Origin of the sequence: Pontivivens nitratireducens, assembly GCF_014235845.1 — a bacterium.
Lineage (GTDB): Bacteria > Pseudomonadota > Alphaproteobacteria > Rhodobacterales > Rhodobacteraceae > Pontivivens > Pontivivens nitratireducens.
This window is the reverse complement of record NZ_JACJUQ010000018.1, coordinates 1-46,460: the sequence shown is the minus strand read 5'-3', so window position 1 is coordinate 46,460 and position 46,460 is coordinate 1. Positions and strand designations below refer to the sequence as shown.

Sequence of the window (46,460 nt, the reverse complement as noted above, 5' to 3'; positions counted from 1 at the left end):
GAGGTCGCGCCTGGCCTTGATCATTGGTCACACAAGGGACTCAATAACCGCGCAGAAAACAGCCACTTGCCCTTCCGAAAACGAGAGCGGGTGATGCAAGGCTTCCGATCGCCGGGTGGATTACAACGCTTCGTATCTATGAAGTCTGCAACCCGCAATAGTTTCTCTGTCCCAGCCCGCCGCCGCTCTGCGCTCACCATCCGCTACCATCGGCTCGAAGCATTCGAGGCGTGGAAATCCGCGGCACAGGCCGCTTGATCAACGAACAGCTTGCCAACTTGCAAATTCGGCGAGTTAACGTGACAACACCCATCTACATCATCGCGCGCAAAAAGTGCGCGCGCGAATGTCCGATGCTCTTCGCTTGAACGCGTCTCAAACCGGCGGGCTGGCCCGGTCACCTTCAAATCCATGCCGATGTCTGGTCTACGGCCCGGGCAGGATCCCGGCCGCGAACCCCATAAGAAGCGTGACAAGCACGGTGACTACGACTGTTCCTTGGGCCAGAACAGCGCCCACCTCTGATGGGTGCTCTGTCGAAGAAGTTCGATACATCGGCACCACCAGCCGCAGATAAACCCCGAGCGCCAGCACCGAGTTCAGGATGCCGATGATCGCAAGCCACAGATACCCGGCCTCGACCGCTGCCGAGAGCAGGTAGAACTTGCCCACGAAACCGAAAAGCGGCGGGATGCCGGTCAGTGACAGCAGGAACACCACCATCGCCGCGCCGAGCCACGGATGGGTGCGACCAAAGCCTTCAAGATCGCCCAGATTGCGCCCGGCCAGCAGGACAACCGCAAAGGCGCCGAGGTTCATCGCCACGTAGGCGGCGGCAAAGACCAGAATGCCCGGAACGGCAAAGCCGCTGGCCCCAAGGGCCACGACGCCCATCAGGAAATATCCCGACTGTGCCACCGAGGAATAAGCGATGAGGCGCACAAGGTAGGTCTGCACCAGTGCGGCGAGATAGCCATAGGTCATTGTCGCCGCCGCGATCACCGCCAGTGCCAGAGGCCAGCCACCGTCACGGGGCAGGTCGCGCAGGACCTGTGCGAAGGCGAAAAAGGCGGCCGCCTTGGTGATGACGGACAGGTAGGCCGCGATCGAGACGGGCGCCCCCTGATAGGCGTCCGGTGCCCAGAAATGGAACGGCACCAGAGCTCCCTTGTAACCCAGACCGACGATGATGGCGATCAGCCCGGTGATGATCACAAGTGTCTGGCCCTGCAACTGGCCAAGTTTCGAAAACAGCGTCGAACCGGAGCCCCCAAACCAGAAGGTCAGCCCGTAGATCATCACCGATCCGGTGACCGCCCCGAAGACGAGGTATTTCATCGCCGCTTCGGTGGCCGCATCGTCGCGCGGCCAGGCCACAAGCGCGAAAGAGCCCAGACCGGTGAGCACGACACCGATCACCACCACCATCATGTCGCCCGCCCCCGACAGCATCAGCGCGCCGAGGGTCACCAGCACGACAAGGGATTGAACGCTGCCCTCGCGCCGGCGGCCAGCAATCTCGGCCCGGACCAGCAGCAGGGACAGTGCGGTGCCGGGCAGCAGGATCAGCTTGGCCCAGCCCGAAATCAGGTCGATCCGGTAGGTGCCGCCGAAGACGGTGGCGTCGACGCTCAGCATCGGCAGCGTCAGGATCGTCGCCGCCGCAAGCCCGGCCAGCCCGATGGCCAGCACCAGCCGCGCCGCGCGAAACATCTCCGCAACGATCATCAGCATCGCCGCGGCGGCCAGCGTCAGCTCCGGCGCCAGAAGGGCAAGATCGCGGCCCATCTCCATCAGTTGCCGAGGCCCATCATAGTGGTGTGGATCATGTCAATCAGCCAGCCGGGCGCGACACCGATCAGAACGGTCAGGACGAGAAGCGGCAGGATCACTAGCTTTTCACGCCTATCCAGATCCGGCATGTCGGCCCATTTGTCGTTCATCTCGCCCAGGAAGACGCCGGCGATGGCGCGCAGGTAGAGTGCTGCGGTGATCACGATGGCCAGGATCGCGATCAACCCCCAGGGCATGCCGTTCAGCGTGGCAAGGAAGATCTGGAATTCGGCCGGGAAGTGTGCGAGCCCCGGCAGCCCGAGAGAGGCGAAAGCCGACAGGATGAAGGCCCAGCCAAGCCACGGCACACGGCCCAGCAGCCCGCCGAAATCGCCGATTCCGCGGGTATGGGCCCGGTCCTGCAACATCCCCACAAGGAAAAAGAGCGCGCCCGTGACCAGACCGTGGCTGACCATTTGCAGGGTTGCGCCATCCAATGCGATGGTCCGGATGCGCGGCTCTGTCGCCAGTGCAGCAATGGCGACGCCCATCACCACGTACCCCATATGGTTAACGGACGTGTAGGCGATCATCTTTTTCAGGTCGCTCTGCGCCAGTGCCGCGAAGGCCCCGTATAGCGCGCTGACCACCCCGAAGGCGAGGATCACCTGTCCGGCCTGTGCGAAGGCCTCGGGCGTCATCTGGTAGGCAAAGCGCACAAGCCCGTAGGTACCGAATTTCAGCATCACGCCGGCCAGGATCACGCTGCCCGCCGTGGGCGCCTGCACATGCGCCGCCGGAAGCCAGGTGTGGACCGGGAAGGCCGGGATCTTGACCGCGAAGGTCACGAGCATCGCGATCAGCGCCAGCATGGCAGGAAGCCCGCCCAGTGCGGTGCCCTCGACCCAGACACGCATGTCGAAGGTGCCCGATCCGAGGTAAAGCCCGATGATCGCCAGCAGGAGCGGCAGCGAGCCCAGAAGCGTGTAGAGAAAGAACATGAGTGCGGCCCGCTGACGCTCTTCATAGCCCCAGCCTGCGATCATGAAGTACATGCCGACCAGCGAGACCTCGAAGAAGACGTAGAAGAGCAGGCCGTCAAGCGCCATGAACGTGCCGAGCGAGGCGGTTTCCAGCATCAGCATGAGCACCACATAGGAGGCCGCCCGCTCCCCGATCCGCGCCGAATACAACGCCGACAGGAAAAACAGAAGCGAGGTCAGCAGCACCAGAGGCAGGCTCAATCCGTCCACGCCCAGCCGGTAGGCCGCGCCGATGGCGGGGATCCAGGCGATTTCCTCGACCTGGGCGAAGTCTCCGGCCACGATGCCGCGCGCCCAGATTGCCAGTGTGATCAGGAACACGGCCCCCGTGGCGGCGATGGACACCGCATGTGCCGTTCGCGTGGACCGGTCGGGCAGCGCCATGAGCGCGAGACCGGCAAGGATGGGCAGGAAGGTGGCAATGGTCAGAAGCGGCATGGGCGCGATCCTCAGAAGTAGAACGGGGCGGCGAGGAGTACGCCGGTGACGAGAGCGATTCCGGCGACGGTCAGCGCCATTTCGCGGTGGATAAGGCCGCTTTGCAGACGGCGGGCGCGGGTGCCGAGGGCGATTGTGCGATCGACAAGGCCAAAGATCGCACGATCGATGGTGTCGCGGTCAAAACGCAGGCTGGCCAGCCCGAGGGACAGGTTGAGCCTGCCCACCGCGTTGAGCAGCGCCAGAAGACTGTCTTCGGCGCGTTCGATCCGGCGTGACAATGCTTGTGTACCTGCGACGATGCCGCCCAGCACGACACGGCGGATGATCCAGGCATCCAGGCGGTCGCAGAGCCGTGCCAGGGCCAGCGTCGGGCGGACCACGAGGGCGTCCATGCCACCTGCGAGCGGGAAGCCGTTTCGTGCTGGCGCAAGCAGCGGACCCAGAAGGCGGGCGGGGGCCAGCAGCCAGCCAAGCGCCAGCCCGGCCAGACCCACCGCCAGCCCCATGGCCGGGACGATCCAGCCGGGCTCGGCCAGATGCGCGCCCAGCATCGCCTCCAGCGGTTTGAAAGCGAAGCCCAGAGTCGCGGCGAGTATCACGAGAACGCCCATGCCGACGGCCATGAGCGGCACCTTATCGCGGGGCTTCTCCGGCGTGCCGGACCACAGCACCTTCAATGCCCGGCCCATATAAGCCCCGGTCAGCACCGACCCAGCAAGGGCCAGCGGCAGAAACCACGCGGCAGAGGGGCTATCGAGAGCCGCGGCGAGGATTGCGTCCTTGGAATAGAAGGCGGCGAGCGGTGGCAGCCCGGCCAGCGCCAGCGCGGCCAGTGCAAAGCCCGCAAAAATGCCGGGCCGGGCGCGGCCCGCGCCGGCAAGCGTGTCCAGATCGGTGCTCTCGCGGTCGTGCTGAAAGACGCCTGCGCCGAGAAAGAGCGCCGATTTGATCGCGGCATGCGCGATCAGATGCAAAAGCGCGGCAACGGGCGCGCCGGCCCCCACCGCGATCAGCATCAGCCCGTACTGGCTGGCGGTCGAGGCCGCGAGCAGACGCTTGAGGTCTGTTGCGGCCAGTGCCATCAGCCCGGCAATCACCGCCGTCGCCCCGCCGACAATCCCGATGGCCAGAAGCGCGCCGCCGGGCAGCATCGGCGCGGTCCGGATCAGCAGGATCGCCCCCGCCGCCACCAGCGTGGCCGAGTGGAGCAGGGCAGACACCGGCGTTGGCCCCGCCATCGCCCGCATCAGCCAGTCCTGCATCGGCACCTGCGCCGACTTCCCCATCGCCGCAAACAAGAGCAGCAGCCCTGCGATCAGCGCCGGGGTGCCGGTGGTGGAAAGCGTGGCCGAAATCTCGGAGGTTCCGGCGATACCGATCAGCAGGAAGGCCGCGAGGTAGAGGCCCAGATCGGCCGTCCGGGTATAGAGGAATGCCCGCATGGCCGCTCCGGGCACGCCCTTTCGCCTATGCCAGAAGCCGATCAGAAGGTAGGAGGCAAAACCAATCATCTCCCACGCGGCCAGCAGGGTGATCCAGTCCCCCGACAGCACCAGAAGCTGCATCGCGGCCACGAACATCAGCATGGTGCCGAAAAAGCGGGGGCGCTCGGGGTCATGGGACATGTAACCCGCCGCATAGGTCAGGACCATCGCCGCGACGGTCGCGACGACCAGCGCCAGCGTTGCCGTCAGCGGGTTGGCCACCAGCCGGATCGGCAGGTCCGGCAGGAAGGGCAGGGTGGCCGTGACATCCGCACCGCCCGCCACCCCGGCCAACAGAGCAATCGCCCCGGCAAGGCCCAAGGCCGCACCGGTCAGCGCAATCGCCTCGGGCATGCGCCGGAGCGCAAGTGTCGTCAGGCCCGCGCCCAAAGGCGCGAGGATCGTCAGCGAAAGCCAGATCACCCCCTGAGCTCCCGCGCTTCTTCCATCTCGACCGACCCGCGCGAGCGGAACCGGGCGATGGCGATGCCGAAACCCACGGCCATCTCGACCGCCATCACCGCCATGACGATCAGCACGAACATCTTCGCCGCTGTCACATCGGGGTGCAGATAGCGCCAGAACGCCACGAGATTGAGCAGTGCCGCGGCAAGGATCAACTCGACCCCCATGATGATCATCACAAGGTTGGTCTGGCTGAGCGCACCATAGAGGCCAACGCCGAAAAGCGCCGCACCGACGCTGAGCGCGATCATGAGTTCCGGGATCATTGGCTATCCTTTTCTTGCGGGGCGATCGCGACCATGGTCGCCGCGATCATCGCGGTCAGGATCATCAGCGCCGCGCTTTCAAAAATGAACATGGAGCGGCCCAGCAGTTCGCGGCCCAGCAAGCGCGCCTGTTCATCGGCCCCGGGCACGTCGGGCACGGGGCCTTGCCAGCCGGCGGTCCAGATCACCACCAGTGCGGCGACCAAGCCAATCCCGCCCGCCCAGAGCGACAGGCGTTTCTGGTGCGTCATGTCCATCTTGCCCATGCCGCCGGGGTCCATCATGAACATGACCATGAAAATCGCCATGACGCTCATCTCCGTGGCCATCATCATGATCTGGAGCACGCCCAGAAATTCGGCCTGCATGACAAGGAACATCGCCCCGATGGCGGTCTGACTGAACAGGAGCGCAATGGCCGAACGCACCATCGAATGTGTGCGAAAGACGACCACCCCGAACCAGATCGCGGCGGTGCCGAAAAAGGCGAGAAACAGAGCGGTGGCAAGGCTCATATCGGCACCACGAGGGCGATGACGCCCACAAGGAAGATATTGGCCAGCGCCAGGGTGATGCCGAGCTTCCAGCTCAGTTCCAGATACTTCGCCTCGCGCAGGCGCGGCAGGCGCGGCCCGAGCATCAGCATCGCGGCCGCTACACCAAGTGTCTTGAGCGCAGTCCAGGCCCAGCCCGGCAGCCACGGTCCAAGCCAGCCGCCGAGGTAGAAGGTAACGGTCGCGCTGGCCAGTGCGACGATGATCACAAGCCGCGCCAGTCGCAGGACGGCCAGCCGCGCGCCGGTGTATTCGGCCTCGACTCCACCCGCCAGATCGCCGCCGCCGGTGGGCAGGTCGATGGGCGGCAGCCAGGCGACACCCATCGCCGCGATGACGAACAGGACGAAGCCGATGGGCTGATAGGCGACGTTCCACAAGGCCGCCTGCGACAGGACGATCTGCGTGGTGGAGAGCGACTCGGCCCGCATCGCAACTGCCGTTATGGGCATCACGATCAGCATGGCATAGGCGACGAACTGGCCCAGAAAGCGCCAGCCGCCGATCATCCCGTAGGCCCCGTTCGGCCCCCAGCCGGCCATGATAAGCGCAACCAGCACGTAAGCCAGCGCGGCGTTCAGAAACAACGCGCCGATGGCCAGATCGGTGATGATCAGCCCCGGTGCCAGTGGGATAACGGCGACTGACAACAGGCCCGCGACCAGCAAGAGGACCGGGCCAGCCTCGAAAAACAGCCTGTCAGATGTGCGCGGCAGGATCTGTTCGCGGCCCAGCAGCGCTAGCGCCGAGGTCGCCGGCCGTGTGAGGCTGAGGCGTCCATGGACGGCCCAGCCTTCCAGAACGGCCACGGCGTAGCAGCCGATCGCGAGAGCGAGGATAATCACCGCGATGCTCATTGGGTCGCGCTCCAGGGATCGAGATCGAGCGAGGCGATTGCGGTCAGTGCGTCGGCAAGTTCCATCTGCTTTATCAGGTCGGGCACATGCGCGGCGAGGTCGGAGAACGGCGTCTTCAGATGGGCCGAGGCGACTGTACCGCCCTTTAATGTCAGGTGCAGCGTTGCGGGTCCGCGCGGTGTTTCCAACGTTGCCGTGCCGTGGCCGTCGCCTGTTGCACGCGGCATCTCTGGCATCGCGGTCGCGCCCGCCGCCGATATCAGGTCAAGGCTTTGCCCGATTTCTGCGCAGCGCTGGCGGAGCCGCGCCATGGCGTCGCCTTCATCCTGCGTGATCGGTTCGAAACCTAATTCGTCGTAGACCCCGTCGCCGTGTCTGGCATCGGACGCATGGTCCGCCGCACGTGCCACAGGACCTTCCGATGCTCCCTGAAGCGTCCCGATCCCGGTCAGTTTTGGTCCCATAAGTGATCGGTTGAGTGCACCGTACAGAAGGCTCGTTATAGAAGTTGCTTGCTCTGCCACCTCATCCGCTTTAGCCGTCCGGACGCGGTGTTCCATGGCCGCCGCCCGGCGCCCCAGCGGTGCAAGGCCCGCTTGTCGAGCCAACCCGGCCAGCCAGTTGAGATGGCTTGCAATCCGTTCGCGTTCCACTGCTGCGGCGCGGGCGGCCAGAGTGTCCTTGGGTGCAGTTTGTCCGGTAGCCTTCTCGGCAGCACGGCAAGCCAGTTCGCGCATTGCCACCGGCGACAAGGGCACCGCGTCCGCAAGATGATCAGCGAAGTCTTCGAGAGCAACGCCTGATGGCAGCGCCGCCATCTTCATCCCTCTGACCGCGGTGCCCGCGACGCTGTCTCCATCGAGGGTCAGGTCCAGGTGCAGACCGCCCGGAAGACCCGGGAAGAAGGGGCCAAAGGGCGCGTCTATCCATTCCATGACCAATCCGTCGGGGCTGACCGGTTTGCCTTCGGTGAGTTCGACCATTGACATGAAATGCGGTTCGATCCCCGGGATGTCTGGCGCCGCGCCGTGGCCTGTGTGGCCATGATGCGCGCCATGCGCATCCTGCTGTTCGTGGGCGCCATGCGCGGCGTGCTCTCCTTGGCCCTCTTGCGCTGGCATGTCCTTGTGGTGCTTGTGACCGCCATGTCCACCATGCGCATGCTTTCCGGCCTCGGCCTGCTGGACGAGGTCCATGCCACACTTGGGGCAGGAACCCGGTGTGTCGGAGGCGACATCCGGGTGCATGGGGCAGGTGTAGGGGCCTGTCGGCTCCGTGGCCGGTTCGGCGTGATGGCCGTGGCCGTGGTCCGCATGTTTCCCGGCCTCGGCCTGCGGGACGAGGTCCATGCCGCACTTAGGGCAGGACCCGGGTGTGTCGGAAGTCACCTCCGGGTGCATCGGGCAGATGTAGGGGCCTTTCGGCTCTGCGGCCGGTTCGGCGTGATGGCCATGTTCGTGATGCGCGTGTTCCCCGGCCTCGGCCTGCGGGACGAGGTCCATGCCGCATTTCGGGCAGGAGCCGGGCGTGTCAGAGGTGACCTCCGGGTGCATGGGGCAGGTATAGGGGCCTGTCGGCTCCGTGGCCGGTTCGGCGTGATGGCCGTGGTGCACGTGCTCTCCGGCCTCGGCCTGCGGGACGAGGTCCATGCCGCATTTTGGACAGGAACCGGGCGTGTCCGAGGTCACTTCCGGGTGCATCGGGCAAACATAGGAGGCGGACGTCTCGGCGCCTGTCACAGCATCCGACTGATGATGGGCCTTTTCTGCTTGCGTGGAAACCGCGGACGATTTTTCATGGCCCTCATGGCCCTCATGGCCGTGCGACGCCGCGCCGGAAACGCGGCGTTCCACAAGGAACATCCCGCATTTCGGGCATTTGCCGGGTTCGTCCGAAATGACTTCCGGATGCATGGGGCAGGTGTATTCGATCCGCTCCGACAGGGCAGGCGCATCAAATTCCGCGATGTCTGGTGCAAAAGCCCCATTGCAGAGCAGTTTGCGCAGATCCTCCAGTCCGGAGATCAGGCCCGCCTGCGACATCTCCGCCGTCACGTCGGCAGTGGGCAGAGGGCCAAGATCGGCCTCACCAAGCGCGAGAATGCACCGGGGTCGCGGCATCTGGGCCCAGACGACGCTGGCCGCATCGGCCAGCGCAGTGGGCAAGGGCCCCGCGATCAGCAAGACGTTCGCGTGGCGCGGCGTCACCGCGCGGATCAGCCCTGCGGCGTCCAGATCGAGACCAAGCGCATTCGCGACGTCCTCTCCAGGCACCACGAACGCGCGCAAATCCCGCGCCATGGCCCCGGCGACCAACCCGCGGAAACCGCGCAACAGACCCTGACGTGCCCCGGACAAATCCATCATTGCCGCCTCAGCGCGCCCTGGCTCCATCCATAGAGCAGGCCGAGAAACAGGATCGCGAGAAAAACGCCCATGTCGAGCAGGGCGACCAGCCCCTCTTCGCGGTAAACGACCGCCCAGGGGTACATGAAGGCCATCTCCATATCGAAGGCCAGAAACAGGAGCGCATAGCCGTAATACTTGGCGTGGTATCGGACCCAGACCGGATCGCGCGCCAAAGTGCCGGCGGTTGCGGGCACATCCTTGGCCGGTTCCGCCCGCGCCCGCCCGATCGCACGGGCGAGGGCATAGAGGCTCAGGACCAGCCCGACCGTGCCAAGCGTCAGGCCGAGCAGAATGGCGTATTGCGTCAGTTCACTCATGTCCGCCCTGGCTCCTGTCGTGCTTGGCCGGTTTTTCCCGTTCGGGTGCTGCGCCCCAATCAGGTGCGCGCCGTCCGTTTTTGACCACGTTTAGTCGAAGACGCCCAAAAAGAAAAACGATTACAAGAAATTTCTTCTCGAAGCTGAAGATGTTACGCGAGACGTCGAGACTGTGAAAAACATGCCTGTCATCTTGCTCTCCCTATTTGTTTGCCGAGTGCCCTGATGTGGCAGTGGTGATCTGCCTCAGCGTCCGCGATGTAATTCCGCGTCAACGGAACGGTGTCGCGGCGTTTGGCCAACTGGAGCTGGAACACCATCAACCGGCCATGCCGGAATGCCATTTCGCAGACAGCCAGATAGAATTCCCAAATGCGGCAGAACCGTTCGTCGTAAAGCCTCCGCGCGGTCCCGCGCTCGGCTGCGAAGCGTTCGGACCAGTGCCGCAGGGTCTCTGCATAATGCAGGCGCAGGACCTCGACATCGGTGACCCAAAGCCCAGAACGTTCCGCCGCCGAGATCGTTTCGGACAGTGACGGAAGATAGCCACCGGGGAAAATGTATTTCCTGATCCACGCATCGCTGCCACCTTTGGGTGCCATCGTACCGATCGCATGTACAAGCGCGACTCCATCCGGCTTGAGAACCCTTCGGATCGTGCTGAAATAGTCATCAAATCCACTGCGGCCCACATGCTCGAACATGCCCACCGAAACGACACGGTCATACTGGCCTTTCTCTTGCCGGTAGTCGCGGAGTTTAAAGGCGACCTGTTCGGACAGGCCGGACTGCGTTGCGCTGGCGCGGGCGGCCACGATCTGTTCGGTAGACAGGCTCAGACCGGTCACGCGGGCCTGATGCTGTTGGGCAAGCTCCAGCGCCAAGCCCCCCCAGCCCGAGCCGATATCGAGAACGTCAAGGCCGGGCCGCAGCAGCAGCTTTGCAGCGATGTGTCGTTTCTTGAGGGCTTGCGCCTCGTCCAAAGTTTCATTGCCTGTGGCGAAGTAGGCGCATGAATACTGTCGGTCCGCGTCAAGAAAGAGGTCGTAGAGTTCGGTCGAGAGATCATAGTGGTGCGCCACGTTGCAGCGGGCCCGGTTGATCGGGTTGTGATGCAACCTGCGGCTCAAAAAAGCGTCCAGCCCTTGCCTGATCCGTTTCCCGGGCAAAGCGTCGACGGCGTCGAGGTCAGCCATGCAAATCGAAAGAAGGTCGCGCAGGCTGCCGGTCTCGATGCGGAGCGTTCCATCCATATAGGCCTCGCCAAGCGCCAGACTGGGGTTTGCAAGAAGTTGCGCAGGCAGCGCCTTGTCGGTCAATCGGACTGAAACGGCAGGGCCGTCACCGCCACCGAAACGCCAAGTCCCACAACAGGGGTCGATAACAGTCAGGTGACCGTTCCGAACCAGACGGCTGAGCAATTTGGCAAGTAACCACATCACGGCCCTTCCGGGTCCAAGGCGTGGAAGCTGCCTCGCGCCGTCATGCAATTCAAACTGCTCATCAGGTGGGATTTCGCTGTTGGACATGATCGGTGCCTCCGCGTTTGTCTGAGTTTGGAAGGGGCATCGAACGACCCCGGCTCTCAAAAAGACGACCGGCGCTAGTGTTTGTTACAGCGCGCAGCCATATTGCGTCGGCACCTGAAAGCAGGAAAGCGCCGATTGGGCGTATCGGTCCAAGCGCTTTCGGTACACATTTGCCCGATTGCAGCCTATTGTTCGCCGAAGGACATGAGCCCACGACTTATCAAACGCGATCGTGATCATCTTTCGATTGCGGCTTCGGTCTCAGGCACGCGTGTAAGGCAGCAGCATTAAAGCTCCGAGGATCGCTCCGCGGTTCTGCGTGTTCTTCAGATTTCGCTTTCGTCCGCAAGGCCTTCGAGGCGGGCGCGGACCTTCTCTGCCGCGTCGCAATCGCAATCAAGAAAGCCGTGAACCGGGCAGGTCAGGCACATCTGCTGCAACCTTGTCTTCAATGCCTGCCTGCCCCGGTGAACGCGGACGTTGAGGTTGTTCAACGTGATCCCAAGGTCTTTGGCGACGTCCTCTCGCGGTTGTTCCTGAAGATCGACCCGCCAGATGACTTCGGCATATTCCGGTTTGAGCGTTGGCAACAACTTGTAGAGACAATTGCAGATAACCTCGTCCAGTTCTTCGTCAAAATCGTGATGGACGCCTTCCAGGTCGGTCGGGGCCATGACCACCTCCCTCTGTCGCTGTCGCGAAACCTTGCGGCCATGGTCCGCTATGGACGACGCAAGGATCTGACTGAGCCAGCCGCGAACGGCGCGCACATCACGAAGTTGCTCTGAGCGGTCGATGGCCCGCAGCATAAATGTTTGCAGGACATCCTCTGCCGCCTCTGGATCACCCAGTCGCCGACGCAGGAATTTCAGAATTTGATGTCTGCCTTCCACCAACGCGTGGCGAACGGCCGCGTCGGTGGATTTTGCAGCGACGTCGGACTGGTCAACTAAGGAAAATTTGTCGCCTTGGTCATTTTTCATCACACACCTCTGCAAAATACGACGCTCGTAAGTCGGATGCGTTACACCGTCTGCCACAAACGTCTGCGTTTCTTTCATTATACGTGCATCCTGGAACTCATAAAGCACAGGTCATCAGACGTTTGTCTTAATAACCAGTAAGGTTTCAGTCGCTGAAACGTCTGTTTGGTTCGTCCAATCACTGTCGCCAAGCCGCCGCACCGCAATTGTTGACACTTGCGACTGCGATCATCAACTACGAGAAAAACTTATCATTCTACACTGACTTGGCACGCCGGAAGATCTCCGCAATTCCAGCCGGTTCTGACCTGAAAAAAGGAAATCCCGATGTCGCCGACGACAATAACCAAGATCGTTCTGGCCATGCTCTTGTGGGCGGCGTGCTTTCCGCTGATCACGGCAGGGCTGCAATATTCGCCGCATTTGACCTTTGCGACACTGCGGGCAATTCTGGCTGCGGCCACCCTGGTGTTTGTTGCGGTGTGGCTGCAGCGGCCGTTTCCGCGTGGTTGGCGCACGTGGGTGACACTGGGTGTCGTCGGCCTTGGCGCGACCAGTCTGGGATTTCTCGGCATGTTTCATGCGGCAGAATTTGTATCTCCCGGGCTCGCCACGGTTATCGCCAACGCTCAGCCGCTGCTTGCGACAATGTTGGGCGTTGCATGGCTTGGAGAGCGACTGGCGAGGGTCGGTTGGGGTGGCCTATTGATCGGTTTCGCGGGAATACTTGTGATCGCCTTGCCACAATTGGGCGATGGAGCGCGAGACGGGACGGCCATCGGTTTTGCCTACATCGTTCTGGCTGCGGTTGGAGTGACTGTCAGCAACGTGGCGATCAAATCCATCGCAGGTCAGGTCGATGGACTTTTTGCAATGGGCTTTCAGATGCTGATCGGCAGCGTGCCTCTTGCCGTGGCGGCGCTTCTCCTTGAAGATCAGACGGCCATCCAATGGACATCTGTTTTCGTAATGTCGCTGTTGGGCTTGGCCTTGTTTGGCTCTGCACTGGTTTACTGGCTGTGGTTTTCGGTACTGGAGGAAGTGGAACTGAACCGGGCGATTGTGTTCAGCTTCCTGGTGCCGATATTCGGTCTCACCATCGGGGCACTGTTCTTTGGCGAGCGTCTTTCCGCCGTGCAGTTTTCCGGGATCGTATTGGTCATTGCGGGTATAGTTCTCGTCAATCTCAGCGGTAGAACGCAAAGCCAGAAAAGCGGAGCATAATAGGATATAATTCGCTAAATCAATAGATTGATGTGGCCTGGTGACTGTGGACAAGGTTGGTGAGAGGCTTCCTAGCAGAGGGGAAGAGTGGGTCTTGGCCTTCGATACGGCGGGACGGAGCATGGCGAATTTGATCTGTGTGAACGCCTGCAAGCATTGAACACGCTCGACGCGATGATCATGTCGACAACAGTGCAAATATCGGAAAATTAGGACAGGAATGTCATGGCATCGCTCGACACCGAAAAACCGAAGGTACCTGACACCTCGACGGAACGTGCGTTGCTCGATGGACGTGGCGCATTTCTGGGGTTCCTGATCAAACGGCTTGGCAACCGGGCGGATGCAGAGGATGTCCTGCAGGATTTCAGCATCCGCGTGCTGCAGCGCAAGGACCAACTCAGAGACGTCGAACGGATGGATGCCTGGCTCTATGCGATCCTGCGCTCCACGTTGAATGACCATTTCCGCAAAGGCACGCGCCGTGACCAACTGGCCGCGGCGGTGGCGCGCGAGCCGGAAGACTGGACCGCTGATGCGCCGACTCAGATGGCACGGCTCTGCACCTGTCATGGCGGTCTGATTTCCGAACTGCGCCCGGCGGATTCGGAACTGATCCGGCGCATCGACTTCGGCGAAGAAGACCGTGAGCATGTGGCGCGCGACCTTGGACTAACCCGCAACGCGCTTGGCGTTAGGCTACACCGGGCGCGCACGGCTCTGCGCGAGGCGCTGACAAATCATTGTGGCGCTTGCTGCCGGGATGACCGTGACGATTGCTATTGTCAGCCTGAGGGTTGCAAGAACGCCGAGCACGAAACCGATTGCGAAGCAGGGCAGCAGAATTCCTGATCGAAACGCGGTCGGTTCTGTAACGTTTTTCGCCAATCGACGTCTTCTTTTGTGACTACGCCTTGGGCCAGCACAGCAGGAGGACTGGGATCATGCCACGGGAGACGACGAATTTTCGTTCGGGAGCAACGGAACCGTCGCGGAATGCCGCCGTTCCGGAGTTCATGTCGCGGATGATATGCAATTGTGCAGAGGCCTCCGCGCATCCAGACGCCCCGATGGCATTGGCGTTGTTCCAGCGCATGGAAATCTTGAAGCAACCCCCGGAATTAGCGGCGCGCGCACTGGGCCTCAAGCCCGGTGATGCGGCCTACCTGTTGACCGGTCTGCGCGAGGATGTCGCAAAGAACCTCGCACTTGCGCTTCTTGCAGGGCGGCCATCCAGAGAAATCTATGAACAGAAGGAAGCCAACAATGAATAAGAGCTTGCGCCTTGCGACTGTGACGCCGGAGCAACTTACGGCACCTGAGACTAAACGGCCCTCCGCTGGTGCCAATGTGCCCTACGCTCAGGACGCCTTTGAACGCTGGGTGCTGTTCCTCGACACGTTACGCGAACACGCCGACAACATGATCGCACATGAACGTCAGGGCATGCCGCCGCTTCTGGATTTCGACTATGAGCTTCTGCTGGATGCCCGCACTTTTGAACGGCCCGCCAATTATGCACTGCTCCGGATCACGCGGGCAGGCGAAGATTGCTGGGACGATTGCGTGGACGAGGCAAAGCCGCCGGTCATCGTCATTGATCCGCGCGCGGGACATGGGCCGGGTATCGGCGGCTTCAAGCATGACAGCGAAGTCGGCATGGCGATGCACGAGGGCCATCCGGTCTATTTCGTGATCTTCTTTCCAGAACCCATGCCCGGCCAGACGCTGGCTGACGTACACTATGCACTGCGTGACTTCGTCACCGAAGTCGCCCGCCGTCACCCGAACGCGGCACCCGTGCTCTACGGCAATTGTCAGGCCGGTTGGGCCGCCGCCCTGCTGGCCGCCGATTGCGACGGTCTGACCGGGCCCATCGTGTTGAACGGCTCTCCGCTCAGTTATTGGTCGGGCGACGCGGCCACCAGCCCGATGCGGATGCTCGGCGCGCTCTCGGGCGGATCCTGGGCGGCGCACATGATCGCCGATCTGGGCGACGGGCGGTTCGACGGCGCGTGGCTGGCGCAGAACTTCGAGACCCTGCAACCTGAAAAGGCGATCTGGGAGAAATACGCCAACCTCTTTTCCCATGCCGATACCGAACGTGAACGGTTCCTCGACTTCGAACGCTGGTGGAATGGCTACTATACGCTGAGCCGCGAGGAAATTCTCGGCATCACTCAGAACCTTTTCATCGGCAATCGACTGGAGCAGGGCGAGATGCAACTGGACGCGCATTGTACCATCGATCTGAAACGGATCCGCAACCCGATCATCGTCTTTGCCTCGGAGGGCGACAACATCACCCCGCCGCAGCAGGCGTTGGGCGGGATTGCCAAGCTATATCCTGACACCGATGCGCTCAAGGCTGCCGGACAGCGCATCGTCTACATGACGCACGAGACTGTCGGGCATCTGGGCATCTTCGTCTCCGGGTCCGTCGCGCGGCTTCAGCATCGGGCGATCCTGGAAAGCCTGGAGGCGGTCGAGGCGCTGGCGCCCGGGCTTTATGAGATGGTCATCGATAATCCTTCCGGGGGCGCAAAGCGCAAGACCGACGACTACGACGTGCGTTTCGAGCCGCGCGACGTCGACGATCTCGGTTTTGGGTCAGACCATGGAGCGCTGGCCCAGGTCGCGCAGATGTCACGGATCAACGAGGCGGCTTATTCGACATTTGTTAGCCCTTGGATCAAGGCCGCGACGTCCCCTGCCAGTGCCGAGATGCTGCGCGCCCTGCATCCGATGCGATGGACCAGAACGATGTTTTCCGAGCGTGTGAACCCTTGGATGGCGCTGGTGAAATCCACAAGCCGACTCCGTGCGTGAGACGCGGGATCCTCTGCCGAAAGACCATCCCGCCATCCTTGCCGAACGCGCGTTGTTCGCGCGTACCGGCGAAAACCTCGGTGCCTTGCGCAAAGCGCGCGATGCATGGCTCACACATGTCTTTGGCGCGATGTACGGCAGTTTCCCCATCGCCACCACCACACAAGCGGGCCAACCGACCGCCATACCAAACAAGGAGTGAAGGATCATGGAATGGATTATCGAAAACTGGGTTCTGGTCCTCGTGATCGGCGGGATGGCTGCATTGCATCTCTTCGGGCATGGACACGGCGGGCATAAGCACGGCAAGACCGCGAAGCGTCAAACTGCACAGAAGAAGGTGCCGGACGCCTCCGCCGATACCCGGGTTCAATCGGAAGATGCCTGACTTCCCCGAATGCTGCGATCCCGTGGAGCTTTTGGACCTGTCCGGTCGCAAGGGCTTGGTCATCGGCATCGCGAATGAACGCAGTCTGGCGTGGCCCGCCGCTCTGCACTTCCGGCAGGCGGGTGCCGAGCTGGCCATCACTTATGTTAATGAGCGCACCAAGACCCACGTGACACCGTTGGCCGCGCGGCTTGAAGCGCCCATCGTCCTGCCTTGCGATGTGAAGGCGCCACAGGAACTCGATGCCGTTTTCGATGCCATCGCAGAACGCTGGGGAAAGCTGGATTTCATTCTTCATGCCATTGGCAGTGTGCCCCCTGCCGACCTGCACGGTCGTCTGACAGACTGCTCTGCCGCGGGGTTCTCGGAAGCGATGGCCGTTTCGGTTCATTCATTGATCCGTATGGCGCATCTTTCCGAACCGCTGATGACCGATGGTGGCAGCGTGATCACGCTGAGTTATCTCGGCGGCGAACGCGTGGTGGAAAACTACAACGTCATGGGGCCGGTCAAGGCGGCGCTCGAAGCCACGGTGCGCTATCTCGCGCATGAACTCGGGCCGTCAAACATCCGTGTCAACGCTATTTCGGCGGGTCCGGTGCTGACCCGTGCGGCATCGGGGCTGACCGGCTTTTCGGGCCTTCTAGAGGCGACCAAGCGCGCAGCACCCTTGCTGCGCAACATAGAAGCCGACGAGGTGGGCCGCACGGCGCTGCTTTTCGCCAGCGATTATACCAGCGGCATCACCGGCGAAGTATTGCATGTAGACGCGGGTGTTCACATCGAAAGCCCTGTTGTCGCATCCGAGATGAACGCCAATCGGGAGGATTCACAATGACCCATGCCGAAGACGACCCTGTTCCTGCAACCGCAAAGGAACGCCGCGATTTTCTCTATTATGCAACGGCATCCACAGGCGCAGTTGCCGTCGGGGCTGCGGTCTGGCCGTTGATTGACTCGATGAACCCCTCAGCCGACGTGACCGCCTCCGGTACGGTCAGGGTCGATCTGTCCGGCGTCGAACCGGGCCAGCGCATTACCGTCAAGTGGCGGGGGCGCCCGGTCTTCGTCTGGCGCCGGTCTGTTGCGGCTATCGAGGCGGCGCGCGCGGTCGAACTCGACGATCTTGTCGACACTGTCGACAGTGCGCGCGAGAACCCGAACCTGAGTGGCGACGTTCCCGCGCGAGACGAGAACCGAACGGCGGACGAAGCTGGTGAGTGGCTGATCGTTATCGGTGTCTGCACCCATCTCGGCTGTATACCGCTGGGTCAGGACGGATCCGCAGTCGGAGAATTCGGCGGCTGGTTCTGCCCATGTCACGGATCGCATTACGACACGTCGGGGCGGATACGGAAAGGACCAGCACCACGCAACCTTGACATCCCACCCTATGATTTGGGCGATGACCTGCAACTGGTGATCGGCACCTGATCGGTGCATCGACCCATTACTTGCGAAGGAGGCAACGACATGCAAACCAAGGATATTATGACGACGTCCGTGATCTCCGTCCCGCAGGACGGAAAAATCGAGGACGCCGTGCGACTGATGCTCGACCATCACGTCAGCGCGCTACCCGTCGTAGACGCGGACGGCGCCCTCAAGGGAGTGGTCAGCGAAGGAGACCTGATGCGGCGCGTCCGCGACACCGACGGCCCACGCCGATCCTGGTGGCTCGAACTGCTGGGCGGGTCGGGCGATTCCGCCCACGACTTTGTCAAGCTCAACAGCCACCATGTTACTGACGTGATGACCCGCGATGTCGTTTCGGTCGAGGAGGACACGGCGGTCGCCGAGATCGCGCGTCTTCTGGAAAAGCACCGGATCAAACGGGTGCCGGTGCTGCGTGCGGGGCGCGTGGTCGGAATCGTCAGTCGGGCAAACTTGCTACATGCCTTGTCGGCAATTCCGGACGGGGCACTTTCCAAGCCCTCAAACGATGATCGTGTGCTGCGCGCCAAGATTGACGAGGCGCTCAAAGAGGTGCCCGGTGCAGCGGTCAATCTGGTTAACTACACAGTTGATAACGGCAATGTGGCGGTCTGGGGCGTTGCCGACAGCGATTTCGAAGAGAACGCCATTCGCGTCGCGGTGGAAAACGTGTCTGGTGTCCGCAGCGTCGACATCCATATGGGCCGACTTCCGGCTTGGGCCTACGGCATATGATCAATACTGTCGGCCAAGGCTCCGCACCATTTGCATGGCCTGCAGGCCGGAAAAGTTTCCTGCATGTTCGAAAGGCCCTGATGTGGTGCAGAAGATCATGGAGAAATGGCCTGCGGGGGGATCAGACCCCGCAGGCGTTTACACAAGGTTCGGCAGAGGAAGGATGCCTGGCATCGTCGCATAAACTGGTTGACAGGCTTGTCCTCTGCCGCATGGTACCGGTCGGTGGATCCTGCGGTTGCACTCTGGACTCCAGAATGCACGAGGGTACCGGGCGCCGGAAAGCGGCGGGATGATGGCACCTGTGCCCGACCATTCCGCCGCCAGCGATGACCAGATTGAAATTGTTGGAGCCGGGCCCGCGGGCCTCGTCTGCGCGATAGTTCTGGCCAAGGCCAACCGCCGGGTCACGGTGCGTGAATGGCACAAGGATGTCGGTCACCGTTTCCATGACGATTTTCAGGGTCTGGAGAACTGGACCGACGCGCAGGACGTTCTGGACGAACTCGCCGAGGCCGGAATAGAGGCCGATTTCGATCATAGCGGCCTTACCGAAGGCGTCGTCTTCGACAGCCGCGCACGGACCCACCGGGTGCACGGAGCAAAGCCTCTCTTCTATCTCTTGCGGCGAGGCAGCGCGCCGGGGTCGCTGGACCGCGCCCTGCTGGCTCAGGCCCAGGCGGCCGGTGTCGAGGTGCGGTTCAACGATCGGGTCACGGCCACGTCGGGGAACATGATACTGGCAGGCGGACCGCGCCGTGCTGATATCATCGCGGTCGGCTACGTCTTTGACACGGCCATGCCCGATGGTGCCTGGCTTGCGTTTGGGCCGGAACTTGCCCCGAAGGGCTACGCCTATCTGCTCGTGAACGAAGGACGCGGAACGGTGGCAAGTTGCATCTTCACGGGCTTTCGCGATCAGGCGCACTATCTTGCAGCGACGGTGTCGTATTTCGAACGTCACGCCGGGCTGCAAATGCAGAATGCGCGCGGCTTCGGCGGTTTCGGGAATGTCAGATTGCCACGCACAGCGATGCAGGGCGGAAACCCGGTGATCGGCGAGCACGCGGGTTTTCAGGACGCGCTGGCAGGATTCGGGTTGCGCTATGCGATGCGAACGGGCCAACTGGCGGCAGAGAGCCTGGTACGCGGCACCGACTACTCCAGGGCCTGGCGGCAGAGTTTGCAGCCGGGCCTGAGTGCCGGCGTGGTCAACCGGTTCATGTTCAACCGGACCGGCGCGCGCGGATTGGATTATCTGATCGGAAAACTCGGTGCCAACGACACCCGCTCGGTATTGGCGACGGCCTATCGGCTGTCGTTTACCAAGCGCCTCGTGCTGCCGCTCGCCCGGTTTCGCTATCGCGAACCTCTCAAAGACCGCAGTTGCGACCATGTCGTTTGCGATTGCGTCTGGTGCCAGCACGGTCTCCATGATCCGTCCGGTGTCTGACCGCCCTGGCCATCGCGCCACCATCGAGATCAAAGCAGGTTCTCGCGCCATCATATCAGGAAGCGGCGCACCAGTCGACGACCCTGACGTTGCTGCCAGATTCACGATGCGCTAAGCGGGAACCATGCGCGTCTTTGACAGAAATTTTATTCGGGCGGACGGTATCAGCCGCAAAGCAACGGGCGTCTCGCGGTCGAGCAAACATGCGCGCGCTGCGATGTGTGTGCTGGACCTCGGCGAGGGCGAGGGCACGTTCCGGCTTTTCGTCGAAGGCGATGTGCTTTTCGACGAGATGATCGCCGCGATTGAGCGCGCGACGCGCGATATCCGCATGGAGTCCTATATCTTTGCGGCCGACGAGGTCGGCGCGCGTTTCGTGGCCGCGCTCGCGGAAAAAGCGCGCGCCGGCCTTGACGTGCGGCTGCACCTCGACGCCTTCGGTGCCGGCCAGAGAAACTTTCGCAGGCTGCGACACGAATTGAAACAGGCCGGGGTCCGGTTCCGCTGGTTTCGCCCCTTCAGCCTGCTGCACCCGCTGAGATATCTGCAACGCAACCACCGCAAGCTTCTGGTCGTCGATGGCCGGGAAGCATTCCTGGGCGGTTTCAACATACGCCGACTGAACTCGCGCCGACTTCACGGCGAGACCCGTCAGCGAGACACCCATGTGCGCGTCGCGGGCCCGCTGGTGGAGCTCGCTGTCAGGCATTTCGAGCGACTCTGGCTTGACGCTGGCCAGCTTCCGGCCAGCGCGATTCCCGATGATACCAAGGGGATCGAGGGGTTGCTGGTGCCGAGCTACTCGCGCCTGTGCCGCAAGCGGCTTGCCTGTCTGCATGCGGGGCTGATCGAAATGGCGCAAACCCACGTTTATCTGACCTCACCATATTTCAGTCCTGGAACCGTGGTCGACCGCGCGCTTCAGGCCGCCGCCCGGCGCGGCGTGGACGCACGTTTGCTGGTCCCCCGCCGGAGCGATCCGCCGGTCGCCGGCTGGGCGACTCGGGCTGCATATGCGCACCTTCTGTCGGCGGGCGTGAGGGTCTATGAATACCTGCCGCGCCAACTGCATGCCAAGACTTCGGTCATCGACGCGGCTTGGTCGATCGTGGGCTCGGCAAACCTCGACTACCGAAGCCTGTTCATCAACCAGGAGCTCGTGTTGATCGCTCGGGATCGGACCCTGGCCGAGCAACTGCAGGCGCAGTATCTGGGCGACCTCGCAGAGGCCGCTGAAATCACCCAGCCGGCGTGGCACCGCCGCGGCTTGCGCGCGCGTGGCCTGGAGGCGATTGGCTGGGCCGCGCGACGACTGCTGTAGCTGTCAGAACCGCTCGACCCATGCCAGCCCGGATCGGGCGTCCCGGTCGGAGCTGCCAAACGACTGCCTCCGGCCTGCGAGACCGCCCGCATCCTCACACTGCAAACGCGCCAATGTCCGAATTCCTGTAATGCTGTCCGTCGAGCCGCGTCTATAGAACGAAGGCAACAAGAGGAGGTCCAGATGGACAGTCTTTCCAATACCCCGAAGCAAGCCAGCGCCGCCGAGAAATCGACCGGATGTTGCGGCGGCAAATCCGACGCGCAGGGCCAAGCCAAGCCCGAGCCGCGCGTCACGGAATCCGCCAAGGAGACGCCGGCCAAATCCGGCTGCTGCTGCGGCCACTGACACGACACCCCCGCGCGGGATCTGCGTCCCGCGCGAGCCACGGCACGGCGGCGCCGGATAGCAAGGCTCTTGCGGACCGGTCCCACCGGCGGCGAGGAGGGAACAAGCCATGATGCCTATCATCTATTTCACCGCAGTCGCGGCGATCCTTTTCCTGGCCCTGCGCATGACGTGCGGGGCATGTGTCATGGGCGCGGATACCGCGACGGGGCGCGCGCGCCTGCCACTTGTGCCGCTGGGCTGGGCGCTGAGCCTGTTTCTGGCGGTGACCTATCTGGTCTGCATCGCGTTCGATCTGATCTTTCCCGGCTATGCGATGTACCAGACCTGGTCCGGCCTGCTGCCAGGGTTCGTCTGGCTGACACCGCTTGGCTTCATCGTCGGTCTGGTCGAGAGCTTTCTCTATGGCTGGTAGGCCGCGTTGATCTTCGGCGGGCTCTTCAACGCCATCGCGAATAGGGAGACTTAGGCATGACACAAATCACACGTCCGAAACTACGCTTTCTGGGTGCCGCCGGGACCGTGACGGGATCGCGTTATCTGATCGAGGCCATGGGACGGCGCATTCTCGTGGATTGCGGCCTGTTCCAGGGGTTCAAGAACCTGCGAGAACGCAACCGCAAAACGTTTCCCGTGCGTCCGAACACGATCGACACTGTGCTGCTCACACATGCACATCTCGACCATTCGGGATACCTGCCGGCGCTGATCCGGGCGGGGTTCGGCGGCCGGGTCCACTGCACCGAGGCGACAGCAGACCTTTGCGGGCTTATCCTGCCCGACAGCGGACACATTCAGGAAGAAGAGGCGCGCTTTGCCGCCCGGAGGGGGTTTTCCAAACACAAGAACCCCAAACCGCTCTATACGCTCAAGGATGCAGAGGCGGCGCTGGAACGCCTTCGGCCGCATGGCTTCGATCAGAGGATCGACCTCGGCGACGGGGTCGCCGCCCGTTTCATCCCGGCCGGGCACCTTCTGGGCGCCGCCCAGATCCGTTTCGAGATCGGCGACAGGGTCGTCCATTTCAGCGGCGATCTGGGCCATGATCCCGATCCGCTGATGCGGCCGCCGAAACCGTTCGGTGGAGCCGATGTGCTGGTCTGCGAATCCACCTACGGCAATCGCTCCCATCCCGATACCGACCCCGAGGCCGAACTGGCCCCAGTCCTGAAGCGCACGTTTGCCCGTGGCGGCACGGTACTGATCCCGTCATTTGCGGTCGGACGGGCGCAGGGGGTGATGCTGCATATCGCGCGGCTCATGGCGCGGGGGGACATTCCCTATGTACCGGTGTTCCTCAACAGCCCGATGGCCGTGGATGCGACCGATATCTATCACCGCCACCACGCAGAGCATCACGTCAGCCGCGAAGACTGCGTCGCGATGTTCGAGATTGCCAAGCGCGTCAACACGGTCGAGCAATCGAAGGATCTGAACACGCGCCAGGGCCCGATGATCATCGTCTCCGCCAGCGGAATGCTGACCGGCGGGCGCATCCTGCACCATCTGGCAAGCTTTGGCGGCGACAGGCGGAACACGATCCTGCTGTCCGGCTTTCAGGCCGGCGGAACACGTGGCGCGGTGCTGGCCGATGGCGCGCGAACCTTGCGCATGTTCGGACGAGAGTTCCCGATCGAGGCCGAAGTGGTTCAGCTCCAGTCCTTTTCCGGGCATGCCGATGCCGACGAAATCCTGCGCTGGATGTCCGCCGGTCCCGCACCCACGATGACCTATCTGACCCACGGGGAACCTTCGGCTGCGGACACCCTGAGATTTCGCGTCAAACACGAGCTTGGACGATCCGTGCGCGTCCCGGAGCACCTCGAATCCGTCTATCTGGACCGGCCGCGATGACCGATACGCTTGCTCTTGTCCCCGCCGGGATCGACACCTACCGGCAACCGGTCGTCTATATGAACGAAGACTGCCACATCTGTCGCTCCGAGGGGTTCGCGGCCCAGACCCGTGTGCGGATCGACCTGGAGGACCGTTGGATCATCGCAACCCTGAATGTCGTTGGCCGCGGAGCGTGGCTTGACGTGGATCAGGCGGCGCTGTCCGCCTCGGCTTGGGCGGCGCTTGGTGCGCGAGCAGGGGACAAGGGAGCGTTTTCTCATCCCGAACCGCCCGTTTCCGCGTCGATGATCCGGTCGAAAGCCTATGGCGACAGGCTGGATCAGGCTGGGTTCGCGGCAATCGTGAGCGACACGCTCGACAGCCGGCTGTCCGATCTCGAGCTTGCCGCTTTCGTCACCGCCTGTGCGGGTGAGCGGCTGGATGAGCCCGAGACCGTGGCACTGACCCGCGCCATGCAGGGCGCCGGGCAGACGCTCGACTGGGGAGGGCGGACCATTCTCGACAAGCATTGCGTCGGCGGTTTGCCGGGCAATCGAACGACGCCGATCGTGGTTGCTATCATCGCCGCAGCGGGGCACCTGATTCCCAAGACGTCCAGCCGTGCGATCACGTCGCCGGCAGGGACGGCCGACACGATGGAGGCCATGGCACCCGTTGCGCTCGACGCCGCCGCGCTGCGCAGGGTAGTCGAAGCAGAAGGCGGGTGCATCGTCTGGGGTGGCGGGCTCGCCCTCAGCCCCGCCGACGATCATTTCATTCGTGTCGAACGCCCGCTTGATTTCGACTCGACCGGTCAGTTGGTGGCAAGCGTACTGTCGAAGAAGGCCGCGGCGGGTGCCACGCATGTCCTGATCGACATGCCGGTCGGACCCACGGCCAAGGTGCGCTCTGAGAAGGCTGCCGAGGCACTCGGCGTCCGTGTGTCAGCGGTCAGCAATGCGTTGGGTCTGAACCTGGCGCTGCATATCAGCGACGGCATCGCTCCGGTCGGGCGCGGCATCGGCCCGACGCTGGAAGCCATCGACGTGCTGGCGGTCCTGCGACGCGCGCCCGATGCGCCTGCGGACCTGCGCGAAAGGGCGCTGGATCTGGCCGGGCATCTTCTGGACCTCGCTCCCGACGGCGTGGCGGGGCAGGGACGAGACCGGGCCCGGGCTCTGCTGGATAGCGGCGCGGCTGAGGCCAGGTTCATGGCGATCTGTGAGGCGCAGGGCGGGTTCCGGGAACCCGGAACGGCGGCGCAGCGGATCGAGATACACGCCCCCCACGCGGGCCTTTTGACATCCGTGGATAACCGCCGGATCGCCCGCATCGCCAAGCTGGCAGGCGCGCCGCGTCAGAAATGCGCAGGCATTCGCTTGCTGGTGCGGTTGGGCGACCGGGTGGACGAGGGCCAGCCGCTCTATGAACTCCATGCCGAGACAGCGGGCGAACTGGCCTATGCCCTGGCCTATGCCGAATCCCAAACCGGGGTTCTCACGCTGTCCGAGGAGGGCCCATGATCCTCATACCGTTTCCCGAAATGAAGCTACTGACCGAAACTCTGGCACTCGCGATGGGGGCGGAATTGCGCACGCTCGACTGGCACCATTTCCCCGATGGCGAAAGCCTGATGACCTTGCCGGGCGATCTGGACGGGGCCGACGTGGCGCTCCTGGCGACATTACGCAATCCAGACCATCATGCGCTGCCGTTGCGCTTCGCCGCGGCGACGGCCCGCGAGATGGGCGCGCGCCGCGTCGGATTGATCGCACCCTATCTCGGTTACATGCGGCAGGACAGCCGTTTCGAGGCTGGGCAGGCGGTCAGCGCGCGGCTTTTCGCGCACTTCCTGGGTGAAAGTTTCGACTGGCTGGTGACGGTCGATCCGCATCTGCACCGGATCGCTCGGCTGGAGGAGGTTTTCCCGATCCCAGCGGTGCGCGCCGTTTCCGCCCCACTGCTTGCAAACTGGATCAAGACTAACCTGCCCGACGCTGTTCTTTTGGGCCCCGATAGCGAAAGCCAGCAATGGGTGGCCGAGGTGGCCCGGCTGGCCGGACGGCCCTATGAAGTGCTGCGCAAGGTCCGGACCGGCGACCGTCAGGTCGAGGTCAGCGTGCCGGAAAGTGCCGTGTTGCGCGATGGCACGCCCGTGATCCTGGACGATATCGCCTCTTCGGGACGGACCTTGGTGCGCACCATTGAACGGCTCGTTGCGGCGGGCAGCCGCGCGCCGGTGTGCCTCGTGATCCACGCGGTTTTCGCCGGTTCCGCACATGATGACATTCTGGCAGCCGGTGCCGCAAGGATCATCACCACCGACACCATACCGCATCCATCGAATGCGATCGGAATCGCCGACGTTCTGGCTGAAGCATTCGGGTCGCTTGGGGTGCGAGCGGGCACAAGCATCGACTAGAGAAGCAGGGAAATCAGGATGTCCGAAAACCACAACAGGCACTTGGAGACGCCGGCCGCCGGGCAAGTGCGGACAAGGGATCGGGCCGCTCTCTATCGTGGCAACGAACCGGCCTTTGCGGATTGGGTGCTTGGCGCGGGTCTTGCGGCCCATGACGACCTGACACAGGTGCGGGTCCACGACATGGTCGATATTCTCGAGCGTCGCGGGCGAGTGCGCGACAGGGCCGAAGCCTGGCGTATCCTCGCCGCAGCAGATCGCATCACGAAGGCGGCAATGTGGCTCGTGGTGCATATGACCTATGCGCGAAACGTGCGCACGGACGGGACACCGCTTGACGCCGAGGATTTCAAAGCCGGTCCCGATGGTCATACCGGCGGGTCGCTCAACATGGTTCCAGCCTATGTCGGCTATCTGGCTGCAAACGCGCTTGGCGGCATGACACGATCCTGGCTGATGGGACAGGGGCATTGCGTTGCCGCGATCGACGCGGTGAACCTCATCGTCAACAACATGTCGTCCGAACAGGAGAACCGATACTCGTTTTCCGATCCCGGCCTGACGCGCTTCGTTCGGGATTTCTATTCCTACGAGATCACCGCAGAGGGACGCCCCGCATCTGCGCTCGGCAGCCATGTGAACGCGCATACCGCCGGCGGTCTCATCGAAGGCGGCTATCTCGGCTTTGCCGGACTGCTCTACGGGCACATGCCTCAGCCCGGTGAACATCTTGTGGCGTTCATGAGTGACGGTGCTTTCGAAGAACAGCGCGGAAGCGACTGGGCACCGCGCTGGTGGCGTTCGAAAGACACCGGGCCGGTCGCCCCGATCATGATCGCGAACGGTCGACGGATCGACCAGCGCACGACAATGGCGCAATCCGGCGGCGTGGACTGGTTCCGTCGGCACCTGCGGCTGAACGGTTTCGATCCGATCGATCTGGACGGGCGCGATCCGGCAGCCTTCGCTTGGGCGATCTTTGAGATCGAGGAACGTCTCGCCGCCGAAGCCCTGGCCGTTCGGGAAAAGGACGAAGCACCTGCGATCCGTCTACACTACGGCATCGCGGAGACGGTCAAAGGTTTCGGATTTCCCGGCGCCGGCACGAACCGTGCGCATAACCTGCCGCTCGAGGGCAATCCGCGAACCGACGCGGCCGCCCGCCGTGACTTCAACGAAGGTGCCGCGAACCTCTGGGTGCCGCCAAAAGACCTGTCGGATGCGGTGCTTGCGCTCAACAACCATGACGCCTCGGGACGTCCCAAGGAGCGGGCCCATCCCCTGATCTCGCGCCCGGCGGTGACGCCCAGCCTGCCCGAACCGCCGTGGCACGCCTCTGAGGGTCGCAGAAACGTCTCGCCGATGGAAGGTCTCGACCAATACTTCGAAGCGCTTGTCCTCGCCAATCCCGGCCTGCGCGCCCGCGTCGGCAACCCTGATGAAATGCGCAGCAACAGGATGAACGCGACCCTAGATCTGCTGAAGCATCGTGTGACCGCCCCCGAGCCCGGGATGCCGGAATCCGAGACCGGTGGCGTGATAACAGCCCTTAACGAAGAAGCCGTCATATGCGCCGTTCTGGGAAACAAGAGCGGTCTCAATCTGGCAGTCTCCTACGAAGCCTTCGCCACGAAAATGCTTGGCGCTTTGCGCCAGGATTTGATCTTCACGCGGCAATTGATCGCCGCAGGTCGCCAACCCTATTGGCTTGGCCTGCCGGTTGTCCTCACCTCGCATACGTGGGAAAATGGCAAGAACGAGCTGTCCCATCAGGACACGACCGCCGCCGAAACGATGTGGGCGGAAATGTCCGATCTCTCTCGCGTCGTGTTTCCTGTGGACTGGAACAGTGCCGTCGCATGCCTGCGGGATGTCTTTCGATCACACGGGGCGATCTGGACGATGGTGGTTCCCAAGCGCGAAGTTCCAGACGTGCTATCTCCCGAACTGGCACAACGGGTGCTGGCCGACGGCGCGGTCTGCCTGCGCGATGTCGGTGGCGATGACCCGGAATTGATCCTGGTCGCCGTCGGCGCCTACCAACTGGCCGAAACTCTCACGGCGTCGGATCGCCTGAAAGAAAAGAGCGTGCGGCACCGTGTCATCGTGATGGTCGAGCCGGGACGGTTCCGCAGCCCCCGCGACGATCATGAGGCGAAGATGACCGCCTCCGACGCGACGCTCGAAATGTTCTTTCCCGAAACGGCAGGCGCCCGGGTCTTTGTCTCGCATACCAGGCCGGAGCCGCTCGGCGGTCTCCTCCGCCGCCTCGATACCGGATCGCGGAAGTCGAGATTCCTCGGGTTCTGCGGTCGCGGTGGCACACTCGATGCAGACGGAATGCTGTTCGCCAACCGATCAACCTGGGCGCATGTTCTTGCGGCTGCGGCGGATGTCACGGGGCGGCGGGCGCTTGATTTTCTGACAGAAGCCGAATTCGATGCGGTTCAGGGACGTCGCGCGCCCGCAGGAGTTCTTTTCAAGGGACATGACGTATGACGCGAAAAAAGACTGGCCATAACCTTGCAGAAACTGCGCGAATGGCTCCGACGCGTGGGGGCTGGTTTCATGTCCCCTCGATCCACAACTGACTACGGGAATGTGTTATGACAAGACATCACGAAAAACATTTGGATAATGACAATCCGCCGAGGCCGCCCTCGTTCTGGAAATCACGCGCGGGCATCTACCTGATCTTTGCGCTCATCCTTGGTGGACTACTGCTGGGTTACGAGCATCGGGTGCACATTCTGGGCAGCGGGTTGCTGATCTGGCTCCCTTTGCTGCTTTGTGTTGGCATGCATTTCTTCATGCATGGCGGTCATGGTGGCCACGGCGGACATGGCGGCCGCGGATCGGGTGATGACAAATGACGAGCGACCCGGGATCGTCATACGGGCTTTGGCTGCTCGTGTTCATCAATTCGGCGGTCTTCATTCTGTTCGCGTTCAGTTTCTTCAAGCCACAGACATCGCGTGACTGGCGCAGCTTCGGCGCATTCAGTGCTTTCATCGTGGCACTTTTTGTCGAGATGTACGGGTTTCCGCTGACGATCTTTTTCCTGTCGGGTTGGCTCCAATCCAACTGGCCGGGGATTGACTGGTTCGCCCATGACAGCGGGCACCTTCTGGAAATGATGTTCGGCTGGGAAGCGAACCCGCATTTCGGGCCGTTCCATTTCCTCAGCTTTGCATTCATCGGTGGGGGCTTCTGGCTGATCTCGGTGGCCTGGCACCATCTCTGGGCAGCACAGCGGGCCGGGCGACTGGCGGTCACGGGTCCCTACGCCCGGATACGGCATCCGCAATATGTGGGGTTCGTTCTCATCATGGCAGGGTTCCTCGTGCAATGGCCGACAATCCTCACGCTTGCAATGTTCCCGGTTCTGGTCTGGATGTATGCGCGACTTGCCAAGAGCGAGGAGGCCGACAGTCGGGCCCGGTTTGGCGAGGCATGGGAGAGATATGCAGAGAATGTTCCGGCGTTTCTGCCTCGATTCCGGGAAGTTGCCGCGCAATGAACGCAAGCGTTCTGTTCCGTTTTTTGCAGAGCGCAAGCTGGCTATCGGGAAACCGGAGCGGCGTCAGTTTTTGCCGACGATCGAGCGCTCGCCTGCGAATTGATCGAAGATTGAGTTTGATATCGGAAATGCAAGACGGATTTGCGATTTAGAAGCGCCGAGACCAAGAGGGTGAACGGAGTGAGCAATCTGGTGATCCTCGGAGGATCCGGTGATGTCGGGTCGCGGCTTGTTCGCCTCCTTTCCGACCATCAGGAATGGAAGGTTTGGGCGGTTTCCAGGCGAAACCGTGCGGTTGAAACGGCGCATGAAAACGTGGTTTACACAGCCCTCGACGTGGCGCGCCCCGACGCGGCCCATTCACTTCCCGACGACGCCATGGTCGTAAATCTGACCGAAGCGACACCGCCGGGGCTGGTCGCTGAAATTCTCGCAAGAGGCGGTACGGTGCTCGATACATCGGCGACGCCGAGCTATGTCCACGCCCTGATCCGGGCGGCGGACGGGACAAACGGGTGTCTTGTGACGGGTGTTGGAACTGCTCCGGGTCTCAGCACATTGATGGCGGCAGCTCTGGCAAGCGACAAACGGGTAGAGACGCTGCGTATCGGAGTCGAGCTTGGCATGGGCCGTCACTACGGGAAGGCAGCGTCTGAGTGGTTCTTTCGGACGCTTGGACAGCCTTATGACGACCCGGTGACGGGCCGGTCTGTATTTCCTGGCACGCACCCCTGGTGGTTTAGTTTCGCACAGAACGAGGCGCCGAGACTGGCGCTCGATGTGGCGTTTCCCGATGAGGGAATTCATCCTGGCGGACGCGAAGTCCGTGTTCACCATTACCTGGCCGTCGATCCGCCATTTGTCACACGCCTGTTTGCAGTGGCACAACGGCTTTGGCTCGGACGCTGGATGTCAGAGCATTCCCGGCGATTGACAAAGCTTTCAGAGTGGCTGCCGCAATTCGGGCAATTAAGAACACGGATCGCGGCGGTTGCGTTCGATCGCGACGGCAAAGAGATTGCCGCGAACCTGTTCGAAGGTGGCGATCAGGCTGATTTGACGGCTGCGATGATATTGGTGACACTTGATGCAATGCGGTTCGGCGATGCGCGACAGGCAGGGGCCAATTCGATTGTTGACCACCTTGATCTGGAGCAGGCGCTGAGCGGTCTGCGTCGCCACTTGGCAGGCGGAGCGGCCATACACACGAACGCTTGGCAAAGGCCAAACTAAGAAACAGGAAAGACGGGGCAAATCATGAATCACGAGCACGGCCACGGCGGCGACGGCTACAAGAAGAACTCCATCACTTTGGGCGGCGCGGTTGCCATGGGCACGGGCGTGATGATCGGGGCAGGGATCTTTGCCCTGACAGGGCAGATTGCCGAACTGGCCGGGCCGCTCTTTCCCATTGCGTTCATCATCGGTGCGATCGTGACCGGGTTCAGTTCCTACAGCTACATCAAGATGTCCAACGCCTGGCCTTCGGCAGGGGGGATCGGGATGATCCTGCAAAAATGCTACGGGCCGGGAGGGATTGCGGCTGGGGCGGCGCTGCTGATGGCGCTCAGCATGGTGATCGCGGAAAGCCTCGTCGCACGGACCTTTGCCACATATCTCTTGCGTCCCTTCGATATCGAGGGCGGACCTCTGGTGCCCATCCTCGCGGTCGGGGTGATCCTGTTTGCCTTTCTTGTGAATATCGCGGGCAACCGATCGATCGGGCTGTTCTCGATGGTCATGGCCGCGATCAAGATCGGTGGCATCGCGCTCTTCGGGATCGCTGCCCTGTGGTCGAGCGGGTTTGGCTTTGCCGCCGCGACGCAAGACGCTGGCGACTTTGGCGCGATGGGTTTCGTCGCCTCGGTCGCGCTTGCCATTCTTGCGTTCAAGGGGTTCACGACGATCACCAACAGCGGGGCTGAGATCACCGATCCCAACCGCAATGTGGGGCGCGCAATCATCATTTCGATTGCGCTGTGTGTCGTTGTCTATCTGCTTGTGGCCTTCGGTGTCGGCTCCAGCCTGACCATCGATCAGATCATCTCCGCCAAGGACTATTCGCTGGCCGAGGCGGCGGAACCGGCATTGGGACAGGTCGGCTTCCTGCTGACGGTCCTGTTGGCCGTGGTGGCGACAGCTTCGGCCGTGCTGGCAAGTGTGTTTGCCGTCTCGCGGATGCTGGCGATGCTGACGGACATGAAGATGATCCCGCACAGCCATTTCGGCATGTCCGGTCCGATCCAGCGGCATACGCTGGTCTACACGGTGGTCATCGCATCCTTTCTTGCCGTGTTTTTCGATCTGAGCCGCATCGCGTCGCTGGGTGCGTTCTTCTACCTGACAATGGATATGGCTGTGCATTGGGGTGTCTGGCGCTACCGCAGGGCAGAGATCGGCGCCTCGGGTGTCGTCATTCTTGCAGCACTCGGGTTTGATGCGATCGTTCTGGTCGCGTTCACGGCCATGAAGCTGCAGAGCGATCCGGCCATCGTCGCCTATGCGGCCGTTACGATCGCGGGAGTCTTTCTGTTCGAACGCGCCTATCTGTCGCGCTGGCTGGCGCCGCAAGATGAGCCCGCCCACAGTTGACGGATGTGGCCACGCAATCGGTCCGCGACGGGCGGCGCGCGGGGTTCGCCATGCTCGTCGGTCTTGCTCTGGGTATGGTGGCCGCGAACTCGCCGCTGGCGGACATCTATGCGATTGTGCATCACCTGCCTCTGCGGGTTGGGGCGGGCACCTGGGCAATCGAAGCCCCTCTGATCGAGTGGATCAATCAGGGCCTTCTGACGGTCTTCTTCTTTCTGATTGGCATCCACACAAATCACGAGCTGACCCGTGGGGCGCTGTCCGAACCCAGTGCGGCCATGCTTCCGGCAAGTGCGGCGCTTGGGGGCATGATCGTGCCGGCAGCCATATATCTTGGAGTCAATTTCGGAGATACTGTCGCCCTTCGTGGGTGGGCGATCCCCATTGCGACAGACATCGTCTTGGTCCTTGGCGTCCTTTCGCTGTTTTCGGGTCAGCTTGGTCCTGCGATCATCGCCTTTGCAACGGCCGCCGCGATTTTCGACGACCTCGGCGCAGTAATTGTCATCGCATTGTTCTACGGATCGTTCGATCAGCTTTGGCCGCTTTGGATGGTGGTTGGCGGCTTGGCAGGTCTATTTCTACTCAATCGAACCCGAAGGGCATCGCTCGTGCCTTACCTCGCCTTCGGCTGCGTTCTCTGGGCAGGACTTATACTGACCGGTCTCGAAGGAGCGATTGCAGGGGCAATTGTCGGGTTTTCTCTGCCGCTGTCGTCGTTTCCGCCAAGAGCGACAGCGCGCGCTGAGCGGCGCGTTTCGCCATTTGCTCTGTTCTTTGTCGTGCCGATCTTCACCTTCTTCAACGGCGGCGTTATGCTGGATTTTTTTCCCGCCGATCCACAGGCATGGTCCGTGGCCATCGGTATTGCGATGGCGCTGATTGTCGGAAAGCCTTTGGGACTTCTCGCCGGAACACTCCTGGCGCTTCGCCTCGGCATCGGAACACTCCCGCCCGGCACCTCGATGCGGGACGTCATTGGGGTCGCACTGCTGTCCGGTGTCGGCTTCACCATGAGCCTGTTCATCATCGGCGCGGCTTTCGACGCAACCCCGATCGCCGCAACGGCAAAACTCGCCGTTGTGGGCAGTTCAGCTGTCGCCGCTTTGCTCGGCCTCATTGCGTTCAAGAGCCGCTGATCGGTTGAGCCCTCTAACAACGGATGCCTCACTCCTCATCTTTGGGCTCGAGGCAAGGCTCCCAGTCCCACAGACGGTTCATTGTTGCAAACAGGAAGGACGCAGACCAGGCGATCATCAAAAGCCCGTTCAGTGCCTCGACACCGGCGAGAAATCTCAGATGACCGGTCGGGACGATATCTCCGATCCCGAGCGATGTGTACATGACGGCCGAGAAATATAGGTAGTCGAGCGGGTGTGCCATGTCGGACCCCTCAAAGCCACCGATCCCGAACCACGCCCCCGCAATCCAGAAGCCGCCCGCAAAGAGCCCGATCTGGAACAGATGGGTGACAAACAACAGACTCACGATGGAAAGCACGCGCGTATGCGGCCGCATTGGAACCGATGCCATGCGGCCTGAGCAGAAGCGCAGGGACATCAGATGCAGATAGGCTGTGGCGACGAAGAGTGCGACGGATATGGCTATCGAAACTAACAACTTATGATCCCTCTAACGATCTTTACGCAAGAAAGCGCCGTGATCCAATGCCTCAAGTAAAGCTACCATACGTTTGATTGGACTCCGGGTCCAACCCATAGTACAACTTTTGCCATGGCTCCCATGAAGCGCTTCCAGAATGTCACGCCCGAGAGACAGGCGGCAATCCTCGATGCTGCGGCGGCAGAGATCGCGACTTATGGCCTGTCCGGCGCCTCGATAAACCGTGTCATCACCGCTGCGGGGATGAGCAAATCGTCTTTCTATCATTATTTCGAAGGCAAGGACGATCTCTATGCCGCCGTGACGCAACGGGCGCTTGACGACCTGCTGGCAGCCATGGTTCCCGGCGCGCCGCCCGCGACCGCCTCGGACTATTGGGCGATGTGGGAGGCGATGTATCGCGCCTTTTTGCAACGCCAGTTGACCGATCCCGTCCTGGCGGCCCTGAATTGGAGCGCGATCCAGGCGCGCGCCGACGGCACGGCGCATCCCGCACTTGAATTACTGGCGGGGCAGATGCGTCAATGGCTGGAAGCGCTGATCCTTCAGGGCCAGGCGCTTGGCGCGGTGCGCACCGACCTGCCGCAGGACCTATTGATGGATGCCACCTTCGGGATGCTCGAGGGCGGCGACCGCTGGTTTGCCGCAACATGGAGCGAGATGTCCGAAACACGAGTCGCAGAGGCCGCAGCCCGGATCGTTGGCCTTTTGCGCGACCTGACCGAACAAAAAGGAGAGCGGGAATGACTTCCGCGACCGAACACGCATTCACCGCGGGCGGGACTGGTGCTGCCCGCCCCCTGAAACTGGCGCTCCTTTTCTCGATCCTTGGCGAGGCTGTGATCCTCCTCGTCTGGGGGTTCTACCTTTTCCCCAAGGGCAGCTGGTTCAACAAGACCATGTGGACCCTGGTCTATTGCGGCGTTGGAATGGGCGGTGCATTCGGTGCGGTCTTGGTGCTGGGTTTGCTGGGCCGAGTGGACGGCTGGCGTGCCGTGGGCCTGACTGCGCTGCTGTCAACGGTGATGCTGGGGCTGTTTTGCAATACCCTTTGTCTCAGGCTCGATATGACCTTCGGTTATTTCGGTGCCCAGGGTGCGGGCCTTCTGTTCATGCTCAATGGCATCGTCATGTCCGCACTGGGCGGCGCCGTCCTTGGCTGGATGACATTTACGGATCGGGGCAGGGCCTTCGGGCCTGACTGGCTGAAATGACCCACGGACAGCGCCTGTTCCGCGTCCTGTTCCGCCCGGTCGTGCGCGCGGCGGCGATGCGGGCCATTCTGGGCCGCAACCGGGTGCGCGGCGAGATGGCGAAGGGCCGTTTCACCCGGGCGGAGATCCACGCGCTCCTAACGGATACATGGACCCGTTTCGAGAAGCACGCAGCCGAAATCCCGCACGAACGCAGCGCCGGTGCGCGGCTCTGGCTTTTGAACGGCGCGCTGATCATCTCTGCGATCCAGTCCGCCATCGACCGCGGCGTCGAGCGTGCCTATGCCATCGAACTGGTCGGCGATGCGGCATGGATCATTTACCGCAGGTTCATGGCCGTTCCGGACGCGGTTGTGCGCCTGACGACCCGCGACCCGGCAAAGCGTCTCGAACGCGACACGCATCTGATTATGGACGTCTTTCCCTTCGGCCCGAAGTCCTATTGCAAGCGTTGGATCGACAGCGATCGTGGAGGGGTTTTCCTGGTGACGCGGTGTCCCTACCAGGAGCTGCATCACAAGCTGCTCTCGCCGGAGGACGCCCGTGACTTTTGCCAAGGGATGCCTGTAATCTGGACTATCCGCTGGCGGAGATGTGGGGAGGGCAACTGGAACGCTCTCAAACGCTCGTCTCTGGCGGCAGGTATTGTGATTTCCGGTATGTGCGCGCGGACCGGATGAACCTGAAAGAGACGAAATGCCCATGACCAAAGGCAATATTTTCGCGCATCTCGGTGCTGGATAAAATTCTCGACTGGATCTGCAAAATCTCTTTGGGGTAATCGCGAAACCTCGCGATCCGTTGGAATTACGGATGATCGCCGCGTCTATTCGAAAATGGAGGATCGGACCGATTTTCTCTACGCTTCTGCTGTTTAGAAGATGCGGCTGAGCAAATTGTGTGCAGATGTTTTGATCAGGCATTTTAACATAAACTTCATTATGCGTATTATATACTTAGTGCGATAGTATATTATCGTATATATGCTGGACTCCTCTCACGGAGGTTCCGCAGCATGCACTATCTGATCAAGAAGCTCCTCCCCTCGGTTGCAGTCGCTTTCACCGTGACTGGTCTTTCGCTACCAATGTCCGCCCGAGCGCAGACATACCCGATCGACTGCGCGATCCTCTTGTGTCTGTCTGGCGGCTGGCCCGCTTCCGTCCCTTGCGCCCGAGCTCGCGCCGAATTCATCAGGCGTATCACGCCTTGGCCAGTGGAACCGCCGCTGCAAATCTGGCGCTGTCCCATGGGCGCCTCCTATGAGGGCGATCGGCCACCAAACAACGCTGGCCGTATCTTTGAAGCCTTGTACCGGCCCGACAGCCGTCGACCGCTCCAATCCTTGCCAAGAGACAAATTCGTTCCCGCCGACCAGGCCCTCCGGCTCGTTCAAGATCGGGCGGACATCGATATCAGCGGACCTGAGTTCAATTTCGTACGATCCATCCGTGTCTTTGATGTTCGTTACGCGCGGCAATACGAAGCAGGAAGCGAAGGAGACTGCGAACGCTACGCCACTGTAGTCCTCGGCACTTATGGAACCCAAGGCGATTTCTCATGGCAGCGATCTTCTATAACTGCCCTGCCTGAGGCCCATGTGGGACTTGAACGTTGGGGCCAGAATTGCCCGGGTATCTATCACCGATCTGTCTTCGTCGATTGGCGTGACTATGATGGCAACTACGACTTCGAACAGGTGAACTACTAGCGCTGGCAAAGACAGCTTTGCCATCATGCTGCGAGAATTTGAGCGTGCTGAGTTGCTCAAATACCGGCTTTTCGCTGCTTTCGGTGCGCATGTCCGGAGAGCGGACGAAGGGGCCGTTCAGAGGTCTGAATTCAACGGCCTCTTCAGATACCGACCTTTCACTGATTTCTTACGAATCTAAACAGTAAGTATGGCTCGGGTCTGCGAAGCCGCGGCCAAGCCTCCCCCATCGTTCGGCATTGTGATCGGCGACGGTTTGCTTCATATCAGCGGTTGCTGATACCTTATTCCTTCCAAGCATTGATGGCAGGCTATGAGTTCGAAGGATAACCAAGAAAAGCGGCGCCGGAGCGGACGGCCGCTCATGATTTTGCCTATTCTTCTGTTTGGGTTGCTGGGCGTAGTCTTCTACTGGGGCCTCTGGAACAACGACGACCGGTTGCCCTCGACGCTGATCGGAAGACCAATCCCGGAATTCGCGCTCCCGCCCATCGAAGGGCGGCAGGACGGCCTAGGCTCGGCGAACCTGCAAGACCAGGTTTCTCTCGTCAACGTCTGGGCGTCGTGGTGCGTCCCCTGCCGCACGGAGAACCCGCTTCTCGTCGATCTTGCCGAAGCGGGCACCGTTCCGATCTACGGTATCAACTACAAGGACGATGCCGAGGAGGCGCTGGGTTTCCTCGAAGAGCTCGGCGATCCCTTCACCCGCATCGGCGCGGACCGATCAGGCCGCGTTGCGATAGACTGGGGCGTCTATGGAGTGCCGGAAACATACATAATCGACGCCGAGGGGCGCATTGCATACAAGCATGTCGGCCCCTTTGATCAGGCCTCGCTTGAGGAGGACATTCTGCCGGTCGTGCGCCGGTTGCAGGCTGAGAGCGACCCGTGAGGCGACGTGACGTCCTTGCCGGAGTCTTGGCGCTTGCGGCAAGCCCTGCCTCCGCCCGACCACCGATCCCTAATCACGGGACTCCGCGTGATCTCCTGTCGCCGCCTTTCGTGGATGGAGATGGACGGGATCTGACGCTGGCGGACTTCGAGGGACGTGTCGTGCTTCTGAACATTTGGGCGACTTGGTGCCCGCCTTGTCGCGAGGAGATGCCGACGCTCGACGCGCTGCAAGCGCGCCTCGGCGGATCGGATTTTCATGTTCTGCCGCTGTCGATCGATCGGGCCGGTCTCGAACCTGTGCGCCGCTTCTACCGAGAGACCGGCATTCGCAACCTCGATCTCTATATCGCGGAGGATACGCGCGCGATGCTGGCCTTGGCCGTGGTGGGTCTGCCGACAACGATTCTGATCGACCGCATTGGGCGCGAGCGGGGGCGCCTCGCAGGCCCGGCCGAATGGAACAGCCCCGAAGCCGTTGCGCAGATAAGCGCTCTTATTGACGAACGTAAGCAATAGGACATGGAAAAGCACGACGACCGCGCCAGCCGTTCCGCTCCGTGCGCACACGTGGTGGCGGTCTACCGATCAGTTTGGAGATGTGGATTTGATTGAACTTTCCGTTCTTGGACTAATGGCGGCATTGCTGGCCGGTGCCGTTTCCTTTCTGTCGCCCTGCGTGCTGCCGCTCGTGCCCGGCTACGTATCCTACGTTGCCGGACGTACGGTCACCGGCAGTGCAGCGCCTTCGAAGGGGCGGGCCGTCTGGCTCAGCTTCTGTTTCGTCCTTGGCTTCTCCACGATATTCATCGCGCTTGGGGCCTCTGCCACCGCGCTCGGTCAGACGCTGCTGCAGTGGCGCTACGAACTCAACCTCGTCGGCGGCGCGATCGTGATCCTGTTCGGTCTGTTCATGATCGGGGCAGCGCGCCTGTCGGCCATGGAGCGCGACCTGCGTTTCCATCTCGACCTGCCGGGCGGGCAACCGGTCGCCTCCTACGTGCTCGGACTCGCCTTCGGTTTCGGCTGGACACCGTGCATCGGGCCGATCCTCGGTGCCATCCTAACCGCCAGCGCGACAAGCGCGACGATTGGCGAGGGCGTCGCATTGCTTGCCGTCTACTCGGCCGGCCTTGGGATCCCGTTTCTGGTCGTCGCGGGGTTCACCGACAGTATTGCCGGCAGGCTGCGCGGCATCGGTCGTTGGGGTCGCCGCCTGCATCAGGCTGCGGGCGGCGTCATGATCCTGATGGGCCTGGCGATGATGACCGGGCGGTTGAGCGCACTGGCCTACTGGCTGCTGGACACCTTCCCTGTCCTTGCGCGGATCGGGTGAACAGATGCGACTGTACGAGAAACATATCCTCCCTCGGCTGACGCATCTGGCGATGGGCCAGGATCAACTTCTTCCCTACCGGCGCCGCGCCATCTCCGGCCTGCATGGGCGTGTGCTGGAGATCGGAATCGGCTCGGGCCTGAACATTGCGCTCTACCCCGAGGCCGTGCGCCAGATCATCGGTATTGATCCGTCGCCCGAACTCCTCTCTCGGGCCGCGCAAACCTCCCATGGACTGATGCCCGCGGCCGAGATGATCGAGGGCGTGGCCGAAGCATTGCCGCTCGAAGATCGCAGCGTCGATTGCGTCGTCGCCACCTGGACACTCTGCAGCGTTTCGGAACCGGAGAAGGCTCTCGCCGAGATCCGGCGCGTTCTCAAGCCGGATGGCGTCTTCCGCTTCGTCGAGCATGGCCTGGCGCCCGGACCCCGTATCCGGCGCTGGCAACGCTGGCTGACGCCTGTCTGGAAACACTGCGCCGGGAACTGCCATCTTGACCGCCCGACGGCCGACTTGATCGAGACAAGCGGCTTCCGCATGGAGCGGCTCAACACCGGTTACGCGACAGGTCCGAAGCCCTTGGTTTTCATGTATGAGGGACAAGCTCGCCTCTACTGAGGAAGCTTGGAAACAGGACAATCTCGGCTTTCGATCCGTGGCGCAACTGATGGCAAGGTAGCCAATTCTCGCCTCGAACTTTCGCCGAAAATTTTGCGGTGATGAGATGTTATGAGCAGTCATCAAGATAACCGGCAGGCCAATCTGACGCGCGGCATCCGGGTCGAGATCGCCAGCCTCGTCTACAACATCATCGAGGTCGTCGTATCCGTCACCGTGGGACTTCTGACCGGCAGCGCAGCGCTGGTGAGTTGGGGCCTCGACAGTACGGTCGAGGCCACCTCGGCTGCGACTCTGATCTGGCGCTTGAAGAGTGAGGTGGACGGTGCCGACAAGCGCACGGTCCTGCACCGCAAGAAGGTCGCGCTCTACGTGGTTGCCTGTGCCTTCTGGATCGTCGTCGCGGCGATCCTCTACGAGGCGGTCTCCGCCTTCATTTCGCAGAAGGCGCCGGGCTTCAACTGGTGGGGTATCGCGATTCTGGGTGCTTCGCTCGTGGCCAACCCGTTCCTCGCCTGGGGCAAGTATCGCTACGGCAAGCGGCTCGATGCGCCCGCCCTGAAGTACGATGCCAAGGACACCATGATCTGCCAGTATCAGACGATCGTGGTGTTGGCCGGGATCGGTCTGACGCAATGGATGGGCTGGTGGTGGGCCGACCCGGTGGCGGCGCTTCTGATCGTGCCCTACGTTGCATGGGAGGCGTTCGAGGCCACGAAGGATGCGCGGTCGGTCGATCCGGACGAGGGCGAAGCTACTGCCGAGGCCTGACGTTACGCATGATGAACCGAGATTTGGGCATGGGCGGCAGTTCTCCGGTTTCCAGATCCAGATCCTGATCCGGCACTTCGTAGTCGATGGCGTTCACGAAGAAACTGCAAAACGCCTTCATCTGGCTGATCGCGATCCACTCGCCCGGACAACGGTGGTTCCTGTGGTGATCGCCACCGCCCTGCGGAATGAACTCGTAGGGAGTGACCTCCCGATCGTGAAACCGCTCGGGCCGGAACTCTTGCGGCGCGTCCCACGAACGAGCGTCGGTATTCGTGCCGTAGAGGTCGAGCAGAACCCTGTACCCTTTGGGAAAGCGATGTCCGCGCCACTCGAAATCGCTCTTCACCCGTGCCGCAACCGCGGGAAAGAACGGATACAGACGGCGGACCTCTTGCACGAAAGGTTCGAGCTGTCCCTCGTCGTCCTTCAGCTTTTGCCGCCACTCGGGATGCCGATGTAAAGCATGCGCCGCCTGAACTATGAACACGGATACCGCGACGGTCGGGCGCAGGACATTCAACAGCTCTACGGCGGCCACCCTGGGGGTCAACAACTCCCCATCGAGATCGCGCCATGTCGCGATGATATGAAGGGCACTTTCCTGCGTCGGCTGAAGCTCACCATCGCGGACCTGTTGGATTAGCCGTGCTGCCCATTTTTCCAGGCGGTGGCGCGCCAGACGCGCGCGCCAGTGTTTGGGGCCAAGGGCCCCGGCGTCCTGAAAAAGCGCTGTAAGCTGCGCCGTTCGGGTCGCCACCTCAGCTTCATTAAGCGGCACCCCGGCCCAGGCGCAGGCAGCTCTTGTGAGCATTTCGCGCACTTCGTCATAGAGGACGACCTCGTTCCTCGCCTCCCAGTCCGGCGCATAGTTGTCCAACATGTGAAGCGACGTGCCCTCAAGCGCGGCGATCCGCTCGGTCCCCATGAGTGACATGAACATCTTCTTGCGGTGCTGGTGGGCAGCGCCGTCCAATCCCTGAACGCCGCCTTCTCCCAGCAGGGACTTCTGTATGCGGCCTGGCATCGAGCCTGCGCGGATCAGCCGGTCTTCCCGATAGAAGGCTTCTGCCGTCGCCGCGCCGGTCATGCAGATCGTCTCTTGAAGGAGGATGCGGGTTTCGAACAGGTCTGTGTCGAGTGCGCGGCAGGTCTCCGAAATGAACCCATATGGGTTGCGCAGCAGGGCAAGTGTGCTGTCAAAGCCTTTCGCAGATGGTATGCCGAACATGGGTTACACCCCCGTTGTGTTTTCCTTGCGTTGACCCTGACCAGGCTTGTCCGTCGCAGAGCGGAAGCTGTCCCAGAACAGTAGGGCCGCGCCGCAGAAAATCGCCACATCCGCAAGATTGAAGGACGGCCAGTGGTATGTTCCGTAATGGAAATCCAGAAAGTCTGGGACGGCCTGATAACGCAGCCGGTCGAGGACATTGCCGAGTGCGCCGCCGATGATCAGACCGAGAGCGGCAGCCGTCAGCCTGTCCGGCGCGCGCCACAACCAGATCAGCAGCCATAACACGATCACGCCAGCAAGCGCGATGAGACCCCACCAAGGCACGATCCCGCCCAGCATACCGAAGCTGACTCCATCGTTCAGAACCCGCACGAGATTGAGAAAGGGTAGAACCTCGACGCCGCCCTCAAGCGCAGGTGTGTTCAGGGCAAGCGCCTTGGTGCCCTGATCGAGGGCGAACGCCGAGATGGCGCAAACTCCGCCTAGAACGCGGCTGTTCATGCAGTCGTCTTCAGATCGGCCCGCGCATCGCGAATGATCGCCCAGGACGAGTGCAGGAATAGCCCGGCGATACCGAAGGCAACGATAAGGTCGGGCCACGCGCTGCCCAGCCAGGCCACAAGACCGGCGGCAACGACAACCGCCGCATTGCCGATGGCGTCGTTGCGAGAGAAAAGCCAGACGGCCCGCATGTTCGCGTCGCCCTTGCGGAACGGCAGCAGCGGCAGAACGGAGATGACGTTGACGACAAGGGCAATCATGCCAAGCAGGCCCATGAGACCCGCATCCGGCGTCGTCCGTTCGAAGACCCGGACGATGGTCGTGCCGAGGACGCCGAGACCGAGGAGCCCGAGGAAGATGCCCTGGATCAAGGCCGACCGTGCCCGCCAGGCGAGGCTCCAGCCGATGGCCAGCAGGCCAAGGAAGGTGATCGCGCCGTCGCCGATGAAATCGAGCGCATCGGCCTTCACGGCCTGTGACCCGGCGATGAACCCGCCGATCATTTCAACGACACCGTAGCCCACGTTCAGGATCACGACGATCCAGAGCGCGCGTCGGTAGGCCGGGTCCTGATGGGCGGGATTCGGCGGAATGTCTCCATCGCCCTCGATCCGGTCGAAGCCGTAGCCGGTCACCGCAACGGCCTTTTCGATGTCCGGCAGGCGCCCTTCGGGTGCAGCCAGTGTCATGATGTGGGTTGCGGCCGACACTTTCACATCGCCGGGCGCTACCCCGGCCGACTGTGCCGCCCGCTCGATCTGTGCAGCATCCTTCGCGCAATCCATGCCGGAAACCCGGTATCGAAACAATGGCGCATCTGCTATCTCGTTGTCTGTGTTGGCCATGATCGCGGCTTTCCTGCTAAAGTGGATAGAAGATTCTATATATCAGCGAGAAATGATATGGCGCAAATCGTTATGGAAGACAAGACCACCACTATTGAACAGCGCGCGAAATTGCTTCGCGGCTTCGCAGATACCAGTCGTTTGACGATTCTGGACGCCTTGGCAAAAAGTCCGTTCGTCGTTCAGGAGCTCGTCGCGCACACGGGACTAACGCAGCCCAATATCTCCAATCATTTGCGATGCCTGCTGGAGTGCGGGCTTGTCGCCAGCGATCGAGATGGACGGTTTGTTCGCTACCGTATCAGCAATTCACGTATCACAACGCTATTGAGCGATGTAGATGCTCTTCTTGATGTCGTCGCAGAAGGGGTTGAGGCTTGTGACAACTATCGCGAGACGTGATTCAAGATGTCGTGGCCTTCGGCCAGGTCGTTACATCGCTCCGGTTTGGTCGTTCTTTAGATGTAGTTCTTTCGACGTGAGACACAGTCGAGATGTTACCGCGAAGGTTTTTTCAACCAATGGCGAACATCGGCCCCGCACCCAGAATACCGGATAGTCCTGCGGTGACGGGCCACGACCGAATTGCTGGCGGACTGGTCTGTTCTTGTCTAAGTAAGAACACGAAAGCCCCGGTTCGACCTCAATATTTCTCTTGAACCTACAGTAGCTTTAGGAGTTAGGGCCGCAGACGAAGAACGGCATTCGAGTCAAACAGGCCATACTGCTTCAGGCTTTCCTTACTGAACGGCAGAGTGGCCTTGTTTAAGCTTAGTTTGCCTACCTAACGTTGAAGGAGTAAGAATGATGCTGACAAGACGACATTTTCTCCAGACCAGCGGTGCGCTGTTTTCTACTCCAATCGCTGGCCCGCTACTGGCAGCCACCCGGCCCACCAAGGAGGAGAAGGCCGCCTGGGACGCGCAGGTCACACCTCCCGCTTTTGATCCAACTACGTCAAACCCGTGGGGCCTGCACCCGCGCTTTTTGCCCCAGCGGGTGGACGCTAAGGACGGGCTTGTTCCGGGAGACGTCCACGTCGATGCCGTAGCGCGCTACATCTATCACATCGAAGAAGGGGGAACTGCGATGCGTTACGGTGTGGCGATCGCCCGTGGTAACCTGTACGAGCCCGGCACGTATACGATCCAGCGAAAAGTGGAATGGCCAAACTGGACGCCGACCCAAAACATGATCGCACGCGATCCCGAGCTCTATGGCCCGGTTGCCGACGGTGTTGACCCTGGCCCAGAAAACCCTCTTGGTTCGCGGGCGCTTTACCTTTTTGAAGGCAACCGAGACACCTATCTACGCATTCACGGGACGCCCGAACCAAGAAGCATCGGCGGGCGCGCGAGTTCGGGGTGTGTCCGCATGGTCATGGCACATATCAACCATCTATACCCGAACGTCAAAACTGGTTCGACGGCGTTCCTGTATTCGGCAGAAGAAAGCGTGACCCCGCGAACGTGATCTACGCCCACCCAGTTTGCACTGGTCAATATCTCACGCCGAACGCGTAGTGCAGATCGGGTTGCCACCTATTGAGCAGAGCGGCACCAGTGTCGTTTTTGCTGGACCGCTGTGCTCATGCCAGTAACACCCATCCTCGGAACGAAGCCGAGCTGTAGTGGGGTCCTGACTAGGGGCAGCTAGGTTAACGATTTGTTCGGGAAGGTTTCCAACCGCGTCTACCCGGACAGACTTGTGGCTTGAAGCTACAGTAACTGTAGTAACTACATTTCCTTGGAAGCGATTCGAGGAGATACCTGATGTCCCTTGCCGACCTTTTCCGACCTGGACCGAAGAGAAACCAGCGCTCCAAGTACTGAATTATCCAAATTGTGGCTGCTGCACGGCTCGCGCGAAAACTCGCCACTCAGCGCGCTGAAAGGAACTTGAACACCCGTCTTTCGGTTTCCACCCTAGTAACCAAAACAAGGAGTAAGATCATGCAAGTTCACGAAATCATGACCAGCAATCCAACATGTTGTAGTACCGACACTACGATTCAGGAGGCCGCAAAGCTGATGGATGAAAAGTCGGTCGGCGCGATTCCCGTGATCAATGACGCCGGTGAGCCGGTCGGCATCATTACGGACCGCGACATCTGCTGTGGTGCCGTCGCAGAGGGAAAGGCAGCCGACACGCCGGTTTCTGACGTCATGTCGGATGACCTCCTGACAGTCTCACCTGATGAGGACGTTAAAAGCTGTTGCAGCAAGATGGAAGAAAAACAGGTGCGCCGCAGCGTGGTTACAGACGAAAGCGGCAAATGCTGTGGGATCGTGGCTCAAGCGGACGTGGCACGGGAAGCCGACGGCGCGGAAACAGCCGAATTGGTGCAGGAAGTGTCGCAGCCAGAGAAGAGTTCTGGCTGCTGCTGACCCAATGGCACATGGGATCCCGAGTGACCGAACCTGTTGCGAATAAGTCCGGTCTGGCTGCACATGTTGAAAGGAAGTCAAAACGCGGCGCTTGACCGCGTTTTGATCTGCCGAACAGATAGGAAGTTGCCTGATGGCCCACGATCACGCCCATATCGACCTCGAGTCCGGCGACCGTCGAGTCTCCATCTCCATCTGGGCCAACGGTCTTCTGACCGTCGCGCAGATTGTCGGCGGCATCCTATCCGGCAGCCTCGCACTGATCGCGGATGCTCTGCACAATTTCTCGGATATGGCATCGTTGGTGATCACCTTTGCCGCTCGGAAAATCGCGCGGCGGCCTGCGGACGCGCGCATGACCTTCGGCTATGGGCGGATAGAAATTGTCGCAGCGCTCATCAACTACACGACCCTTATCCTGCTCGGCTTCTACCTGATCTACGAGGGTGGCATGCGCATGATCGACCCGCCCATCTGTGGCAGATGCAGGAGCACAAGGCGGCTTTGGACTGCCACATCGTGCTGACAGCGGACGGCTGGCGTTAAATCGAAAATATCAAGACGGCAGTCAAGGACCGGCTGAAGGACGATTTTAGCATCGGTCATTCGAGTTTGGAATTTGAGCACGAAGACCGAGCCCATGAGAACGCCGACCTTTACGGTCACGGCAGGCCGGAAGAAGACGAGAAAAACCATGTTAACCAAGACACTGGCTGATCATGACGAGATGATTGCCCTTGTCGGCGAAGGCAAGCTGAGCGAAAGCGATCTGAAACGGATGCACGTCCTGCTTCAGTAGCGTCTGCAAGAGACAAGCAAGCTAGGGCCGAGACCTCAATCTCACGAGGTTCGAAGCCGGCGCATAGTCGCGTTTGGCTCTGTGAATCTGGCCTACTAGGTCAGATAAGAAGATGGTTCCGCGGAGAGGGGTGAGCCTAGCCGGAGGCAATCAATCGGCAAGCTGGATCGTGATCTAGTCCTCCCGCTTCTAAGAACGATTAAGAGGAGGAAGACCTTAAATGGACCCAAAGTTTTCGAAATCCGGCGCTACGTGGGGATATATCCTTTCCGCCCAAGGTAGGCCGTCCGCCAAACGGCAGCGACAA

The 46,460-nt window shown here is 61.5% G+C and carries 49 protein-coding genes and 1 pseudogene; 36 read left to right on the top strand and 14 right to left on the bottom strand.

Annotation, left to right across the window (positions count from 1 at the left end; genetic code table 11):
- Positions 1 to 258 (top strand): DDE-type integrase/transposase/recombinase (locus H1S03_RS17405; RefSeq protein ID WP_221892724.1); only part of this gene is annotated, 258 nt, incomplete at its 5' end.
- Between the two features lie 168 nt (positions 259 to 426).
- Here the strand turns inward: H1S03_RS17405 and H1S03_RS15280 are convergent.
- From H1S03_RS15280 to H1S03_RS15235, 10 genes are all read right to left on the bottom strand, one after another.
- On the bottom strand, positions 427 to 1,794 hold the full coding sequence (locus tag H1S03_RS15280) for an NADH-quinone oxidoreductase subunit N (RefSeq protein ID WP_249777947.1): 1,368 nt from the start codon (positions 1,792 to 1,794) through the stop codon (positions 427 to 429).
- Entirely contained in the window at positions 1,794 to 3,254 is a 1,461-nt protein-coding gene (locus tag H1S03_RS15275) for a complex I subunit 4 family protein (protein ID WP_088665108.1), read from the bottom strand. The genes H1S03_RS15280 and H1S03_RS15275 overlap by 1 nt, the downstream gene beginning before the upstream one ends.
- Before the next feature lie 11 nt (positions 3,255 to 3,265).
- Positions 3,266 to 5,164: an NADH-quinone oxidoreductase subunit 5 family protein gene (locus H1S03_RS15270; protein ID WP_088665109.1), complete on the bottom strand. Its 1,899-nt coding sequence runs from the start codon at positions 5,162 to 5,164 to the stop codon at positions 3,266 to 3,268.
- A complete protein-coding gene (nuoK, locus tag H1S03_RS15265) occupies positions 5,161 to 5,472 on the bottom strand; it encodes an NADH-quinone oxidoreductase subunit NuoK (protein WP_088665110.1) in 312 nt (103 codons plus the stop codon). Before nuoK ends, H1S03_RS15270 begins: the two co-directional genes overlap by 4 nt.
- The gene (locus tag H1S03_RS15260; RefSeq protein WP_017469393.1) at positions 5,469 to 5,987 is read right to left on the bottom strand and encodes an NADH-quinone oxidoreductase subunit J family protein; all 519 of its coding nucleotides are present in this window, start codon (positions 5,985 to 5,987) and stop codon (positions 5,469 to 5,471) included. Before H1S03_RS15260 ends, nuoK begins: the two co-directional genes overlap by 4 nt.
- Positions 5,984 to 6,883 (bottom strand): complex I subunit 1/NuoH family protein, encoded by a 900-nt coding sequence (locus tag H1S03_RS15255; protein ID WP_088665111.1) that lies wholly within the window; start codon positions 6,881 to 6,883, stop codon positions 5,984 to 5,986. Before H1S03_RS15255 ends, H1S03_RS15260 begins: the two co-directional genes overlap by 4 nt.
- The gene (locus H1S03_RS17400; RefSeq protein WP_221892723.1) at positions 6,880 to 9,249 is read right to left on the bottom strand and encodes a heavy metal-binding domain-containing protein; all 2,370 of its coding nucleotides are present in this window, start codon (positions 9,247 to 9,249) and stop codon (positions 6,880 to 6,882) included. Before H1S03_RS17400 ends, H1S03_RS15255 begins: the two co-directional genes overlap by 4 nt.
- Positions 9,246 to 9,608, bottom strand: a complete 363-nt coding sequence (locus H1S03_RS15245) for an NADH-quinone oxidoreductase subunit A (protein WP_017468394.1) — start codon at positions 9,606 to 9,608, stop codon at positions 9,246 to 9,248. The genes H1S03_RS17400 and H1S03_RS15245 overlap by 4 nt, the downstream gene beginning before the upstream one ends.
- Before the next feature lie 188 nt (positions 9,609 to 9,796).
- Entirely contained in the window at positions 9,797 to 11,137 is a 1,341-nt protein-coding gene (locus tag H1S03_RS15240; protein WP_185805118.1) for an SAM-dependent methyltransferase, read from the bottom strand.
- Positions 11,138 to 11,463: 326 nt separating this feature from the next.
- Positions 11,464 to 12,198: an RNA polymerase sigma factor gene (locus H1S03_RS15235; protein WP_223228153.1), complete on the bottom strand. Its 735-nt coding sequence runs from the start codon at positions 12,196 to 12,198 to the stop codon at positions 11,464 to 11,466.
- Positions 12,199 to 12,447: 249 nt separating this feature from the next.
- On the opposite strand from H1S03_RS15235, the gene H1S03_RS15230 reads away from it, so the two are divergent.
- The 22 genes from H1S03_RS15230 to nhaA all read left to right on the top strand — a co-directional run bounded on the left by H1S03_RS15230 (position 12,448) and on the right by nhaA (position 33,361).
- A complete protein-coding gene (locus tag H1S03_RS15230; RefSeq protein ID WP_017469163.1) occupies positions 12,448 to 13,344 on the top strand; it encodes a DMT family transporter in 897 nt (298 codons plus the stop codon).
- A gap of 225 nt (positions 13,345 to 13,569) precedes the next feature.
- Positions 13,570 to 14,196: an RNA polymerase sigma factor gene (locus H1S03_RS15225; RefSeq protein WP_185805117.1), complete on the top strand. Its 627-nt coding sequence runs from the start codon at positions 13,570 to 13,572 to the stop codon at positions 14,194 to 14,196.
- 92 nt (positions 14,197 to 14,288) lie between these two features.
- On the top strand, positions 14,289 to 14,618 hold the full coding sequence (locus H1S03_RS15220; RefSeq protein ID WP_185805116.1) for a hypothetical protein: 330 nt from the start codon (positions 14,289 to 14,291) through the stop codon (positions 14,616 to 14,618).
- On the top strand, positions 14,611 to 16,173 hold the full coding sequence (locus tag H1S03_RS15215) for a DUF3141 domain-containing protein (protein ID WP_249777946.1): 1,563 nt from the start codon (positions 14,611 to 14,613) through the stop codon (positions 16,171 to 16,173). Before H1S03_RS15220 ends, H1S03_RS15215 begins: the two co-directional genes overlap by 8 nt.
- Positions 16,166 to 16,375 carry a DUF3141 domain-containing protein gene (locus H1S03_RS17540; RefSeq protein WP_249777945.1) on the top strand — a complete coding sequence of 70 codons (210 nt, stop codon included), beginning with the start codon at positions 16,166 to 16,168 and terminating at the stop codon, positions 16,373 to 16,375. The genes H1S03_RS15215 and H1S03_RS17540 overlap by 8 nt, the downstream gene beginning before the upstream one ends.
- A 6-nt stretch (positions 16,376 to 16,381) precedes the next feature.
- Complete coding sequence (locus H1S03_RS15210) at positions 16,382 to 16,561, top strand: hypothetical protein (protein ID WP_017469950.1); 180 nt, start codon at positions 16,382 to 16,384, stop codon at positions 16,559 to 16,561.
- Positions 16,554 to 17,399, top strand: coding sequence for an enoyl-ACP reductase FabI (fabI, locus tag H1S03_RS15205; RefSeq protein ID WP_185805115.1), 846 nt, complete (start codon positions 16,554 to 16,556; stop codon positions 17,397 to 17,399). Before H1S03_RS15210 ends, fabI begins: the two co-directional genes overlap by 8 nt.
- A complete protein-coding gene (gene petA / locus H1S03_RS15200) occupies positions 17,396 to 17,995 on the top strand; it encodes a ubiquinol-cytochrome c reductase iron-sulfur subunit (protein ID WP_185805114.1) in 600 nt (199 codons plus the stop codon). Before fabI ends, petA begins: the two co-directional genes overlap by 4 nt.
- Before the next feature lie 39 nt (positions 17,996 to 18,034).
- Positions 18,035 to 18,730 (top strand): CBS domain-containing protein, encoded by a 696-nt coding sequence (locus tag H1S03_RS15195; RefSeq protein ID WP_185805113.1) that lies wholly within the window; start codon positions 18,035 to 18,037, stop codon positions 18,728 to 18,730.
- A gap of 292 nt (positions 18,731 to 19,022) precedes the next feature.
- Complete coding sequence (locus H1S03_RS15190; protein ID WP_221892722.1) at positions 19,023 to 20,183, top strand: NAD(P)/FAD-dependent oxidoreductase; 1,161 nt, start codon at positions 19,023 to 19,025, stop codon at positions 20,181 to 20,183.
- 124 nt (positions 20,184 to 20,307) lie between these two features.
- Positions 20,308 to 21,504, top strand: coding sequence for a phospholipase D-like domain-containing protein (locus H1S03_RS15185; RefSeq protein ID WP_221892721.1), 1,197 nt, complete (start codon positions 20,308 to 20,310; stop codon positions 21,502 to 21,504).
- Between the two features lie 183 nt (positions 21,505 to 21,687).
- Positions 21,688 to 21,852 (top strand): hypothetical protein, encoded by a 165-nt coding sequence (locus H1S03_RS15180; protein WP_157835932.1) that lies wholly within the window; start codon positions 21,688 to 21,690, stop codon positions 21,850 to 21,852.
- Positions 21,853 to 21,961: 109 nt separating this feature from the next.
- Positions 21,962 to 22,267: a hypothetical protein gene (locus H1S03_RS15175; protein WP_185805111.1), complete on the top strand. Its 306-nt coding sequence runs from the start codon at positions 21,962 to 21,964 to the stop codon at positions 22,265 to 22,267.
- Positions 22,268 to 22,323: 56 nt separating this feature from the next.
- On the top strand, positions 22,324 to 23,706 hold the full coding sequence (locus H1S03_RS15170; RefSeq protein ID WP_043847458.1) for an MBL fold metallo-hydrolase: 1,383 nt from the start codon (positions 22,324 to 22,326) through the stop codon (positions 23,704 to 23,706).
- Positions 23,703 to 25,211 carry a thymidine phosphorylase family protein gene (locus H1S03_RS15165; RefSeq protein WP_043847457.1) on the top strand — a complete coding sequence of 503 codons (1,509 nt, stop codon included), beginning with the start codon at positions 23,703 to 23,705 and terminating at the stop codon, positions 25,209 to 25,211. The genes H1S03_RS15170 and H1S03_RS15165 overlap by 4 nt, the downstream gene beginning before the upstream one ends.
- Entirely contained in the window at positions 25,208 to 26,110 is a 903-nt protein-coding gene (locus H1S03_RS15160) for a ribose-phosphate diphosphokinase (protein ID WP_043847455.1), read from the top strand. Before H1S03_RS15165 ends, H1S03_RS15160 begins: the two co-directional genes overlap by 4 nt.
- An 18-nt stretch (positions 26,111 to 26,128) precedes the next feature.
- On the top strand, positions 26,129 to 28,609 hold the full coding sequence (locus H1S03_RS15155; RefSeq protein ID WP_065335117.1) for a phosphoketolase family protein: 2,481 nt from the start codon (positions 26,129 to 26,131) through the stop codon (positions 28,607 to 28,609).
- A gap of 107 nt (positions 28,610 to 28,716) precedes the next feature.
- Complete coding sequence (locus H1S03_RS15150; protein WP_081749914.1) at positions 28,717 to 28,983, top strand: DUF2933 domain-containing protein; 267 nt, start codon at positions 28,717 to 28,719, stop codon at positions 28,981 to 28,983.
- Entirely contained in the window at positions 28,980 to 29,630 is a 651-nt protein-coding gene (locus H1S03_RS15145; RefSeq protein WP_017467753.1) for a methyltransferase family protein, read from the top strand. Before H1S03_RS15150 ends, H1S03_RS15145 begins: the two co-directional genes overlap by 4 nt.
- Positions 29,631 to 29,810: 180 nt before the next feature.
- Positions 29,811 to 30,863, top strand: coding sequence for an NAD-dependent epimerase/dehydratase family protein (locus tag H1S03_RS15140; protein ID WP_065335119.1), 1,053 nt, complete (start codon positions 29,811 to 29,813; stop codon positions 30,861 to 30,863).
- Positions 30,864 to 30,887: 24 nt separating this feature from the next.
- Positions 30,888 to 32,222 carry an APC family permease gene (locus H1S03_RS15135; RefSeq protein ID WP_088664342.1) on the top strand — a complete coding sequence of 445 codons (1,335 nt, stop codon included), beginning with the start codon at positions 30,888 to 30,890 and terminating at the stop codon, positions 32,220 to 32,222.
- Positions 32,223 to 32,227: 5 nt separating this feature from the next.
- Positions 32,228 to 33,361 (top strand): Na+/H+ antiporter NhaA, encoded by a 1,134-nt coding sequence (gene nhaA / locus H1S03_RS15130; protein ID WP_227513937.1) that lies wholly within the window; start codon positions 32,228 to 32,230, stop codon positions 33,359 to 33,361.
- Positions 33,362 to 33,389: 28 nt separating this feature from the next.
- Here the strand turns inward: nhaA and H1S03_RS15125 are convergent, their stop codons facing one another.
- A complete protein-coding gene (locus tag H1S03_RS15125) occupies positions 33,390 to 33,782 on the bottom strand; it encodes a potassium channel family protein (protein ID WP_249777944.1) in 393 nt (130 codons plus the stop codon).
- A gap of 183 nt (positions 33,783 to 33,965) precedes the next feature.
- Between H1S03_RS15125 and H1S03_RS15120 the strand changes: the two genes are divergently transcribed.
- The 9 genes from H1S03_RS15120 to H1S03_RS15075 all read left to right on the top strand — a co-directional run bounded on the left by H1S03_RS15120 (position 33,966) and on the right by H1S03_RS15075 (position 40,387).
- A complete protein-coding gene (locus H1S03_RS15120; protein ID WP_065335121.1) occupies positions 33,966 to 34,592 on the top strand; it encodes a TetR/AcrR family transcriptional regulator in 627 nt (208 codons plus the stop codon).
- Complete coding sequence (locus tag H1S03_RS15115) at positions 34,589 to 35,059, top strand: hypothetical protein (protein ID WP_088664340.1); 471 nt, start codon at positions 34,589 to 34,591, stop codon at positions 35,057 to 35,059. Before H1S03_RS15120 ends, H1S03_RS15115 begins: the two co-directional genes overlap by 4 nt.
- Entirely contained in the window at positions 35,056 to 35,739 is a 684-nt protein-coding gene (locus H1S03_RS17825) for a hypothetical protein (RefSeq protein ID WP_065335123.1), read from the top strand. Before H1S03_RS15115 ends, H1S03_RS17825 begins: the two co-directional genes overlap by 4 nt.
- A gap of 335 nt (positions 35,740 to 36,074) precedes the next feature.
- On the top strand, positions 36,075 to 36,770 hold the full coding sequence (locus H1S03_RS15100; protein WP_227511965.1) for a hypothetical protein: 696 nt from the start codon (positions 36,075 to 36,077) through the stop codon (positions 36,768 to 36,770).
- A gap of 364 nt (positions 36,771 to 37,134) precedes the next feature.
- The gene (locus H1S03_RS15095) at positions 37,135 to 37,662 is read left to right on the top strand and encodes a DsbE family thiol:disulfide interchange protein (protein WP_185805110.1); all 528 of its coding nucleotides are present in this window, start codon (positions 37,135 to 37,137) and stop codon (positions 37,660 to 37,662) included.
- Entirely contained in the window at positions 37,659 to 38,180 is a 522-nt protein-coding gene (locus H1S03_RS15090) for a TlpA family protein disulfide reductase (RefSeq protein ID WP_067631003.1), read from the top strand. The genes H1S03_RS15095 and H1S03_RS15090 overlap by 4 nt, the downstream gene beginning before the upstream one ends.
- A 115-nt stretch (positions 38,181 to 38,295) precedes the next feature.
- Positions 38,296 to 38,997, top strand: a complete 702-nt coding sequence (locus H1S03_RS15085; RefSeq protein WP_348348220.1) for a cytochrome c biogenesis CcdA family protein — start codon at positions 38,296 to 38,298, stop codon at positions 38,995 to 38,997.
- Between the two features lie 4 nt (positions 38,998 to 39,001).
- Positions 39,002 to 39,616, top strand: a complete 615-nt coding sequence (locus H1S03_RS15080) for a class I SAM-dependent methyltransferase (RefSeq protein WP_067631010.1) — start codon at positions 39,002 to 39,004, stop codon at positions 39,614 to 39,616.
- 111 nt (positions 39,617 to 39,727) lie between these two features.
- Positions 39,728 to 40,387, top strand: a complete 660-nt coding sequence (locus H1S03_RS15075) for a cation diffusion facilitator family transporter (protein ID WP_082849320.1) — start codon at positions 39,728 to 39,730, stop codon at positions 40,385 to 40,387.
- Here H1S03_RS15075 and H1S03_RS15070 read toward each other — a convergent pair.
- Genes H1S03_RS15070 through H1S03_RS15060 form a run of 3 tightly spaced genes read right to left on the bottom strand, consistent with a single transcriptional unit; the run spans position 40,371 to position 42,967 of the window.
- On the bottom strand, positions 40,371 to 41,618 hold the full coding sequence (locus tag H1S03_RS15070) for a cytochrome P450 (RefSeq protein ID WP_067631015.1): 1,248 nt from the start codon (positions 41,616 to 41,618) through the stop codon (positions 40,371 to 40,373). The genes H1S03_RS15075 and H1S03_RS15070 overlap by 17 nt on opposite strands.
- Before the next feature lie 3 nt (positions 41,619 to 41,621).
- A complete protein-coding gene (lspA, locus tag H1S03_RS15065) occupies positions 41,622 to 42,122 on the bottom strand; it encodes a signal peptidase II (RefSeq protein WP_067631017.1) in 501 nt (166 codons plus the stop codon).
- Complete coding sequence (locus H1S03_RS15060; RefSeq protein ID WP_067631019.1) at positions 42,119 to 42,967, bottom strand: cation efflux transmembrane domain-containing protein; 849 nt, start codon at positions 42,965 to 42,967, stop codon at positions 42,119 to 42,121. Before H1S03_RS15060 ends, lspA begins: the two co-directional genes overlap by 4 nt.
- 57 nt (positions 42,968 to 43,024) lie before the next feature.
- Here H1S03_RS15060 and H1S03_RS15055 point away from each other — a divergent pair, with 57 nt between their 5' ends.
- The 4 genes and pseudogenes from H1S03_RS15055 (at position 43,025) to H1S03_RS15040 (ending at position 46,071) form a co-directional block, all read left to right on the top strand.
- A complete protein-coding gene (locus H1S03_RS15055) occupies positions 43,025 to 43,369 on the top strand; it encodes an ArsR/SmtB family transcription factor (RefSeq protein ID WP_067631021.1) in 345 nt (114 codons plus the stop codon).
- A gap of 405 nt (positions 43,370 to 43,774) precedes the next feature.
- Positions 43,775 to 44,440, top strand: coding sequence for a L,D-transpeptidase (locus tag H1S03_RS15050; RefSeq protein WP_067264455.1), 666 nt, complete (start codon positions 43,775 to 43,777; stop codon positions 44,438 to 44,440).
- Positions 44,441 to 44,919: 479 nt separating this feature from the next.
- Entirely contained in the window at positions 44,920 to 45,354 is a 435-nt protein-coding gene (locus H1S03_RS15045) for a CBS domain-containing protein (RefSeq protein WP_067631023.1), read from the top strand.
- Positions 45,355 to 45,487: 133 nt separating this feature from the next.
- Positions 45,488 to 46,071 (top strand): annotated as a pseudogene (locus H1S03_RS15040) (cation diffusion facilitator family transporter).
- Positions 46,072 to 46,460 lie beyond the last annotated feature (389 nt).

Bases quoted from the DNA above. Each gene is read 5' to 3' on its own strand.
- H1S03_RS15160 (WP_043847455.1), top strand. From the start codon at position 25,208: ATGATCCTCATACCGTTTCCCGAAATGAAGCTACTGACCGAAACTCTG.
- H1S03_RS15230 (WP_017469163.1), top strand. From the start codon at position 12,448: ATGTCGCCGACGACAATAACCAAGATCGTTCTGGCCATGCTCTTGTGG.
- H1S03_RS15220 (WP_185805116.1), top strand. From the start codon at position 14,289: ATGCCACGGGAGACGACGAATTTTCGTTCGGGAGCAACGGAACCGTCG.
- petA (WP_185805114.1), top strand. From the start codon at position 17,396: ATGACCCATGCCGAAGACGACCCTGTTCCTGCAACCGCAAAGGAACGC.
- H1S03_RS15050 (WP_067264455.1), top strand. From the start codon at position 43,775: ATGCTGACAAGACGACATTTTCTCCAGACCAGCGGTGCGCTGTTTTCT.
- H1S03_RS15225 (WP_185805117.1), top strand. From the start codon at position 13,570: ATGGCATCGCTCGACACCGAAAAACCGAAGGTACCTGACACCTCGACG.
- H1S03_RS15125 (WP_249777944.1), bottom strand. From the start codon at position 33,782: ATGTCCCTGCGCTTCTGCTCAGGCCGCATGGCATCGGTTCCAATGCGG.
- H1S03_RS15155 (WP_065335117.1), top strand. From the start codon at position 26,129: ATGTCCGAAAACCACAACAGGCACTTGGAGACGCCGGCCGCCGGGCAA.
- H1S03_RS15045 (WP_067631023.1), top strand. From the start codon at position 44,920: ATGCAAGTTCACGAAATCATGACCAGCAATCCAACATGTTGTAGTACC.
- H1S03_RS15135 (WP_088664342.1), top strand. From the start codon at position 30,888: ATGAATCACGAGCACGGCCACGGCGGCGACGGCTACAAGAAGAACTCC.
- H1S03_RS17400 (WP_221892723.1), bottom strand. From the start codon at position 9,249: ATGATGGATTTGTCCGGGGCACGTCAGGGTCTGTTGCGCGGTTTCCGC.
- nuoK (WP_088665110.1), bottom strand. From the start codon at position 5,472: ATGATCCCGGAACTCATGATCGCGCTCAGCGTCGGTGCGGCGCTTTTC.
- H1S03_RS15210 (WP_017469950.1), top strand. From the start codon at position 16,382: ATGGAATGGATTATCGAAAACTGGGTTCTGGTCCTCGTGATCGGCGGG.
- H1S03_RS15145 (WP_017467753.1), top strand. From the start codon at position 28,980: ATGACGAGCGACCCGGGATCGTCATACGGGCTTTGGCTGCTCGTGTTC.
- H1S03_RS15255 (WP_088665111.1), bottom strand. From the start codon at position 6,883: ATGAGCATCGCGGTGATTATCCTCGCTCTCGCGATCGGCTGCTACGCC.
- H1S03_RS15215 (WP_249777946.1), top strand. From the start codon at position 14,611: ATGAATAAGAGCTTGCGCCTTGCGACTGTGACGCCGGAGCAACTTACG.
- H1S03_RS15260 (WP_017469393.1), bottom strand. From the start codon at position 5,987: ATGAGCCTTGCCACCGCTCTGTTTCTCGCCTTTTTCGGCACCGCCGCG.
- H1S03_RS15195 (WP_185805113.1), top strand. From the start codon at position 18,035: ATGCAAACCAAGGATATTATGACGACGTCCGTGATCTCCGTCCCGCAG.
- H1S03_RS15080 (WP_067631010.1), top strand. From the start codon at position 39,002: ATGCGACTGTACGAGAAACATATCCTCCCTCGGCTGACGCATCTGGCG.
- H1S03_RS15170 (WP_043847458.1), top strand. From the start codon at position 22,324: ATGACACAAATCACACGTCCGAAACTACGCTTTCTGGGTGCCGCCGGG.
- H1S03_RS15120 (WP_065335121.1), top strand. From the start codon at position 33,966: ATGAAGCGCTTCCAGAATGTCACGCCCGAGAGACAGGCGGCAATCCTC.
- H1S03_RS15180 (WP_157835932.1), top strand. From the start codon at position 21,688: ATGGACAGTCTTTCCAATACCCCGAAGCAAGCCAGCGCCGCCGAGAAA.
- H1S03_RS15275 (WP_088665108.1), bottom strand. From the start codon at position 3,254: ATGCCGCTTCTGACCATTGCCACCTTCCTGCCCATCCTTGCCGGTCTC.
- H1S03_RS15075 (WP_082849320.1), top strand. From the start codon at position 39,728: ATGAGCAGTCATCAAGATAACCGGCAGGCCAATCTGACGCGCGGCATC.
- fabI (WP_185805115.1), top strand. From the start codon at position 16,554: ATGCCTGACTTCCCCGAATGCTGCGATCCCGTGGAGCTTTTGGACCTG.
- H1S03_RS15100 (WP_227511965.1), top strand. From the start codon at position 36,075: ATGCACTATCTGATCAAGAAGCTCCTCCCCTCGGTTGCAGTCGCTTTC.
- H1S03_RS15060 (WP_067631019.1), bottom strand. From the start codon at position 42,967: ATGGCCAACACAGACAACGAGATAGCAGATGCGCCATTGTTTCGATAC.
- H1S03_RS15150 (WP_081749914.1), top strand. From the start codon at position 28,717: ATGACAAGACATCACGAAAAACATTTGGATAATGACAATCCGCCGAGG.
- H1S03_RS15190 (WP_221892722.1), top strand. From the start codon at position 19,023: ATGATGGCACCTGTGCCCGACCATTCCGCCGCCAGCGATGACCAGATT.
- H1S03_RS15175 (WP_185805111.1), top strand. From the start codon at position 21,962: ATGATGCCTATCATCTATTTCACCGCAGTCGCGGCGATCCTTTTCCTG.
- H1S03_RS15280 (WP_249777947.1), bottom strand. From the start codon at position 1,794: ATGGAGATGGGCCGCGATCTTGCCCTTCTGGCGCCGGAGCTGACGCTG.
- H1S03_RS15095 (WP_185805110.1), top strand. From the start codon at position 37,135: ATGATTTTGCCTATTCTTCTGTTTGGGTTGCTGGGCGTAGTCTTCTAC.
- H1S03_RS15055 (WP_067631021.1), top strand. From the start codon at position 43,025: ATGGCGCAAATCGTTATGGAAGACAAGACCACCACTATTGAACAGCGC.
- H1S03_RS15235 (WP_223228153.1), bottom strand. From the start codon at position 12,198: ATGAAAGAAACGCAGACGTTTGTGGCAGACGGTGTAACGCATCCGACT.
- H1S03_RS15085 (WP_348348220.1), top strand. From the start codon at position 38,296: ATGGCGGCATTGCTGGCCGGTGCCGTTTCCTTTCTGTCGCCCTGCGTG.
- lspA (WP_067631017.1), bottom strand. From the start codon at position 42,122: ATGAACAGCCGCGTTCTAGGCGGAGTTTGCGCCATCTCGGCGTTCGCC.
- H1S03_RS15245 (WP_017468394.1), bottom strand. From the start codon at position 9,608: ATGAGTGAACTGACGCAATACGCCATTCTGCTCGGCCTGACGCTTGGC.
- H1S03_RS15240 (WP_185805118.1), bottom strand. From the start codon at position 11,137: ATGTCCAACAGCGAAATCCCACCTGATGAGCAGTTTGAATTGCATGAC.
- H1S03_RS15185 (WP_221892721.1), top strand. From the start codon at position 20,308: ATGCGCGTCTTTGACAGAAATTTTATTCGGGCGGACGGTATCAGCCGC.
- H1S03_RS15115 (WP_088664340.1), top strand. From the start codon at position 34,589: ATGACTTCCGCGACCGAACACGCATTCACCGCGGGCGGGACTGGTGCT.
- H1S03_RS15070 (WP_067631015.1), bottom strand. From the start codon at position 41,618: ATGTTCGGCATACCATCTGCGAAAGGCTTTGACAGCACACTTGCCCTG.
- H1S03_RS15165 (WP_043847457.1), top strand. From the start codon at position 23,703: ATGACCGATACGCTTGCTCTTGTCCCCGCCGGGATCGACACCTACCGG.
- H1S03_RS17825 (WP_065335123.1), top strand. From the start codon at position 35,056: ATGACCCACGGACAGCGCCTGTTCCGCGTCCTGTTCCGCCCGGTCGTG.